Origin of the sequence: Bernardetia aquimarina (genome assembly GCF_042180575.1) — a bacterium.
In the GTDB taxonomy this organism is placed as follows: Bacteria; Bacteroidota; Bacteroidia; order Cytophagales; family Bernardetiaceae; genus Bernardetia.
Genome location: NZ_CP170094.1, coordinates 2724384 through 2782054, shown reverse-complemented (window position 1 = coordinate 2782054; position 57671 = coordinate 2724384). Strand labels below are relative to the sequence as shown.

At 31.2% G+C, this 57671-nt stretch carries 52 protein-coding genes and 3 tRNA genes (2 of these 55 cut by a window edge); 32 read left to right on the top strand and 23 right to left on the bottom strand.

Annotation, left to right across the window (positions count from 1 at the left end; all coding sequences use genetic code 11):
- The 8 genes from ACE193_RS11830 to ACE193_RS11795 all read left to right on the top strand — a co-directional run.
- Nucleotides 1-3257 carry the 3' portion of a PAS domain S-box protein gene (locus tag ACE193_RS11830; RefSeq protein ID WP_375563191.1) on the top strand. It extends 379 nt beyond the left edge of the window, so the window shows 3257 of its 3636 coding nt (coding positions 380-3636); its start codon lies off the left edge, out of view; the stop codon is at nt 3255-3257.
- Between the two features lie 91 nt (nt 3258-3348).
- Complete coding sequence (locus tag ACE193_RS11825; protein WP_375563190.1) at nt 3349-3744, top strand: response regulator; 396 nt, start codon at nt 3349-3351, stop codon at nt 3742-3744.
- Nucleotides 3745-4139: 395 nt separating this feature from the next.
- Nucleotides 4140-4538 (top strand): response regulator, encoded by a 399-nt coding sequence (locus ACE193_RS11820; protein ID WP_375563189.1) that lies wholly within the window; start codon nt 4140-4142, stop codon nt 4536-4538.
- A gap of 381 nt (nt 4539-4919) precedes the next feature.
- A complete protein-coding gene (locus tag ACE193_RS11815) occupies nt 4920-6677 on the top strand; it encodes an ATP-binding protein (RefSeq protein ID WP_375563188.1) in 1758 nt (585 codons plus the stop codon).
- A gap of 307 nt (nt 6678-6984) precedes the next feature.
- Complete coding sequence (rimP, locus tag ACE193_RS11810; RefSeq protein WP_375563187.1) at nt 6985-7593, top strand: ribosome maturation factor RimP; 609 nt, start codon at nt 6985-6987, stop codon at nt 7591-7593.
- 48 nt (nt 7594-7641) lie between these two features.
- Nucleotides 7642-8886, top strand: a complete 1245-nt coding sequence (nusA, locus tag ACE193_RS11805; RefSeq protein WP_375563355.1) for a transcription termination factor NusA — start codon at nt 7642-7644, stop codon at nt 8884-8886.
- A gap of 512 nt (nt 8887-9398) precedes the next feature.
- Entirely contained in the window at nt 9399-12719 is a 3321-nt protein-coding gene (infB, locus tag ACE193_RS11800; RefSeq protein WP_375563185.1) for a translation initiation factor IF-2, read from the top strand.
- Between the two features lie 256 nt (nt 12720-12975).
- Complete coding sequence (locus ACE193_RS11795) at nt 12976-14184, top strand: glycosyltransferase family 9 protein (RefSeq protein WP_375563183.1); 1209 nt, start codon at nt 12976-12978, stop codon at nt 14182-14184.
- A gap of 22 nt (nt 14185-14206) precedes the next feature.
- Here the strand turns inward: ACE193_RS11795 and ACE193_RS11790 are convergent, their stop codons facing one another.
- Complete coding sequence (locus ACE193_RS11790; protein WP_375563181.1) at nt 14207-14998, bottom strand: GNAT family N-acetyltransferase; 792 nt, start codon at nt 14996-14998, stop codon at nt 14207-14209.
- Nucleotides 14999-15382: 384 nt separating this feature from the next.
- Here ACE193_RS11790 and gap point away from each other — a divergent pair, with 384 nt between their 5' ends.
- From gap to ACE193_RS11765, 5 genes are all read left to right on the top strand, one after another.
- Nucleotides 15383-16378 (top strand): type I glyceraldehyde-3-phosphate dehydrogenase, encoded by a 996-nt coding sequence (gap, locus tag ACE193_RS11785; RefSeq protein WP_375563180.1) that lies wholly within the window; start codon nt 15383-15385, stop codon nt 16376-16378.
- An 81-nt stretch (nt 16379-16459) separates the two neighbouring features.
- Nucleotides 16460-16888: a hypothetical protein gene (locus ACE193_RS11780; RefSeq protein WP_375563178.1), complete on the top strand. Its 429-nt coding sequence runs from the start codon at nt 16460-16462 to the stop codon at nt 16886-16888.
- A gap of 115 nt (nt 16889-17003) precedes the next feature.
- Nucleotides 17004-18389, top strand: coding sequence for an anthranilate synthase component I family protein (locus ACE193_RS11775; RefSeq protein ID WP_375563176.1), 1386 nt, complete (start codon nt 17004-17006; stop codon nt 18387-18389).
- Nucleotides 18390-18474: 85 nt separating this feature from the next.
- Complete coding sequence (locus tag ACE193_RS11770) at nt 18475-19089, top strand: hypothetical protein (RefSeq protein ID WP_375563174.1); 615 nt, start codon at nt 18475-18477, stop codon at nt 19087-19089.
- A gap of 260 nt (nt 19090-19349) precedes the next feature.
- Nucleotides 19350-19796 (top strand): hypothetical protein, encoded by a 447-nt coding sequence (locus ACE193_RS11765; RefSeq protein WP_375563173.1) that lies wholly within the window; start codon nt 19350-19352, stop codon nt 19794-19796.
- Nucleotides 19797-19860: 64 nt separating this feature from the next.
- On the opposite strand, the gene ACE193_RS11760 is transcribed toward ACE193_RS11765, so the two are convergent.
- Nucleotides 19861-21213: a type IV pilus biogenesis/stability protein PilW gene (locus ACE193_RS11760; RefSeq protein ID WP_375563171.1), complete on the bottom strand. Its 1353-nt coding sequence runs from the start codon at nt 21211-21213 to the stop codon at nt 19861-19863.
- Between the two features lie 327 nt (nt 21214-21540).
- On the opposite strand from ACE193_RS11760, the gene ACE193_RS11755 reads away from it, so the two are divergent.
- From ACE193_RS11755 to ACE193_RS11740, 4 genes are all read left to right on the top strand, one after another.
- Entirely contained in the window at nt 21541-22572 is a 1032-nt protein-coding gene (locus ACE193_RS11755; protein ID WP_375563169.1) for a lysylphosphatidylglycerol synthase transmembrane domain-containing protein, read from the top strand.
- Nucleotides 22573-22642: 70 nt separating this feature from the next.
- A complete protein-coding gene (locus ACE193_RS11750; protein ID WP_375563167.1) occupies nt 22643-23092 on the top strand; it encodes a hypothetical protein in 450 nt (149 codons plus the stop codon).
- A 104-nt stretch (nt 23093-23196) separates the two neighbouring features.
- On the top strand, nt 23197-23736 hold the full coding sequence (locus ACE193_RS11745; RefSeq protein ID WP_375563166.1) for an outer membrane beta-barrel protein: 540 nt from the start codon (nt 23197-23199) through the stop codon (nt 23734-23736).
- Nucleotides 23737-23826: 90 nt separating this feature from the next.
- Nucleotides 23827-24639 carry an IS5 family transposase gene (locus ACE193_RS11740; RefSeq protein WP_375560620.1) on the top strand — a complete coding sequence of 271 codons (813 nt, stop codon included), beginning with the start codon at nt 23827-23829 and terminating at the stop codon, nt 24637-24639.
- Nucleotides 24640-24946: 307 nt separating this feature from the next.
- Here the strand turns inward: ACE193_RS11740 and ACE193_RS11735 are convergent, their stop codons facing one another.
- Nucleotides 24947-25420, bottom strand: coding sequence for a hypothetical protein (locus tag ACE193_RS11735; protein ID WP_375563165.1), 474 nt, complete (start codon nt 25418-25420; stop codon nt 24947-24949).
- Nucleotides 25421-25514: 94 nt separating this feature from the next.
- Here ACE193_RS11735 and ACE193_RS11730 point away from each other — a divergent pair, with 94 nt between their 5' ends.
- The gene (locus ACE193_RS11730) at nt 25515-26864 is read left to right on the top strand and encodes a flavin monoamine oxidase family protein (RefSeq protein WP_375563164.1); all 1350 of its coding nucleotides are present in this window, start codon (nt 25515-25517) and stop codon (nt 26862-26864) included.
- 29 nt (nt 26865-26893) lie between these two features.
- On the opposite strand, the gene ACE193_RS11725 is transcribed toward ACE193_RS11730, so the two are convergent.
- On the bottom strand, nt 26894-27757 hold the full coding sequence (locus tag ACE193_RS11725; protein WP_375563163.1) for a GNAT family N-acetyltransferase: 864 nt from the start codon (nt 27755-27757) through the stop codon (nt 26894-26896).
- A gap of 236 nt (nt 27758-27993) precedes the next feature.
- Here ACE193_RS11725 and ACE193_RS11720 point away from each other — a divergent pair, with 236 nt between their 5' ends.
- From ACE193_RS11720 to ACE193_RS11710, 3 genes are read left to right on the top strand one after another with little or no spacing between them, the layout of a single operon-like run.
- A complete protein-coding gene (locus tag ACE193_RS11720) occupies nt 27994-28833 on the top strand; it encodes a bifunctional helix-turn-helix domain-containing protein/methylated-DNA--[protein]-cysteine S-methyltransferase (RefSeq protein ID WP_375563162.1) in 840 nt (279 codons plus the stop codon).
- 60 nt (nt 28834-28893) lie between these two features.
- Nucleotides 28894-29511 carry an FMN-binding negative transcriptional regulator gene (locus tag ACE193_RS11715; RefSeq protein WP_375563161.1) on the top strand — a complete coding sequence of 206 codons (618 nt, stop codon included), beginning with the start codon at nt 28894-28896 and terminating at the stop codon, nt 29509-29511.
- Entirely contained in the window at nt 29508-29981 is a 474-nt protein-coding gene (locus ACE193_RS11710) for a DUF1203 domain-containing protein (RefSeq protein ID WP_375563159.1), read from the top strand. The genes ACE193_RS11715 and ACE193_RS11710 overlap by 4 nt, the downstream gene beginning before the upstream one ends.
- Before the next feature lie 107 nt (nt 29982-30088).
- On the opposite strand, the gene ACE193_RS11705 is transcribed toward ACE193_RS11710, so the two are convergent.
- Together ACE193_RS11705 and ACE193_RS11700 are read right to left on the bottom strand one after the other, a co-directional pair.
- On the bottom strand, nt 30089-30814 hold the full coding sequence (locus ACE193_RS11705) for a head GIN domain-containing protein (RefSeq protein WP_375563158.1): 726 nt from the start codon (nt 30812-30814) through the stop codon (nt 30089-30091).
- 261 nt (nt 30815-31075) lie between these two features.
- The gene (locus ACE193_RS11700; protein WP_375563157.1) at nt 31076-32614 is read right to left on the bottom strand and encodes a glycosyltransferase family 39 protein; all 1539 of its coding nucleotides are present in this window, start codon (nt 32612-32614) and stop codon (nt 31076-31078) included.
- A gap of 67 nt (nt 32615-32681) precedes the next feature.
- On the opposite strand from ACE193_RS11700, the gene ACE193_RS11695 reads away from it, so the two are divergent.
- Nucleotides 32682-33614: a hypothetical protein gene (locus ACE193_RS11695; RefSeq protein WP_375563156.1), complete on the top strand. Its 933-nt coding sequence runs from the start codon at nt 32682-32684 to the stop codon at nt 33612-33614.
- 4 nt (nt 33615-33618) lie between these two features.
- Here the strand turns inward: ACE193_RS11695 and ACE193_RS11690 are convergent, their stop codons facing one another.
- Nucleotides 33619-34044: a hypothetical protein gene (locus ACE193_RS11690; protein ID WP_375563155.1), complete on the bottom strand. Its 426-nt coding sequence runs from the start codon at nt 34042-34044 to the stop codon at nt 33619-33621.
- A gap of 164 nt (nt 34045-34208) precedes the next feature.
- Nucleotides 34209-35330, bottom strand: coding sequence for a transposase (locus ACE193_RS11685; protein WP_375559008.1), 1122 nt, complete (start codon nt 35328-35330; stop codon nt 34209-34211).
- A gap of 198 nt (nt 35331-35528) precedes the next feature.
- Between ACE193_RS11685 and ACE193_RS11680 the strand changes: the two genes are divergently transcribed.
- Nucleotides 35529-38477: an MSEP-CTERM sorting domain-containing protein gene (locus tag ACE193_RS11680; RefSeq protein ID WP_375563154.1), complete on the top strand. Its 2949-nt coding sequence runs from the start codon at nt 35529-35531 to the stop codon at nt 38475-38477.
- A gap of 47 nt (nt 38478-38524) precedes the next feature.
- Here the strand turns inward: ACE193_RS11680 and ACE193_RS11675 are convergent, their stop codons facing one another.
- A complete protein-coding gene (locus ACE193_RS11675; RefSeq protein WP_375563153.1) occupies nt 38525-39007 on the bottom strand; it encodes a DUF4199 domain-containing protein in 483 nt (160 codons plus the stop codon).
- A 1012-nt stretch (nt 39008-40019) separates the two neighbouring features.
- Between ACE193_RS11675 and ACE193_RS11670 the strand changes: the two genes are divergently transcribed.
- The 5 genes from ACE193_RS11670 to ACE193_RS11650 all read left to right on the top strand — a co-directional run bounded on the left by ACE193_RS11670 (nt 40020) and on the right by ACE193_RS11650 (nt 43592).
- Entirely contained in the window at nt 40020-40985 is a 966-nt protein-coding gene (locus ACE193_RS11670) for an AAA family ATPase (protein ID WP_375563152.1), read from the top strand.
- A 416-nt stretch (nt 40986-41401) separates the two neighbouring features.
- Entirely contained in the window at nt 41402-42001 is a 600-nt protein-coding gene (locus tag ACE193_RS11665) for an RNA polymerase sigma factor (RefSeq protein ID WP_375563151.1), read from the top strand.
- Between the two features lie 473 nt (nt 42002-42474).
- Nucleotides 42475-42548: transfer RNA gene (locus tag ACE193_RS11660), tRNA-Gly, on the top strand.
- 442 nt (nt 42549-42990) lie between these two features.
- Nucleotides 42991-43075: transfer RNA gene (locus ACE193_RS11655), tRNA-Thr, on the top strand.
- A 443-nt stretch (nt 43076-43518) separates the two neighbouring features.
- Nucleotides 43519-43592 (top strand) — tRNA-Leu (locus ACE193_RS11650).
- A 35-nt stretch (nt 43593-43627) separates the two neighbouring features.
- On the opposite strand, the gene ACE193_RS11645 is transcribed toward ACE193_RS11650, so the two are convergent.
- From ACE193_RS11645 to ACE193_RS11615, 7 genes are all read right to left on the bottom strand, one after another.
- On the bottom strand, nt 43628-44326 hold the full coding sequence (locus ACE193_RS11645; RefSeq protein WP_375563150.1) for a hypothetical protein: 699 nt from the start codon (nt 44324-44326) through the stop codon (nt 43628-43630).
- A 24-nt stretch (nt 44327-44350) separates the two neighbouring features.
- The gene (locus ACE193_RS11640) at nt 44351-45037 is read right to left on the bottom strand and encodes a hypothetical protein (protein ID WP_375563149.1); all 687 of its coding nucleotides are present in this window, start codon (nt 45035-45037) and stop codon (nt 44351-44353) included.
- Between the two features lie 77 nt (nt 45038-45114).
- Nucleotides 45115-45999: an ATP-binding cassette domain-containing protein gene (locus ACE193_RS11635; RefSeq protein ID WP_375563148.1), complete on the bottom strand. Its 885-nt coding sequence runs from the start codon at nt 45997-45999 to the stop codon at nt 45115-45117.
- 109 nt (nt 46000-46108) lie between these two features.
- Nucleotides 46109-46717, bottom strand: coding sequence for a TetR/AcrR family transcriptional regulator (locus ACE193_RS11630; protein WP_375563147.1), 609 nt, complete (start codon nt 46715-46717; stop codon nt 46109-46111).
- Nucleotides 46718-46768: 51 nt separating this feature from the next.
- On the bottom strand, nt 46769-47365 hold the full coding sequence (locus ACE193_RS11625) for a hypothetical protein (protein ID WP_375563146.1): 597 nt from the start codon (nt 47363-47365) through the stop codon (nt 46769-46771).
- Nucleotides 47366-47432: 67 nt separating this feature from the next.
- Entirely contained in the window at nt 47433-47849 is a 417-nt protein-coding gene (locus ACE193_RS11620) for a hypothetical protein (protein ID WP_375563145.1), read from the bottom strand.
- Between the two features lie 84 nt (nt 47850-47933).
- Nucleotides 47934-48575 (bottom strand): vancomycin high temperature exclusion protein, encoded by a 642-nt coding sequence (locus ACE193_RS11615; RefSeq protein ID WP_375563144.1) that lies wholly within the window; start codon nt 48573-48575, stop codon nt 47934-47936.
- A gap of 40 nt (nt 48576-48615) precedes the next feature.
- On the opposite strand from ACE193_RS11615, the gene ACE193_RS11610 reads away from it, so the two are divergent.
- Nucleotides 48616-49428 carry a hypothetical protein gene (locus tag ACE193_RS11610; RefSeq protein WP_375563143.1) on the top strand — a complete coding sequence of 271 codons (813 nt, stop codon included), beginning with the start codon at nt 48616-48618 and terminating at the stop codon, nt 49426-49428.
- Nucleotides 49429-49503: 75 nt separating this feature from the next.
- Here the strand turns inward: ACE193_RS11610 and ACE193_RS11605 are convergent, their stop codons facing one another.
- From ACE193_RS11605 to yajC, 3 genes are all read right to left on the bottom strand, one after another.
- Nucleotides 49504-50676: an acyl-CoA dehydrogenase gene (locus tag ACE193_RS11605; RefSeq protein WP_375563142.1), complete on the bottom strand. Its 1173-nt coding sequence runs from the start codon at nt 50674-50676 to the stop codon at nt 49504-49506.
- Nucleotides 50677-51032: 356 nt separating this feature from the next.
- A complete protein-coding gene (locus ACE193_RS11600; protein WP_375563141.1) occupies nt 51033-51566 on the bottom strand; it encodes a hypothetical protein in 534 nt (177 codons plus the stop codon).
- A gap of 38 nt (nt 51567-51604) precedes the next feature.
- Entirely contained in the window at nt 51605-51907 is a 303-nt protein-coding gene (gene yajC / locus ACE193_RS11595) for a preprotein translocase subunit YajC (RefSeq protein WP_375563140.1), read from the bottom strand.
- Nucleotides 51908-52423: 516 nt separating this feature from the next.
- Between yajC and ACE193_RS11590 the strand changes: the two genes are divergently transcribed.
- Complete coding sequence (locus tag ACE193_RS11590; protein WP_375563139.1) at nt 52424-53788, top strand: hypothetical protein; 1365 nt, start codon at nt 52424-52426, stop codon at nt 53786-53788.
- 128 nt (nt 53789-53916) lie between these two features.
- On the opposite strand, the gene purS is transcribed toward ACE193_RS11590, so the two are convergent.
- Nucleotides 53917-54177: a phosphoribosylformylglycinamidine synthase subunit PurS gene (gene purS, locus ACE193_RS11585; RefSeq protein ID WP_375563138.1), complete on the bottom strand. Its 261-nt coding sequence runs from the start codon at nt 54175-54177 to the stop codon at nt 53917-53919.
- Nucleotides 54178-54585: 408 nt separating this feature from the next.
- Between purS and ACE193_RS11580 the strand changes: the two genes are divergently transcribed.
- Nucleotides 54586-54726, top strand: coding sequence for a hypothetical protein (locus ACE193_RS11580; protein WP_375563137.1), 141 nt, complete (start codon nt 54586-54588; stop codon nt 54724-54726).
- A gap of 690 nt (nt 54727-55416) precedes the next feature.
- Here the strand turns inward: ACE193_RS11580 and ACE193_RS11575 are convergent.
- The 3 genes from ACE193_RS11575 to ACE193_RS11565 form a co-directional block, all read right to left on the bottom strand.
- Nucleotides 55417-55986 carry a hypothetical protein gene (locus ACE193_RS11575; RefSeq protein WP_375563136.1) on the bottom strand — a complete coding sequence of 190 codons (570 nt, stop codon included), beginning with the start codon at nt 55984-55986 and terminating at the stop codon, nt 55417-55419.
- Nucleotides 55987-56423: 437 nt separating this feature from the next.
- A complete protein-coding gene (locus ACE193_RS11570; protein WP_375563135.1) occupies nt 56424-56708 on the bottom strand; it encodes a hypothetical protein in 285 nt (94 codons plus the stop codon).
- 6 nt (nt 56709-56714) lie between these two features.
- Nucleotides 56715-56870: a hypothetical protein gene (locus ACE193_RS11565; RefSeq protein ID WP_375563134.1), complete on the bottom strand. Its 156-nt coding sequence runs from the start codon at nt 56868-56870 to the stop codon at nt 56715-56717.
- A gap of 257 nt (nt 56871-57127) precedes the next feature.
- Between ACE193_RS11565 and mdh the strand changes: the two genes are divergently transcribed.
- Nucleotides 57128-57671, top strand: the 5' portion of a protein-coding gene (mdh, locus tag ACE193_RS11560) for a malate dehydrogenase (protein ID WP_375563133.1). It continues 398 nt past the right edge of the window; only the first 544 of its 942 coding nucleotides appear in the window; it begins with the start codon at nt 57128-57130; its stop codon lies beyond the right edge, outside the window.

Sequence of the window (57671 nt, the reverse complement as noted above, 5' to 3'; positions counted from 1 at the left end):
TGATTCCTTATACCATTTTTGCCATTGGGCATCATAGTGTACTTGCTATTCTTCAAGCTAATGCAGGTGATTTTGGTTTAGAAAATGCAAATTTATCTAATTATTTTATTGGATATAGTGGACGAACCATAGAAGGCGCAACAGTAGATTATATTACTACCTTTCAGTTGATGTTTCATTTTGGTTTGGCTGCTATGATGGCTTTTGTTTGTGGCTGGTGGGCTGTTATTTTTAGAAATAGTAGTATTCAACTTATGGAAAAACAGTTTGAACAACAAACACAAAATGAAGAGTTGCGTTCGTCAGAAGAAGAAATAAGACAAAATGCAGAAGAGTTACAGACTACCAATGACCAAATGTTTGTCATTCAAAGAGAAATAGAAGAAAAACAAAAACTACTCAATAAAGCTGAAAAATTGGTTGGTTTGGCAAGTTATGAGATTGATTTGGCTACTCAAAGACTTTCTCACTCTGATAACCTGCCTCACATTTATGGGGAAAATCAACTCAATGATATGCAAAGAGTCATTGAAATTGCACACCCAAATGACGCTCATAAGGTTATTGAGACGCTTACTCAAGCAGCAGAAGGAAAAATAAAAAAATATGATATTTCGTATCGTTCGAAAGGAAGTAATTTAGAAGAGTATAGACATTATAGAGCTGTCGGAGAACTTGTAAGAGATGCTATGGACAACCCTGAAAAATTAGTAGGGACAGTACAAGACATTACTGAAGAAGTAATACAAAAGCAAAAAGTAGAAGATGCTTATCAAAAAGTACAAACATCAGAAGAAGAACTGCGCCAAAACTATGAAGAGTTACAGACTATACAAGAGCAACTCCTTTTGATTCAGGCACTGATTGATAATTCTCAAGATGCTATACAAGCCTCAAGAGCAAATGGAAAATTTGTTTATATGAATAAGGTAGCTGGAGAAAGATTCGGAATTCGTTCAGAAGAGTGTTCAAGATATTCTGTACAAGAATTAGAAGCTATTTTCAAAGAAAAAGGAGATTGGGAAGCACACGTCGAAGAAGTCAAAAAATTAGGAGGGTTGAACATTGAAAGTGAAAATAAAAATCGTACCACAGGAGAAATATTCCCAGTAGAAGTAGGAGTTCGGTATGTAAATATTAATGGAGAGGGATATATGATGGCTTCTTCTAGAGATATTACCGAACGTAAAAAGCAAGAGCAAGAAATAAAAGTCAAAAATGAAGAACTACAAGCATCAGAAGAAGAGTTACGTCAAAACTATGAAGAGCTCCAAACCACACAAGAACAACTAGAAAAACAAAAAATAGATGCAGAAAGACAAGCTACTTATCAAAAAGCAATCTTAGACAATGCTGGGCTTATGCTTATTGTTACTGATACAAATGGAATTATTACATCTTTTAATTCTACAGCCGAAAAGACTTTAGGATATTCAGATCAAGAAGTGATTGACATCCAATCACCTGCTTTGTTTCATGATATAAATGAAATTATTAAACGAGCAGAAGAATTAAGTCAAGAATTTAATGAAAATATAGAGGTTGGATTTGGAGTATTTACTTATAAAACTCTAAAAGGTTTGTCAGATACACATGAATGGACATATGTCAAGAAAAATAATGAAAAATTTCCTATCAGTTTGACAATAAGTGCTATTCGTCAAAATGAAGAAATAATTGGTTTTTTAGGAATTGCTGAGGATATTACAGAAAGAAAAAAGAATGAAATACTAATTAAAAAACAAAACAAAGAGTTACAAGCATCAGAAGAAGAGTTACAACAAAACTATGAAGAGCTACAATCCATACAAGAAGAATTATATCTTCAAAAAGAACGTTTAGAACAGATTTTTGATGGTGTGCCTGCCATGATTTATCAATTTAAGATGACACCAGATGGACAAGTATCTTTTCCTGTTGTGAGTAAAGGCTCAGAACTTGTATATGGATTACCTGCCCAAAAAATTATGGATGATGCAGACTCAATTATCTCACCTATTCATGAGGCTGATAAGTTGTTTTTCCAAAATACAGTAGCAAAATCAGCAGAAACACTAACCAATTGGAATGCTGATATCCGAGTAATAATTGATGGCAAAATACAATGGATACGAGGAAGCTCAAAGCCTATAAAATATCAAGATGGAACAATCCTTTGGAGTGGAATTGTACAAGAAGTAACAGAACAAAAAGAATTGGAGCAAAAAGTACAAGATACAAATGAAGAGTTGCAGGCTTCTGCAGAAGAATTACGTCAAAACTACGAAGAGCTACAAAGTGCTCAAAACCAACTTATTCAATCTGAAAAAATGGCTAGTCTAGGACAACTTGTAGCCAATATTGCACACGAAATAAATACACCTCTAGGCGCAATTCGTTCATCATCTGTTAGTATTGAAGATATTTTAGAAAAAACATTACCTACACTACCTATATTTTTGAAAAAAATAGATAATACTGCACTAGATATTTTTAATGAATTTATAAAAAAATCATCTCAAAAAACAGATACACTTTCGACTAGAGAAAAAAGAACTATTAAATATAATTTGATAGATGAGTTAGAGGCTATGAAAATAGAAGGTGCAGATAAATATGCTGATTCTATTATAGATATGAATATGCAAAATGAAAAAGATTTGTTTTTACCTCTTGTAAAAAATAGAGATGCTGAAGAGATTTTACATACAGCCTATCAACTTTCTACCATCATTCGAAGCAACCAAACTGTAAAAGTAGCAACAGATAGAGCTGCAAAAATTGTCTTTGCCCTCAAAAACTTTGCTCGTCAAGATGATACAGGCGAAAAAGCAACTGTCAATATCAATGAAAGTATCGAAACAACACTAACACTCTATCACAATCAAATCAAACATGGAATAGATATTACTAGGGATTTTGGCAAAATACCAGAGTTTATGGGGTATCCTGATGAACTTATACAGGTTTGGACAAACATCATTCATAATGCCATTCAGGCAATGAAAAATAAAGGACGCTTATTTATTCAAACAAGTATAGAAGATAATAAGGTATTGGTAGCCATTCAAGATAGTGGTGGTGGAATACCTAAAAAAATACAAAACCGTATTTTTGATGCTTTCTTTACTACAAAAGGAGTAGGAGAAGGAAGTGGGTTAGGACTAGACATAACAAGAAAAATTATAGAAAAACACAATGGAAAAATTTGGTTTGAAGCCCTAGAAGGAGTTGGAACTACATTCTTTATTGAACTACCTATTAAAAGTCATAAATAATTAAAAATCAATTATTTATATTTGTAATTCTTAAATAATTATTTATCACTTTTTTATAAAAAACACACACATAAACTAAATATTTTATATAATGGAAATACAAACAAATAAGGCAATTTTATGTGTAGATGATGATCCAATGATTTTGATGAGCTTAAAGTTACAACTCAACCAAAATTTTGATGGAAAGTTTGTCATCGAAACTGCCGAAAGTGGAGAAGAAGCTCTTGAAATTATTGAGTTTTTGGGAGAGCGAAGCATAGATACACTCCTAATTATTACTGATTGGCTCATGCCAAAAATGAAAGGTGATGAACTTTTGATAAAAGTAAAAACACTTTTTCCAACAGTCAAACAAATTATGCTTTCTGGACAAGCTGAAAATTCAGCCGTACAAAATGCTTTCGAAAACTCAAATTTAAAATATTTTATCTCTAAGCCTTGGAGAAGACAAGATTTGATAGATAAAGTAAATGAAGTGATTTAATAAGTACAAGGCATTATTCAAAAGAATGACCATAAAACATGGAGAATGTTGGTGGTGGTGCAGCAAAGTGACACACATAGACAAGAGTTTATTATATACCTTACCAAACAGTCATTTATTCTTAATATAATTCAATAGGTATTCTGTCTATTACTGTGTGCTAAAGTGAACATTGTTTTAGTCTCAAAAGAGTTTTTATTCTAAACTTTATATTATACAAGACTCAAGATTATAAAAAAAATATAGCAAAACACAATGGAAAAGTGTGATTTGATTCCCTAGAAGGAGTTGGAACTACATTTTTTACTTGTCTTTCTTTAAAGTAATAAAAATCAGGAGATAATTAAATTACTTACTTTTGTTTGAAAAAAACATAAACTAACAATTTTTAAATTATGAAAAAAACAAATAAAGCAATACTTTGTGTAGATGATGACCCAATGATACTCATGAGTTTGAAACTACAACTTAACCAAAGTTTTGATGGGAAGTTTGTTATCGAAACGGCTGAAAGTGGAGAAGAAGCACTAGAAATTATAGAATTTTTAGGAGAAAGGAATATTGATACACTTCTTGTGATTACAGATTGGTTGATGCCAAAAATGAAAGGCGATGAACTTTTAGTAAAAGTAAAAGACCGTTTTCCAAATGTAGCTCAAATTATGCTTTCTGGACAGGCTGAAAATGATGCTGTTCAAAATGCGTTCAAAAACTCAAATCTAAAGTATTTTATTTCTAAGCCTTGGAATAAAAATGACTTAGTAGATAAAGTAAATGAAGTATTGAAAAATTGATACTTTCCTCTAAGTAGCTTTAAAAGTCTTGAAGCTACTTAGGGATTTAATTAAAAGTGCTTAGGCAAAAAGTCATTGCTCACTATCAATTAATCTCTAGAAACGACAATCTTGTATTTAATTCTGTTTTTTTACATCAAAAAAGCATTGATATAAAAAAATAAGAGAGTAGTTTATATTTCTAGCAAAAAAACAAAAAAATAGCCTCCTAGTTGCTATGAAAGGTATAGGTACAAAAGCTCCAAAAGGAATTAAATAAAGGACTATTTTTGAGTTAATAACTGACTGAAAGCCAATGAATTGAATTTGTGATTGTTCCAATTTGAAACTAAAAAGGAAATAAGAACGAATTTTTTGTCGAATGACCGACTCATCTAACAAATGAACAATATAAAAAACATACTGCGTCTTATCATTTATGGAGATGAAAATAGGCAGTATCCAGATACTTACTTTCAAGAACAAAGCTACCAGTGTGCAAGACTTTTGCCACTCGTTAGTTTAGTTTTTATTTTTATTTGGTTGGGCTACATTCCTTTAGATGCAGAGTTATATCCAAATGTAGAAGGGATTTTTTATCTACGAATTGGTTTATCAGTAGTGAGTTTTACTATTTTTTGTCTGTATTGGATTCCATTTTTTAGAAAAAAATCTATCTATTTGATGAGTGTGCTAGGAGCGTATGCTGTTATTAGTACAGCTATTATCACAGGACTTACCAAGGGAGATCCATCTTATATGGGAGGTTTTTGTATGGTTTTGGTAGCTTCTTTATTTGTACCTCTTCGTATGATTGTTTATTATAGCGTAATGATTTTTGCTATTATTTGTTTTTTTACGACTTTACTGATTTTAGATGTAAATATAATGACTGATGTTTCGAGGTACAGTCTTAATGATTTGGCAAGTGCCATAATTTTATCTTTTGTATTTACATTTTTACTGGATAGAGATAGATATTCCTACTACAAAAAATCTAAAGACAGAGAACAACAAGGCAAGCAAATTCAAAATCAAGCACTTACCATTCAAGAAAATAATACAGTCTTACAAGCATCAGAAAAAGAATTAAAACAAAATTTGGAGGAACTAAAAACCACACAAGAACAATTAAGAAAACAGAAAACAGAAATAGAAAATGCCTACAAAGAGCTTCAATTTACTCAAAAACAGCTTATTCAATCCGAAAAATTAGCTAGTTTGGGACAGCTTATTGCTAATATTGCACACGAGATAAATACACCGTTGGGAGCAATTCGTTCTTCGGCTGATAGTATCGAAAATATTTTGTTAGAAACAGTACCCAATCTGCCTAATTTCCTCAAAACATTAGATGACAAAATGGTATCTGTTTTTAATAAATTTGTAGAAATAGCATCTAAAAAAACAGATTTGTTATCTACAAGAGATCAACGAACGGTAAAGTATGATTTAATAGAAGAATTAGAGGAGCTAGGATTTACAGAGGTAGATGAGTATGCAGATTTGATAGCTGATATGAATATGTACAAAGAAAAGGAATTGATAAAGTTATTATTACAAACCAAAAATAAAGAAGAAGTTTTCGAAACAGCTTATCAACTCTCTACTGTCATTAGAAGCAATCAAACCATAAAAGAAGCTACCAAAAGGGCTGCAAAAACAGTTTTTGCTCTCAAAAATTTTGCTCGTCAAGACCATTCCGAAGAAAAATCAGAGGTAGATTTGAATCAAAGTATAGAAACTACACTAATATTATATCATAATCAAATCAAACAAGGGATTGATATAAAGCGAAATTTTGATTATGTTCCGTCATTTTTAGGATACCCAGACGAACTAATGCAAGTATGGACAAATCTTATTCATAATGCTATTCAAGCCATGAAAGGCAAAGGGAAATTAATCGTTTCTACTAAAACAACTGAAAATCAAAGTAATAAAACAGTACTTGTTTCGATTCAAGATACAGGAGGAGGAATCCCAAAGAAAATTCAAGACCGAGTATTTGATGCCTTTTTTACCACCAAACCCATAGGAGAAGGAAGTGGTTTGGGATTAGATATTACCAGAAAAATAATAGACAAACACAATGGCAAAATTTGGTTTGAAACAGAAGAAGGAGTTGGAACTACTTTTTTCATTGAAGTTCCGATTTAATTAAAAGTACATCATTTAGTAAAATTAGAGCATTCTTATATTGTTGGTATTTTAGTGATAGCGACACCAACAACTACAAGTTGAAAGTAGAGGTCTAAATACAAAAAGAGATCAAATATCTTTTATAAGAAAACCCTGTTCGTAAATTCTAAAAATTTGCAAAACAAAAGGGTTTTTTGTATTTTTGTACCAAATTAAAAAAACAAAACAAATGGAAGGCAGAAAAAGCCTTCCATTTTCGTTTTATTATATTTTGTATAGTGTTTTTTACTTCTGACTTCTGAAATCTAACTTTTAACTTTATTATATGTCCGATTCAAAAACAGAGCAAATCAATTCTAGTATTAATTCTATTAAGGAAAAAATAAGTAATTTTATTCAAAAAGCAACCTCTCCACAAGCAAGTCAAGAAGGAAATGAGTTTTTTGACTATGCACTTTCAACACATATTTTTTTATTAGAAATTCAAATTTCAAAAACAAGAACTCCTAAAGTAATCCTAATTATTGATGGAGATGAAGGTGTCGGAATTGCTGATTGTGCCAATGTAAGTCGAAAGGTAGGAGCTTATTTTGAAGAAGATGATTTGTTTGGAAAAGATGAAAACGGAGAAGACAAACCCTATAATTTAGAAGTTACCTCTCCTGGTGTAGATTATGGATTGCATATCTTTAGACAATATCCTCAACATGTAGGACGTACTTTAGAATTCGAATTCAAAGATGGAACAAAAAAAGTAGGTAAGCTACAATCTATTGAAGAAAACGAAGAAGGCAAACCCATTTTTCAAATTACTGAAGAATATGAAGTAGCCGAAGGAAAAAAAGCAAAACTCAAGACAAAATACAAACCTGCTACTATTCATTTCGAAGAGGTAAAAGTAGCATACGTACAAATATCATTTAAGAAAAAATAAAGTAGTAAATAGCTTCCAAGCTGTTTGAAAAAATAAAATACAATGAGTATAGAAACCACAACATTAATAGAGTCTTTTGCAGACTTTGCAAGATTAAAGCGCATTGACCGTCCTACGATGATTCGTATTTTGGAAGATGTTTTTCGCACACTTATTCGCAGAAAATACCGTTCTGATGAAAATTTTGATGTTATCGTCAATATCGAAAAAGGTGATTTGGAAATTTGGCAATACAGAAATATTATTGCAGACGACGAACCAGAGTATGACGAACAAACAGAAATCCGTCTTACAGATGCAAAAGTAATCGAACCTGACTTTGAAGTTGGCGAAGATGTAGCACAAGAAATCAAAATTGATGATTTTGGTAGAAGACTTGTACAAACAGCTCGTCAGACACTTATTCAAAAAGTTAGAGATTTAGAAAAAGATTTGTTGTACCAAAAGTACAAGGAATATGTAGGCGAAATTGTTACTTGTGAAGTCTATCAAGTTTTGAAACGTGAAGTAGTCCTACAAGACAATGAAGGAAAGGAACTTAGTCTTCCAAAAGGAGAACAAATTCCTAAAGATCGTTTTCGTAAAGGAGATAGTGTTCGTGCTGTTGTGCATCGTGTAGAAATGCAAAACGGAAATCCAAAAATTATTCTTTCTCGTACTGCACCATTGTTTTTAGAAAAATTATTCGAATCTGAAATTCCAGAAATCGAAGAGGGAACAATCGCAGTAAGAAAAGTAGTCAGAGAAGCTGGAGAACGTGCAAAAGTAGCCGTAGAATCATTTGATGACCGTATCGACCCTGTTGGTGCGTGTGTAGGAATGAAAGGCTCACGTATTCATTCAATCGTAAGAGAGCTGTGTAATGAAAATATCGATGTAATTAATTATACCGAAAATTTGGAATTACTTATTTCTCGTGCGCTTAGTCCTGCCAAAACCAGTTCTATGAAAATAGATGAAGCAAATGCTCGTGTAGCTGTTTTCTTGAAGCGTGACCAAATTTCACTTGCTATCGGAAAAGGTGGACAAAATATTCGTCTAGCTGGAAAGTTAGTAGATTACGAAATTGATGTCTTTAGAGAAGAAGCTGTTGATGATTTTGAGGATGATGTGGATTTGACAGAATTTAAGGATGCTATCGATGATTGGATTATCGAAGAGTTTCATAAAGTAGGTTTTGATACAGCAAGAAGTGTATTGGAATACAACAGAGAAGATTTGATTCGTCGTGTAGATTTGGAAGAAGAAACGATTGATTTTGTTTTGGAAGTCCTCAAGAAAGAATTTGAGTAATTATTCAGTCCAGATAAATCATAAACCCTAAGAGTAAAAATTGCTTTTAGGGTTTAGAATTTAAAGATTTTTCTGTGAAAATTGGATAAAAAAAATAAATATTTACTTTTTTTTACGATTTTAGATTAATTTTTCTAAAAATTATCGTATTTTTGTATAATAATCTGTTTTCAACGGATTCGAAGCTATCTATTTGAAAAGATTTTTGTGACATTTAATTATAAAAATTAAAGAATAATAAATAGATTCAACTTTTAGATTCAACAATTCATATATAACTGTATCAATATTAAATAGGTCAGTTTATTCATCAAAACCCAATATCGTTTCAAAAAAAACTTAAATTAGTTTAAGAACAGACCCTCCTAAAATCACTAAAATAAACATTACTTAGGAGTCAAAAGTAGGCAACTCATCATTTTTAGAATTTTCTTGCATTTTTATATACAGAATATTAAAATAAATAAGGATAATTTTTAGAATAAGGCTAACAGTCGCCCCCCAAAAAATTTATGGCAGAAAAAAAGACACAAATGAGGCTCAGTCAAGTCGCCCGAAAACTAAACATCGGACGCAATACCATCGTCGAGCATCTACGAAAAAAAGGACACGATTTGAAAGGCAATCCCAATGAGCCTATCAATCAAGAAATGTATGCAATTTTGGAAAAAGATTTTGAGACTTCACTCAAGAACAGAAGAGAAGCGTCTAATATTAAAATAGGAACTACTTCTGCAACAGGAAAAACTATTGATAAGGACACAAAAAGTCAGTCTGAGAAAGAAAAAGACAAAGAAGACGACAAAGAACAAGAAAAGGAGTTGATTATAAAGGGAGGAAGTATAAAACCTAATCAACCTGTTGAAAATAAAAAAGAAGAAAACAAAAAAGCAGAGCCTGAAACATTTACAACCACTTCACACCAAATGAAGGTAGTAGGAAAAGTAGATTTAGATAAGTTTAAGAAAAAGAAAAAAGGCTCTACTCAGAATACAAATAAAGCAGCAGAAAAAACTTCTGCAAAACAGGAGACAAAGACGACTAATAAAGAAGAACCTAAAGGAAAATCTATTGATACAACAACTACTAATAAAGCAGTTTCATCTTCTCAAACAGAAACTTCTAAAAATAAAAAAACAGTAGAAAAAGAAAAAACTACTCCTAAAAACGAGAAAAATAGAGATAATAAGCAAAATGATAAGAAAGATGAAAAGGCAACTACAAAACCTGCTCAAAACTCTTCTCAAAAAACTACTCCTAAAAACGATACAAAAGATATAAAAGCAGAAGCTACAAAACAAAATACTTCAAAACAGGAGAATAAAAAAGAAGATAAAGGTGGAAACAACAAGATTAATCCACAATCTTCTACTAAAAAAGATAACAGAAGTTCGGACAATAAGAAGACAGAAAACTCAAATAAGTCTGCAACACCTGTAAATAAAACAAAAGAAGATTCGAAAAAAACGAATCAAGAAAAAGAGAGTAAAGCGACCAAAACTCCTGATACAAAAGAAGCTGTCAAAGGCAATGAAGAAGGTGAAGATTTTGTTTCTTCACAAGGAGATAAATTACCAGGATTGAAAGTGGTTGGTAAGATAGATTTATCATCTTTCTCTAAAAAGAAAAAATCTTCTTCTGATGATAAATCAGAGGATGGAACTCGTCGTCGTCGTCGTCGTCGTCGTCGTCGTAGAGGTGAAGGAGAAGGTTCTAGCAAACCTCAAGATTTGACCAAACTGAATACAAGTGCTGATAAAGGTGCAACAACTGCTGACAAACCAAAAACGGAATCAGAAGCAAGTAAAAAACGTAAGAAAAGACGTAAAGAACCTACAGCAAAAGAAGTTCAAGAACAAATCAAAGCTACTCTTGCTCGTATGAACACAGGTTCTGGCAAAGGTGGACGAGGTGGAAAAAGGTCTAACAGAAGAGATAAACGTGAAGCTCGTGAAAGCGAACAAAACGAAGTAAAAGTAGAAAACAAGTTATTAAAAGTAACTGAGTTTATTCCTGCAAGTGATTTTGCAAATTTACTTGACGTTTCTATCAACGAACTTATCTCTAAAGGAATGGGCTTAGGCGTAATGATTTCAATCAATTTACGTCTTGATGCCGAAATTATTACACTTCTTGCAGACGAATTTGGCTATGATGTAGAGTTTACATCTGCTGAAGAAGAAACAGAAGTAGTACTAGAAACAGAAGACAAAGCAGAAGATTTAGAAGAACGTGCACCTATTGTTACCATTATGGGACACGTAGATCACGGTAAAACTACTCTTCTTGATTATATCCGAAAAGCAAAAGTAGCAGATGGTGAAGCTGGTGGTATTACACAGCACATTGGAGCTTATAAAGTAATTTTAGATGAAGGTAAAGAACTTACTTTCCTAGATACTCCAGGTCACGAAGCCTTTACAGCAATGCGTGCAAGGGGTGCAAAAGTTACCGATGTTGTTATTATTGTAGTAGCAGCAGATGATGGAGTTATGCCTCAAACTCGTGAAGCAATTAATCATGCTAAACTTGCCGAAGTGCCTATCATTATTGCCATCAATAAAATAGATAAAGTAGGAGCTAACCCAGACCGAGTAAAACAAGAATTAGCAGACATGAATGTTCTTGTAGAAGAGTGGGGTGGTAAATATCAATCACACCATATCTCAGCTAAAAAAGGCGAAGGTATAGATGAACTATTAGAAGGAGTTCTATTAGAAGCCGAAATATTAGAGCTTAAAGCAAATCCAAATAGAAATGCAGCAGGAACTGTTGTAGATGCTTCTTTGGATAAAGGACGTGGATATGTAGCTACTACAATCGTACAAAACGGTACTTTAAAAATAGGAGATGTTATCTTAGCAGGTTCGCATTTTGGTAAAGTACGTGCCATGATTGACCACTTAGGTAATCGTTTGGAAACTGCTCCACCATCAACACCAGTTCAGATTTTAGGTCTTGACGGTGCGCCACAAGCTGGAGATAGATTTAATGTAATGAAATCAGAACGTGAAGCGAAAGATATTGCTACTCGTAGAGAGCAAATTTTACGTGAACAGTCTATTCGTGCTACTCGTCGTCTTACGCTTAGTGATATTAATAGAAGACTTGCAATCGGAAACTTCCAACAGCTCAACCTTATTATCAAGGGTGATGTGGATGGTTCAGTTGAGGCATTGGCAGATTCACTACAAAAACTTTCTACTGATGAGGTAAATGTAAATGTAGTAATGAAAGGTGTAGGTCAGATTTCAGAATCAGACATCAACCTTGCAACTATTTCAGATGCAATTATTATCGGTTTCCAAGTTCGTCCGTCAAGAAATGCTCGTGCATTGGCAGACAGAGAACAAGTAGAAGTACGTCTGTATTCAGTTATCTATAAAGCGATTGATGAAGTTAAGTCGGCTATTGTTGGTCTTCTTGCTCCGAAAATTGAAGAAGATATTGTCGGTACAGTTGAAATTCGTGAAACATTCAAAGTGTCTAAAGTCGGTGTTATTGCTGGTTGTATGGTTACAACTGGTAAAATCAAACGTAACAACAAAATCCGAATTATTCGTGCTGGTATTGTTATCCACGAAGGAGAAATCGAAACGTTGAAACGTTACAAAGACGATGTACAAGAAGTCAAGTCTGGATTTGAATGTGGTATTTCTATCAAGAATTACAATGAAATTCAAGTAGGAGACGAGATAGAATCGTTTGAAGAAAGAGAAGTGAAACGTACTTTTGAAGAACTCAAAAATGCTACACCTACTCCGAAAGAAGAAGCGACGAAAGAAGCTAAGGAAGCTAAAGAAAAACAAACAAAAGAGAAAGAAACAAACTAAACCCATTTCTCAATTTATATAAAAACGAAAAAGCATTTCTATTTATTTAGGAATGCTTTTTTTATTTAATTCTGTAGAACACACTTTAGTACAATGCTATTAAACTAAGGATTTATAATTGTGATTCTACTCCGTAGGAGTTAAATATTGGTAGGGTTTCTTTTTAACTCGAAATGCTACCAATATACAGTTCCTACGGAACAGAATTTCCTAGCTTAATAGTATTGCACTTTAGTGTGTTCTAAAACATACATTTATGAAAGAAAAAACGACATTCCAAAAACTAAAAGAACGCATCAAAATTGCTTTTGAGGTTCGCCTGTGTCATTTTATTGATAGATTGGTCATCAATTTTACAAAATATAATGAAAATAAAAATACACTTCTTATCATTCGTCTTGATGCGATTGGAGATTATATTTTGTTTAGAAATTTTTTAGAAGAACTAGCAAAAGACAAAACCTACAAAAACTACAAGCGTGTTTTGTGTGGAAATCTAATGTGGAAATCTTTATTTGAAGAATGGGACAAAGAAACAGTTGATGAGGTAATTTGGATTGACAGAAAGAAATTCTATCAAAATCCTTCTTACAGATACAAAAAACAAAAACAAATTAGAAAACAGGGTTTTGAAATAACGATTGAATCGACTTATTCAAGATTATTGCTTTTTGGAGATGCTATTGCAAAGGTTTCAAATGCAGGAAAACGAATTGGAAATGAAGGAAATACAGATAATTTAATCCCAAAAGAGAAAGAGTTAGCTGATAGTTTTTATACTCAATTAGTAGAAACTCCCAACAAACCAGTTTTCGAATTTGACAGAAATAAAATTTTCTTTGAACAATTTTTGAATAGAAAAATTGATTTAAAATTTCCTTATTTGATTGATAAAATAGAAATAAAAGAAAAAAAACAAAATCAAATTGCTCTTTTTATTGGTGCAAGTGAAATCTACAAAACGTGGCATTTCGAAAACCTTGCAAGACTTATTTTAGAATTAAATTTTATCAATAATGAATTAGAATTTATTTTGATTGGAGGAAAAAACGAACAGATTTTAGCAAAAAATATCATTGATTTTATAGAAGTAAATAAAAATAATTTTGATATTCAAAGTCAAATAATTGACCTTACAGGAAAAACAAATCTCATACAACTCACTCAAAAAATAGCAGAAAGTAATCTATTAATTACAAATGAAACGGTAGCTTCTCATCTTGGCGCAGCTACTCAAACAAAGACAATTTGTATTGCCAATGGAAGACATATCGGTCGTTTTAGTCCGTATCCGAATGAATATAATTTGTCTATTTCTTATATTTTTCCTCCCAAAATTGAAGAAGAACTAAAGCAAGATGATAAGGAAAAAGTTTATGAGAAATACTGTAATTCTATGGGAATGGACATTAATGACATTGGTGTTGGAAGAGTTTTGGAGGAAGTAAAAAAGTTGATTTTTTAGTTAAACTACTAGCTTTAAAAAACTATTTTAAGTCATCAATGGTATCAATAAAATAACATTGTTCCCATTTAGTGAGTCCAATTTTGGGATAATAATCTACTGCTTTTGGAGCAGCAAGTAATATCAATTTTGCTTTTGGTGTTTCTTGCTTGGTCAGCCGAATTAACTCTTTTCCTATACCTTGTTTTTGGTATTTTTCGTCGATTGCTAAATCAGAAAGATAAGTACAATATACAAAATCAGTCAAAGACCTTGAAACTCCTACTAACTTTCCATTATGTCTTGCCGTAACTATCAAATTTCCGTGTTCAAGCATTTTTTCAATTCTATCAAGCTCTCCAACAGGTCTTCTTTCTCCTAAAGTAGAGTTGATTAATACTTGAATAAATTCTTCAGAACTTAAATTATTTTCAATTTGGTAATCTATCATATTTTTATTTAAAAGTATTAATTCATAGAGCCAATATTTTTTTCCTAATCTTGGTTCTAATTCTTTAGTTATTTTGAAACCTATTTTTTCGTAAATATATTTTGCTGCATTCATAAATTCTGATGTATGCAAAGCTATACTTATTTCACCATTTTGTTTTGCTTTTTCTATACATTTTTCAGTTATTTTGTGTCCAATATTTTGTCCACTATATTTTCTTGAAACAGTTAAAAATCGTATATAACATTGAAATTCATTATAAATTTCATTAGGATTTCCACTTGATACTAGAAAAGCAAATCCTATAATTTCATTTTTTTCATTTTCGTACACAAAACAATCTGAGTTTGAAAGAAGGTTATAAAATATGTTTTCACTTGTCAATATGGCAAGTAACTTAAACCAATTTTCTGGAGTTAAAACTTCTTTAAATTGTGTCTATTCTTCTAATGCAAGTTTATTTATTGACTTCAAATCATGTATATTTCCCTGTCTGATTTTCATTGAGTACTAATTTGTTAGAAACCTTAATACTATTTTTTTGTGAAAATAATTGTTTTTCTGCTCTACTATATAATTCTATAAATAGGAAAACATTTTTTAACATAAAAACCTGTGTTTTTTGATAGGATTAACTTAGCTTTTAGTTCTACAAAATAAATTCTAATAAAAATTCCGTAATTTTGCACCAATTTAAAGACGTAGCTTTCTATCTAGAATACGAAAGCAATTTTTCGTTTTACTCACTTCACAAATATTCAAAACAGAATGGCAGATAAAAAAATTCGTGTAGCAATTAACGGTTTTGGACGCATCGGACGTATTACGTTTCGTGCCTTGATGAAAAAACCGACTATCGAAGTAGTAGCAATCAACGACCTTACAGATACAAAAACACTTGCCCACCTTCTCAAATACGATTCGGTACACGGCAAATTTGATGGAACTATCTCTTCTACTTCCGATTCATTGACAATCAATGGAAAAACAATCAAAGTAACAGCAGAAAGAGAGCCTTCAAAACTTCCTTGGAAAGAAAATAACATCGACGTAGTATTAGAATCAACAGGATTCTTTACAGACAAAAAAGCAGAAGGACACATCAGCGCAGGAGCAAAAAAAGTAATTATTTCTGCACCAGCAAAAGATGGTATCAAAACAGTAGTTTTGGGTGTAAATGATGAGATTTTGGAAGATAGCGATACGCTTATTTCAAATGCGTCTTGTACTACAAACTGTCTTGCGCCAATGGTAAAAGTTTTGAATGACAAGTTTGGAGTAGAAAAAGGCTTCATCACAACTGTTCATGCTTATACTTCTGACCAAAATATCCACGATGCGCCACACAAAGACCTTCGTAGAGCTAGAGCAGCAGCATATTCTATCGTTCCTACAACGACAGGTGCAGCTAAAGCAGTAGGTTTGGTTTTACCTGAGTTATCAGGAAAATTAGATGGTTGTGCTATGCGTGTTCCAATTCCAGACGGTTCTTTGACTGACCTTACTGTAATTCTTAAAGAAGAAGTTACAAAAGAGCAAATCAATGAAGTGATGAAAGCAGCTTCTGAAAACGAATTAAAAGGAATTTTGGAATATACAGATGAGCCATTGGTTTCTATTGATATTGTAGGAAATCCTCATTCTTGTATCTTTGATTCTGCACTTACTTATGCAAGTGGAACAATGGTAAAAGTAGTAGGTTGGTATGATAACGAATCGGGTTATTCAAACCGTTCGGCTGATTTGATCGAAAAAATTGGTTAATAAATGATTTTTATGCCCTAACTAAACCCTAAGGGTCTTCAAGACCCTTAGGGTTTTTATGTTTATAATAATAATGTAATTATGGAAAGTATAAAAGAATTTATAGAAAAAGTATTAGAAGATGTGAGTAAGTTTCAACGATTAGATTTAGGAGAATTGTCTGAAAAACAGATAGCTCAAATAAATGAAAATTTAGAGATTAATTTAGAAGGATTTAAAAGAGTTTTAGATAATTCTGGAGTGCTTCATTGTTTTAAAGAACACGGAGATAAAATAAAAGAAGAAGCGAGAGGACAATTAGCTATTACAAAAGAAGATTTTGAAAAAATAATAGATGTGGTGGAAAATCCTGATAAAATTCAGTCTTTAGGAAAAAATCGGTTAGGAAAAGAATACGATTATATTTTATGTTATGTAGAAAGTGTGCGTGAAAGCAAGAAGAAGAAACGTAAAGAATTAGTGTTGGAAACGCTATACAAAAAAAAACCTTCAAAAAGATTGAAGGGCTAGACCACCGAGGAGTGCTATTATTTAATAATAAATCATTAAATAAGCGGCTCTCAGAACGTCCGAAACGAGCAGTCAATAACAATAACGAAAAACAGGTATAAAAAGTTTGATTAAAATGCCAACTTTCCTAAAAAAATCCCTACAATGGGCGAAAACTTTCAAGACTTTTATTTATCTCAATCCAAATGAGATACCTTATCCTCATGAGCCTTTTTTGCACGTTTTGGCAGTAGGAGAAAAAAAGCAACTTAGTAGCAATAATGCTGATAAAATAGAAGGAAAAACAAGTTTTGATAAGCTCTATAATTTTTGGAGTAATCAAACTCAAAGTAAACTATCGTATATTTTTGGCTATTTTAATTATGATTTAAAAAACGAATTGGAAAATCTTTCAAGTAATAATCTTGATAATTTAGGCTTTCCAGAATTTTATTTTTTCGAACCTAAATACCTTTTATTTTTTGATAGAAATGGAAATTTACTAATTGATAAAACAAAACAAGAAAACCAATTTGATGATAAAATTTTATCAAATTTAATTGTAGAAATAGAAGAAATAAAATTAGAATCAAAATCAATTTATAATTCAAAGTTAAAACCTTTGCTATTTTCGGAAGCTTCCCAGCCGTTGTCGGTGTCCTCACCAACAATAAAAAGCTCAAAACCTAAAATAAACTGTCGTTTTACAGAAGAAGAATATTTACAAACCGTTGAAATAATAAAAAATCACATTGTAGAAGGTGATGTATATGAATTGAATTTATGTGTAGAGTTTTTTATTGAAAAACTAGAATTAAATCCTTTAGAGGCGTATCAAGAATTATGTAAAATATCAAAAATGCCTTTTTCTTCTTTTCTAAAGATTACGATAGAAGGAAATGAAAAATATGCCCTTTGTGCCTCTCCAGAACGATTTTTAAATAAAACAGGAACTAAACTCATTTCTCAACCTATAAAAGGAACAGTAAAAAGAGGTAAGACAGAAGCTGAGGACGAAGAAAATAAAAATTACCTCAAAACAAGTGAAAAAGAACAAGCCGAAAATATGATGATTGTAGATTTGGTCAGAAATGATTTGGCAAGAAGTTCAGAAATAGGTTCGACACACGTAAGCGAAATGTTCGGAATTTATACTTTTCAGCAGGTTCATCAAATGATTTCTACGGTAGAAGCCACTTTACATAAAGACAAAAACTGGTCAGAAGCTATAAAAAATGCTTTTCCAATGGGAAGCATGACAGGCGCACCAAAAATAAAAGCAACAGAGTTGATAGAAAAATACGAAAAGACAAAACGAGGTTTGTATTCAGGTTCAATAGGTTATATTTCTCCCGATGGCGATTTTGATTTTAATGTAGTTATCCGAACACTTTTTTATGATGAGTTTTCAAAATATGCTTCTTTTCAAGTAGGAGGAGCAATTACGTATGATTCTGACCCAAAAAGTGAATGGGAAGAATGTTTGTTGAAAGCAAAGGCAATTCGAAGTCTTTTTGAGTGAAAATAATTTGTAAAACGAGTTTTATTTTATCTATATTTGCGAGCTTTTTTAAAATGAATTTATTCAAATTATTATATTCTAAAAAATGAAAAAACTAATTTTCTTTTCTATCTTTTTTGCTCTTTGTTTTTCTTCTTTTGCTCAAACTAATATCAACACAAGTATAGGATATTCCACTCATGGAAGTGGAGATATGTTTGGTTATGCAGTTAGTTTTGGAGTAGGTAAAACGCTTCCTAAAGTTTCAAATCGTCTTTCTTTGGGTTTTAATGCTCGTTTCATGACGCATAGTAGAGAATATGAAATGGGTTATCTAAATCAAACTTTACCTAGTTATCAAAATTCAAACCTTAGAGTAGTAACCTCTGGTTCGCAGCTTGAGATAGTTCCTGCTTTTGCTCTTATCAAATCTGAAGGTTTCTCTTTCCATTTTCATGCTGGTATTTTGGTACGTTATGAAGTTACAAATAGTCCCAATATTTTTGGTTACACTATGATTAGTGATAGAGAAGTTTCTTTGACAGTTATCAATGATGACACAAATGATTTTAAAAGTTTTGATGTAGGCTATATTTCACAATTCAGTATGCAATTCAAAATTTCTAAGCGTAGTCAGTTAGGAATTGCGATGTCATTTCAAAATGATACAAATGGTTCTGCCATTACTTCAATTCCGTTGAGTTATTATTTTTCTTTGTAGAATATTCTAGCTTATTAAATGGTTGTTGCTTGGCTTTGCCGAGTGAAAGCCATTTTATATCTTGCGAGGGAGAGTAGGGAATCATAAAATCAATATATTTTCATAAATTCCAAAATGATATGGTTCTTTATGAATTTGGTTGCAACTTCTATTTTGATCTGTACTGTAAGTCTGACCAAATTAAATCATTCTCACTTGAAAGGTTTATTTTGTTGAACAAAATACAAGATTATTTTTATAATTAAAATTATATAGAATCAATGATATTAACAAAAGAAGAAATTCGTAAAGAAGTTTCTGTAATTTTAAAGGAAAAAATTAAAATAGAGAATTTTGAATACTATGATTTTCAAAATTTTGAAAGTCTATCTTCTGAAGAAACATTTTGCTTAATTTCAGTATCAAAATCTGATTGCAAACAACTTATTAAATTTTGGGTAAAAGGATTTGAGAAAATAATTGAGTTTGAGGAAAGGTATGACGGAGAAGTAGATTATTTAGAATGGTATGAAACAAATATCTTAGAAATTGATAAGTTCAAATTTCTTAAGGAATTTAAGTCAATGACCTCAAATTTAAACAAAAGCGTAAAAGCAATAGATAATCCAATTAGATATTATCAGGTAAAATATGAGTGGAATGAACGAATATTTATTCTTGAAAGTAAGACGGAGTTTATGATGGCTTACTGGGATACAACAGTGTAGTTTTTCAAATATTACTTTGTAAAAAAATAAACCTATAAGGTTTTCAAAACCTTATGGTTTGAGTTCATTCCTTCCTAAATCGTACAAACAAAATAATAGCCAAAGAAAGCGAAATAAGAGCTGTCAAAGCTACTTTAATAGAAGTTTGTGTATCAATTCTACTGACAATTATTTTTTCATCTTTATTTTTTTGTGCTTTTTCCTCTGCTATAAAAGCAGCCAAATAAGCAGTTTTTTGTAATGAATCGACAACTAAATAATCAGGGATTTTGTCATTGAGAATGTAGAGAAGCTGGGAAGCTACTGTATCTGTTTTGATAAAAAAAGTAGAATCACTATAATTTTCTAATTCAGGTAAATAATTGCTTTCAAATTCCTTATCTAATCGCAAACCTTCTTCAATCCATTTTTTTTCTTGCTTGAAAATTGGGTTTAAATAGTTATCTCTTTCTTTTATTTTTTGCGCCAAAAAAACCAAAATATCTTCGGTGTTGTATCGTTCTTCTTTTTTGAGGTAATTTTGATGATGCAACAAAGCCGAACTAGCCAAGAAAGTATAAGATTTTTCAGCTTTGGGAGAATATTTAGAAATAAGTTGAGCTGACCTTAAATAAGCAAAGGCTGCCACTTGTGCTGCTGCTTTTTGATTTTCTAATTGCTCTTTTTTATAAGTTACTTGTCCTTCTTCTAAAGCTGGTAAGACTGTTTTTCCTAATAGTAAATCTCCAATAGCTTCTATCAGAATTATATTTTCAGAATGTGAAAAACGAAGAAGTTGCAACATTGCAAAAATAGCTTCATCCGTTTGTTTTTCTGTGAGCAGAATGTTTTTTTTATTTCTGTCTTTTTTAGACCTAAATTTTCTAGCTAAGAAAGAATAAAAGTTAGGAATTTCATACATTTGTCGGCTGTCTGCCAAATCATCCACTGTAAAATCGCCCTGTACTGGCAACGTAATTTTGCGTCGTAGTTTTTTGGTAGCTCCTTTTCGTGCTGCACATTCAATCAAATAATCTATCCAATAGACTTGATATTTATCTCTCAATGAAAGAGGACTAAATTTTTTGAGCAATTTTTGAGCATAAAAACGAGCCTTGTAGAGTTCTCTGTCTGCAATATAAAAAGTAGCTAAATTTGAGTATGTGCTATATTCTCCTGCTTTTTTTTGTTCCTTTGCAATCATTAAGCGAATGGCATCGTTTGTTCTGCCTGTCAAATGATAAGAAACAGCCATTGCATCGTAGAGTAGCAAAGAATCTGGATTTTTATTCCAAGCCTCTTCATACATAGATATTCGCCAAAAATGGTAATTTTGTGAATGTTTTAAATGATTGCCCACCAAAACCTGCATAACTGTTTGGTAAGGAACAGCATTCAACTGACTTGTTTCATCGTCCCAAAGAGAAGCTGAAGCCAAAAATGGATAGATAAAAAAGCCACAAAAAACAAAAACAGAATAACAGTACTTGAAAAAAAACTTATTCATTACACATTTATCATTCACTAAATAGAAACAATTCAAAAATACAACTTATTCTTGATGTTGTTAAATAAAATACTCACTAAAACTAGCTTATTTTTGCTCAATATATTTAAATGATTTTGTTTTTAGAATTTAAGACTGTCAGAGACTTTTAAAGAGTCAAGTATAGTTCACTCAAATTATTCGCCACCTTCAAGGTGTACTAATAACAATAAAATTTCTAAGACTATTTTGTTATTGAGCATACAATTTTATTTTTATATGAATTCAACTCTCAAAAAAACGCTGCAATTTAGCATTTCGCTCCTTGTAGGAATTATATTTTTTTACTTTTTGTATCGCAATGTTGATACAACCAAAATGCTTGAAGATTTATCAAAGGCTGATTATAGAATTATACTTTTATCAATGGCTCTTGGTTGTTTATCGCATTGGAGTAGAGGTGTTCGTTGGACGATTGCTTTGCGTCCTTTGGGTTATAAAGTACAAAAAAGAAAAGCATTTGTTTCGGTTATGGTGGGCTATCTTATGAATATTGCTTTTCCTCGTGCTGGAGAAGTAGCTCGTTGTGCTTTTTTGAAAAGAACTGATAATGTGCCTGTTGAGACTTCTTTTGGTTCTGTCATTGGAGAGCGTGCTTTAGATTTTGTTATTTTAGTTTCTATTACAACTTTTACTTTTTTGGTAGAATGGGATGTCATAAAAGGGTTTTTAGATAAATATGCCGATTTTGGAATCTATCAACAAAAATTTTATGATAATATTTGGCTACTTTGGATTTTTGTTCTTTTAGGTATTCTGACTTTAGCTTTAGTTTACCTATACAGAAAGCAAATTCGTGAAAATGCGTTTGTAATAAAAATTCAAGTGTTTTTGGGAGGACTTTGGAAGGGTATTTCATCTATTACAAAACTCAATAGAAAGCAACAGTTTTTTTATATTTTGCACACTCTTGTAATTTGGACATGTTACCATTTGATGATTTATGTGCTTTTCTTTTCCATTGATGAAACTTCAAGTCTTACTGTAATGGCAGGTTTTACAGCTATGGTTATGGCTGGTGTGGGAATGGTTATTCCTATTCCAGGGGGAATTGGTTCTTTTCACTTTTTTGTTCAGCAAACTCTTGTTGCCTATGGAATCAATGAAACAACAGCTTTAGATTTTGCCTTTTTAGGACATACAGCACAAACAGTAATGGTTATTTTGGTAGGCGGAGTTAGTGTTGCTATCGGATTATATTTATGGGGGCGTAAGTCAGTGACCAATGAACAGTCATCAGTTATCAGTTAATTTCTTTAAAATTACGAATTACGAATTACGAATTTTTCTACTGTAAAAAATAATTTTTTAAATAAATCAAATGAAAAAAATACTCTTTCTACTTTTTTTGATATTGACTTTCTCTTCGTGTGAGAAATTCTACACGCATCAATTCAAATTACAAAATAATAGTAATGATACATTACTGATTAAATACATAGAAAAAAATAGCTCCTTCAAAAGTCAGTTTCCTGATACGCTTCGTCGTTTTCGTTTACTTCCTAACAAATTGCCACGAAATATTTATACAAATACAGGCGAAAATCAAGCTACTGCGCCAGATAGCTATACAAGTCAGATTGATATTTTTGATGAGTTAGATATTGCTACGATAAGAAGTATTTATCCAGATACAACAGGAGTACGAAAGTTTGATACGTCTTTTGTACAAAAAGATTTTTTAAATAGAAGTTTTTGGGATTATTTTATCGACAAAAGTCAAGATGCAGGAGTGTATTTATTCGAAATTGAGGATTCAGATTTGGATTAAAACAAACAAAAATATTTCATAAAAGTTAATCAACTAGAATTCTTATTCAATAAGAAGCCTATTTTTTTATATGTTTTGAACTCATTTTTTCAACTACTTGTATTATGAAATCTCTTTTTTGTACAACTTTTTTTCTCTGTTTTCTATTTTGTATTTCTTTTTCGGTTTCTGCTCAATTTATGGCAGATGTTGAATTGGATATTATAAAAACAGGCTACAATAAAATTCAAGTTTCTGGAACAGAAGGAACTCGTTTTAATATAACTGACGACTTAAATGGAGAATTTGATAATAAGGCTTCTTTTGCTTATCGTCTGCGTGCAGGTTATCGTTTCAACGACCGTCATAATGTTTTTGGACTTTTTGCGCCCTTGCAAGTTTCTTACAATGGAAGTTTTGATAAAAACACTCGTTTTTATGAAGAAAACTTTTTGCCTTTGGTAGATACAAAAGTCAGTTATCAATTCAATTCTTATCGCCTTACCTATCGTTATGATTTTGTGGTAACAGATAAAGTGCGTTTGGGTGCAGGTCTGACAGGAAAAATTCGTGATGCCTTTATTGAAGTAGAGCAAAATGGACTTTCTTCAAAGAAAACTGATTTGGGAATTGTGCCTCTTATTAATGAAGGCATTTACAAATAAGTGTGAACAAATCTAAATAGTTATTAAAAAGCCGTAGTGTTGTTATAAATAAAATTATCTATTTTTCATTTACTATCAACAACTACGACTATGACAATCACCAATCTAACCAAAGAATTTATCGAAACAAACTTAGTAGTTTATCTTCCTGTACCTAAGCGAGGTCGGAAACTGAAAGCAGAACTTTGGCGTTACGTAAAAGCTATTATCCATAAATTAAAAACAGGCACTCAGTGGTCAGAACTTCCTGTACAACAGTTTTTTAACATTGATATTTCTCCTAGTGCAGTATTTAACCACTTCAATAAATGGTCAAAAATAGGAGCTTGGAAAAAACTTTGGACAGCTCTATTAACTAAAAATAAATCCAAACTAGCCCTTTCTAGTATGCAAGTAGATGGTAGCCATACTCGTGTCCATAACGGAGGTGAAAAAGTAGGATATCAAAAACGTAAAAAAGCTAAAACAAGTAATGCACTTTTTTTTACAGATAGCAAAGGAATCCCTGTGGCTATGAGTCAAATTATGGAAGGAAACCACCATGACAGCTATAAAATTGAAAAAAATATGAGAGAGATGTTTGCTGATTTAGAGCGTTCTAAAATTGAGACGAATGCACTTTTCTTAAATGCTGATGCAGGATTTGATTGTAAAGGTTTCCGTCAAATATGTGAAGACTATGAAGTTATTCCCAATGTTAAACATAATCCTAGAGGTAGCAAACTGTCTGTTAGTGAGTACATTATGGACGATAAGTTGTATCAAGATCGCTTTGTTGTAGAACGTACTAATGCTTGGTTAGACGGATTTAAAACACTTTTAGTACGCTACGAAAAAACTGTACAAAACTGGAAGAGTTTTCACTATATTGCATTTGCTTTAATACTTATTAAAAATAATTAAGATTTATTTGTAAATGCCTTCAATATTTATGCTTCTGTCAATGCAACAGATAAAATTGGTTTCTTATTAGAAGGCGATGGACTGGCTTCTCTACAAGGACGAGCATTTGATTTTGAATTAGCTGCTTTTTATAAAATTGCTGAGGATACAAATCTTCGTTTTGGGTATCGTATTTTAGAGGGTGGTTCGGATATTGACGAGGTTTATAATTTTACACTTATCAATTATGGACTTTTAGGATTTAGTTATAATTTCTAATCAAAAAGTAATTTCTATTTCATTTTTAGGTCAAAGACTTGTCTTTGATTTATGTTATTTTTTTGATTGTAAAAATCAAATAGAAGAAGAATGAAATTTGAATAAAAATGTAGAAGATAAAAAGAGGAGTAAATAAGCCATAAAAATCAGGAAATAAAGGCTTATATTCCTCATGAGAAAAGTATCTTTTTGGAAAATCAATATTAACCAATACAATTAAGAATGAAGATAAGCATACAGCTATAAAAGTAGTTATGTAATAATGGGTTTTTGCTGTTTTATTATTTATGTTTTTTTTAGAGAAGTGCAAGACTAAGTAGAGCAAAAAGTAAAGGAAGAAAAACTGTAAGATAGAAGCGAGTACATCAGAAACTGTAGCTACAAAATAAGTATCGTGAAATTGTATGTCCAAAGCAGTTGTGAAAGTAGTTTTAGCATATACAGTAATTAGAATGAAAATAGCAATTATGCTATTTATCAGAAAACCAATTAAAACTGTACGATTTGGATGTCTATTTTTCATAAATAATTAAAGTCTAGTTTTTTGTTTCTACTCACAAATAAAGCTATTTTTACACTAAGTCCATTCTTTCAATCCAAAAAAAATAGCCCGTTTTATGGAAACTCCATCTTCAAAAATTTCAAACATAAATACTAAAAAACAAATTATTGTCGTTGGTGCAGGTGCAGCAGGACTTTATGCAGCCTCTTTATTGATAGAACAAGGACATGAAGTAATTTTATTAGAAGCCTCCAACCGAACAGGAGGAAGGGTTTGGACAAAAACAGAACGTTTTCCTTACAAATTAGAAATGGGGGCAGAGTTTGTACACGGAAAAGGTACACTATTTCATAAAATGGCAAAAAAAGCAGACCGATTACACAAAGAAGGTGATTCTTCGTATTTGTGGAGAGAGGAATTATTTTCACATCGAAAAATCAAAAAATTGCAAGATGCTAAACAGTATTTTGCCGATTATGAGGAGTTTTATGAAGGGCATCATCTTTACGAAGGCGAAGATATTCCTTTGAATAAATTTTTAGAACAGCACGACATTACGCCTACTCGCCAACCTGATGCCTATCGTTGGTACGAAGCCTTTGCTGGTGCAATGGGAACAAATATGGACAAATTAGGAATGAAAGCCTTAGCTGTAGAAGCCTATCGATGGGAAGCTGGAGAGCAAAATTATAGAATGTGTGTGCCGTTTGAGAGCCTTTTAGAAGAATGGAAAGAGCAAACAAAACCATTTTTGCAGTTAGAAAAACCTGTAATTATGATTCGTTCGTTTGCAGAAGGAGTAGAAATTATCACAAAAGATTTTCAAAATTATAGAGCTGATGCTGTTTTGGTAACTGTTCCATTGACACAATTAAAGCAAAATAAAATCATTTTCTTGCCTGAATTATCTCCCAAAAAACAAGAAGCGATTGATAAAATAGGAATGGATAATTTTGCTATTAAATTCTTCCTCAATTTTTCAGAGAATTTTTGGCAGAAAAAATACAATGACGGAACAGAAACGGAATATTTAGTAGGAATGGAAGCAGCCAATGAATACTGGGAAACTGTTCCCTACATCAAAAATCCTTCTACGTTTGGTTTGACGGCATTTATTATGGGAAATAAAGCCAAATATTATACAGAAAATGGATTCTCAAAAGGACAAATTTTAGAACTTTTGATTGACGAATTAGACAAACATTTTGACGGAAATGCGTCGGCTACTATCTTGGATTTTGAATATTTGGATTGGGCAAAGGTAGAATATATCGAAGGTGCATATTCGTATCCGTCGGTAGGCTCACACAAACTTAGAAAGCAGTTGGCTCGTCCGATTGAAGACAAAATTTTCTTTGCAGGAGAAGCCACCCATTACAACGGACATTTTGCAACCGTTCATGGCGCACTTGAAACGGCTGAAAGAGCAGTTGAGGAAATTATGGAAACTATTAAAAGTGTTTAAATTACGACCTGCAAAAGCAGCAAAGCTAATTACGAATTTTTTACTTTATCCAAGTTCATTTCCATTTCATATTGGTCAATTACATTTTCAATGCCTATTGAACCAAGAAAATCTATTTTGTCTTGTAATTTTGTGTCAATATTATTGATTTTGATGAATGGGATAATTGTATTTATGTTATAAAATAATCGTTGAAAAACTTGATTTTTGCTCATTTGATTGTACTTCAAAATTTCAAATTGTGCGATATATCCATTTTTAGGATTGATAACAAAGAAAGATTCTAATCTCTCGTTAGTCCAAACTTGATAATATTCATAGTTTCCATTTTTTATAATCTTGAAATGATTGTCCCAAGAATAAGCATTTTGATTTGGAAGTTCTGACCAGTTTATATCTGAATAATTTACTTTTTTGAGTTCAAAATTAGTTATATCTCTAAATTGATTTTCAAGTTTTAATTCTCCTGTAAAGCATTTGTACTGTTTGGTTAGCTCAAAACCGACATGTTGATAGGTTTTTATAGCCTTTTTATTCTCTGTAATTACTTCCAAAACTGATTTCTCAATTCCATTTTTTCTCAAATCAGCAATAGCATATTCATAAATAGAAGGAATAATTTTTTGTCCTCTATGAGAAGGAATTACTCCTGTTCCTGTATTGTAAGCAGTTTTTTTTGAGTTTCTTTCATCAATGGCATGAATAATAAAACCTACTAATTTTTCATCGTCAAACATTCCATAAGAAAGACGATAATCTACTTTAGCTGTTTGCCATCGTTGTTTATAATAGTCTGCATCAGTAGGCATTTTGACAAAATAATTTTCAAAGGAAAGCAAAAAACAATCTATCAAAGTATCAAAATTAATTTCACTCAAATTTCTGATTTCCATAAAAATTAATTTTATCCATGTTCTGTGGCATACAGAATATAGCTTTTTGTGTATTTGCTAATTTGTCTTTCAAATACATTTCCAAAAAGGTATAATAAAAAACAAATTTAAATAAATATTGAATAAAGTATGGATTTTTGTTTTAGTTAGAACTAACTCTCTTTGAAATTGGAACTAGATTCAAAAACAGCAATAATCAGATTGAATAAGAAACATAATAAGTTGATTTTTGTAGAATGGAAAATAATTATCACTTCGAACTTATTGCAAAGGCAATATTTTTTATAAAAACGACTCATTTTACTCAACCTACATTAGAACAGATTGCTTCTCATGTCAATTTGAGCAAATTTCATTTCCAACGCTTGTTTAGAAAATGGGTAGGAATTAGCCCTAAGGACTATCTCCAAGTAATCACACTAGAAAAAGCAAAAGAATCTCTGCGAGAAGGACAATCTGCATTAGCTACTTCATATCAATTAGGTTTGTCAGGAAATAGTAGGTTACACGATTTATTTATCAAAATTGAGGCTTGTACTCCTGGAGAGTTTCAAAAAAGAGGAAAAGGTCTAAAAATATATGTCGGAGAAATTGAAACTCCTTTTGGAAGTGCTATAGTTGTAGAAACGATCAAAGGTATTTGTAGTATATCTTTTGACAATTTGGATAGTGAGAAAATAAGGTCAGAATATAATCAAGCATTTTTTATTAATGGATTATCAAAAAATGGAATTTTAGTAAAAGAATATTTTACAAATTGGAAAATTCCTTCAAAGCCTATTCAACTTGATTTAATAGGTACACCTTTTCAAATTCAAGTTTGGAAAGCGTTGCTTCATATTCCCTCCTCCAAACTACTTGCTTATCACAATATAGCAGAGATGATTAATAATCCAAAAGCTCTAAGAGCTGTTGGTACTGCTATCGGAAAAAATCCAATAGCATATCTGATACCTTGTCACAGAGTAATAAAAAGTGATGGTAATATAGGAAATTACAGGTGGAGTATGGAAAGGAAAATAGCAATAAATGGCTACGAATCTGTAAAACTTACAAAACAGCAAGAATCAGATTGAAGACTTTGCTTTATTTTTAAATATTTGTATAAATAATTCAAAAACGCTAACAAAAATAGTATGTGGATACCTGAAAAGTATAAAATAGAAGATCAAAAGATCATAAAAGAATTTATAGACTGTGTTGGTTTGGCAGCATTAGTTACTATGAGTAGTGATTTTCCAGTCGCCACTCATACACCTATTGAATTAGAATATGATGAAAATGGAAAGCAAATATTAAGAGGTCATATTGCCAAAGCAAATCCACAGAGTAAAATACTTGAAACTCAACCAAATGTTCTAGTAATTTTTCAATCTTCTATTCAACATTATATCTCATCTTTTTGGTATGAAAAACCCAATGCTCCAACTTGGAATTATATGGCTGTTCATATATATGGTAAAGTTCGAATTTTAAATGAAGAAGAAGTACATAATTCAGTAAATAGACTCACAAAAAGACATGAGAAAATTAGTAAATGTCCAGTCTCATTAGAATCACTACCTAACACTATCCAAGGAATGTTAAAAGGTGTTACTGGCTTCGAAATACCTGTAAACAGAGTAGAAGCTGCATTTAAGCTAAGTCAGAATAAAAATGAAAAAGACTTAACATCTATTATAGAAGAATTAGAGATTCTTAATACACCACTCTCTAAAATAATGTCTCAAACCTTAAAAAAATATAAATTATGAACACAAATTTTAAAATAAGTGCAATAACAGATGATTATAATCATTTGTTTGCTTTAAACGAACAAGAGCTATCTTCTAAAGGAATGGTTAGAATGGTTGTCGACAAAAAACCAGGTTATCCTTGTAGAATAAGTCTTAAAGACGCAGAAGTAGGAGAAGAAGTAATATTATTACCTTTCAAACATCATAGAGTAAACTCTCCTTATCAATCTAGTGGTCCTATTTTTATAAGAAAAAATGCTAAAAAGCTAAATATAGATAATAATGTAATTCCTAAAATGCTCTTACATAGACTTTTGTCTTTAAGAATATACAATAAAAACGGAATAATGATAGATGCAAAAATTATTGAAGGAAAAGAACTCAAAAACGAAATAAAATCAATTTTCGAAAATAGGTCTGCAAATTATATTCAAATTCATAATGCGAGTCCTGGTTGTTACAATTGTCAAGTAAATAGAGTAGGCTAAAAGTAATGTAATAGCGAAATCAAAAAAGCACAAGCTATATAGTTTGTGCTTTTCTAATCATAACATCAATGAAATTGTGAAGTACAATAATTTTCTAAAAAACAATTTTATCCTTTACGCACTTTTCCAGAGCCACTTACTTTTACAATTTGTCTTTCTAATTCATTTCCACCTGTAGTATAACGAACATCTCCAGAACCTGAAATTTTTGCCTCTAATTCTTTAGTTACATAGACCTCTGCATCTCCAGAACCTGAAATTCTGATTGCTGTTTTTTGTGTTTTGAGTTCATCAGCATCATAATCCCCAGAACCAGCAATTCTTATGTCTTGCTCAGTCGCTACTCCTTGAAGACAAACTTTTCCAGAGCCTGCAATGCTCACTTCTAGTTCTGAAACAGCGATACGTCCACAAACTTTTCCAGAGCCTGCCACACTTACATCTAAACGAGAACTATGAAGTGAGCCATCCCATTCGATTGAACCCGAACCTGCAAGTGATAAATCTTCTATTTTTTCGGTGTGATAAACTGTAATAGTTACTTTATTAGAACCATAAGATTTCCAATTTTTTCCACTTTTTATGCCTATTTTGAGGCGATTTCCTTCTACTTCGGTTTGTAGTTTTTCTAAAAGTTCTGCATCTGCACCGTCTATTTTTACTTCATTTTTGGAAGATTTTACAATTTTAATATCAAAACTACCTCCTGATGAAATTTCTTCAAATTTTTCTACACTACGCACTTCTTGAGCAAAAATAGTAGAAAATGTAAATACAAAAAGGAATAAAAAAGCAAATGAAAAAGTAGTTAGTTTGTGATTGAGAGTTTTCATAGTATTGAATTAAAATATAAATAAATAATTTGTAGTTAAATTGATTTCAAAAATTAGTGAGTAGCTTTTATAGCTGGTTTTTTCTAGGTTGATTTACTACAAAGACAATATCTTTTCGAATAGGTTGCATCAAAACTAAAATTTGATTTTTTTTTCTAAAAAACATATTCTATTATTCACTGATATTACACAATGTGTTCCCACGATTAAAATTGTGGTTTTCGTTTATTTATACAGAAAATTTATCCTTGTGTAGCATCGTTATTCATTCAAAAAAGCCTTTTCTTCTTTAATTGCATTCTCATAAAGCTCGTAATATTCTTTACTCAAGTTTTCTAGTAGCCAAACTTTGTTTCCACTTTGACGACTATATTTATCTGTAATTTCGCCAATAAGTGTTTGTTTGCCTACCGTTTTGCTAATATCTGGATGAATTTTATCATTAATAAAAATTACTTTTTTTGCCGTGAATTTTTTGGGTAACCAAAGTAAATAACTACTTGAAAAACTATAGGCTTGAGGCAAATTAAAATCTTTTCTATAAAAATCAATCGCTCCTGCTTGTCCATAATTTTCAGCCAAAATGATAGTATTTTTTCTTTCATCAATAGGAACTTCATAATATGCCTTTGCTGTCAATGTAGCTATTTCTTTCCACCCAATCATATCAGCAAAATCTTGTGGAATAGCATGTATTTTTCCATCTTCCCAACGGTTAAATGATTCTATGCCTGTTTGTTCGGTAAAGGTAGCAGCATAATCAGTAAGTTTTTCAGGACTCAGAACAGGAATGCTAAAAGGAAGTAAAGGCAAAATAAGCATTATCGGAAATACAACAGCAGGAACACGCAAGAAAGTACGATTTTGTGTAAGGCGTTCGATAGCAACTGCCCCAGCAGCTAACATTACAGGAAAAGCACCGAGCGTATAATAACTTTTGCCGTGCAGAAAGAAAAGCATCAAAATAACAACAACAAAAAAGACTGCTACCATTCTGAAAGGACGAAGTGTTTGGCTTTTTAAAAACCCTGTAAAACCTAAAATCCAAACCCACGTAATAGGAAGGTGCATCAAAAACTGGTCAATAATAAAATCTAATGGATTTACATTTTTGAGTTGGGTAACATTTAGTTCTTCCATGTGATGAAAAACAGGAAAATTATGAAAGGCTTGCCAAATCAGATTGGGAAGAATAATCAAAAGACCAATACCTACACCAAGCCATAATTTTTTATTCAAAAGCCATTGTCTTTCTTTGGAAAATAAAGTAGCTATCAAGATAGCTAAAACACAAAAAACAATACTATATTTATTTAAAAAGAAAATACCTGCAATAACTCCCATTCCTACCAAATATCGTCCTTTTTGAGTTTTGATATGACGAATCCAAAGATATACAAGCCATGTCCATCCCAAAACATCCCAACCGACAGGCTGAAAAAGTGTATGAATACGCAAAAAAGCAGGAGAAAAAATGACAATAAAACCAGCAAAAAGAATAGCAAATGTTTTTCCACCCATTTGATGAGCAATCATCCCAGAAAGAATTACCAAAGCCATTCCAGCCAAACCAGAAATCAAATGAATCGCCCAAAGAGACTCTCCAACTATATTTTGGATAAGTGATGCAAAAAGTGCAATCATGGGAGGTACTTCCAAAAAACCAAAATCCAAATGCCTTCCTAAAGCAAGATAAAGAAGTTCGTCTCTATGAAAACTATATGCCTTATTAAGTAAAAAAGGAGTTTGTAATTTGAGAAGAGCAAAAAAAGAAAGTAAAAACCAGTTTTTGATTGACATAAAAAAAGCGTATTTTCGGTTCTGTATTTGTACAAACTTAGCAAACTATATCATAATTTTTGATAAAATGATACATAAGATAAAGAAAAAAGTAAAAAGGATACTTGGAATAGAAAAATATTCATCTGAGCGTATAATCAAAGATACCTATTTTGGAAAAAAAATACAGTCTGTTGAAGAAGGAAATAAAATCATTTATGAGTTATTAAAGTCTGATACACCTTGTATGATTGCTCGTTTTGGTAGTACAGAGCTGTCTTGTATCATCAATTATGAAAGAGAAAAAGGAAAAAAATGGTGGGATTCTGTTGTTCATAACATTAATGTTGCTTCAGGTGTCTTTCCTCCCACTCCAAAAAATTTAGTTCGTTTTTCAGAAGAGTTTTTGAACCACACCAAAAATATAGATGGTCTAGGTGTTTGGTTTAATGAAGGAGAAGATACAATTTATAAAAAATACTGCCCTACTGCTGATTTGTTTGAATTAGAAGCAATAGAATCTTATTATTCGGCAGAGAAGGGTAGTATGCCTTGGACAAAAGCATTAGAAAATAAAAAAGTATTAGTAATTCATCCATTTACAAAATCTATTGAAAAACAGTTTAAAAATAGAGAGCATTTATTCGTCCACCCAGATGTTTTGCCTTCTTTTGAACTTCAAACTCTCCAAGCTGTACAATCCATAGCTACCCAAAAAACACCATTTAAAGATTGGTTTGAAGCCTTTGATTATATGTGCAGTGAAATAGAAAAACGAGATTTTGATATTGCCATTATTGGTGCAGGTGCGTATGGATTGCCTCTAGCTTCTTTTATCAAGCAATTAGGTAAAAAAGCTGTACACATGGGAGGAGCAACTCAGATTTTATTTGGAATAAAAGGCAAACGTTGGGATGAGATAGACTTTTTTCAGAATTTATATAATGAATATTGGTCAAGACCACTTCTTGAAGAAGTTCCTCAAAAAGCAAATCAAGTCGAAGATGGATGTTATTGGTAAATGCTTACTTTTTATTTCGTTCTTCTCTAGTAACAACTATTTCATTTACAGCATTTATGGCATCAAAACGAACCTGAATAAGTCTTCTGTCGCCATTTTTTGAGTTTTGAGAATTTGAGTGTTCACACTTTTCAGACGCATCAACATAATAGGTATAAAATTTTTGATTACGACTGTATAGTTCTGCAAAATCTGGTTTGCCTAATATTTTTCTTAAATCTATTTCATCCAAACCTTCTAATTTGGGTTTAATTTTTTCCAAATCATCTAACATTCTTGTACGAGTATTTTCACAGCCATTTCTGTCCATTTTCCAAGCTTTTCTATCAAACTCTTCATCTGTAATGGCATTTGGGTCAGTACAAGAAAAGAATATTCCTATGAAAACAGAGAGAGTAAAAGTGAGGAGAATCTTATTAAAAAAGGTCATATTTATCTGTTTTTATGATTTTGTTGTGCTAAAAAAAATATCTACAAATATACTATAATACATTTGTATTTTTACGGTTGAAAATCTTTAGTAAAAATACACTTTGACTGTTTTTATCAAAAAATATAGACTATAGTTTATTACAGTACTGGACATGTGTTAATTTAGGTTGTATTTTGAGTTTTAGATTTTTGCACTAATTGGGTTATTATTTTTAATATTTTGTCTATAGAAGTAGCATAAAATACTACTTTTCCATATCCGATTCTAAAAACAGACTCGTAAAAGGATTCATTGTCTTTTTTTACTCTTTGTTTTGTTTTTACTCCTTCTAAGATACAGAGTAAAAAAGATGCAATTACTAATGCCATTAGAACACGAATTTTTCTTGGGTTTACCATTCCTAACTCCTCTAAATGAAATCCATTTGTTTTCAAATGTCTAAATAAACACTCTATTTTCCATCTGAGATAATAGATAGCACTAATTTTCTCCTTTGTTAAACGATATTTGTTGGTTAATAAAATGACAAACTTTTCACTTTCTTTTGCTGCTTGAGCATTATAAGAAATCACTATTTTTAGTTTTTTTGCAAAGTCAGTTTCAAATTCTTGGCTTACTAGTTTGCCTGATTTAGCTTTTTTAAGTAAGCTGTGGTATTTTTTAACTTCTAATTGATAATCTCCCTTACAAAGACGAATAATGTAAGTATATCCTTGTTCTTCTAAATACCTAAACCAAACTCTACCTTTATACTCTCTATCAGCTAAAATTGTAAATCTTTTTAAAAAAGGATATAACAATAAAGCCGATGCTAATAAACTTTTACGATGAGCAACAGTAGAACTACCTTTTCGTTCTAAATTGATCCAAAAAATAGGAATAGCCATTTTTCTATAAATAACACTTAAGACCAAAACATGATAGGTATATTCCCCTAATTGCCAAACACTACCATCCATAGCTAGATAGAAAATTTCTTTTTTTATGTCTTTTCTATTCAAAAAAGAGCCTATACTAAAAACTAGAATCAGCTTCCATAGTGTTTTTTGAACATAGACATCCAAAAAATAACGAGTAAGCCGTTTATAATGAGAATCAATTTGAACAGTAGGAGAATTTAAAAAAATACCTACTTGATTTTTTAATTTGTTTAGATTAACAGTTTCTTTTATCAGAATACAGCTAATAAGCAACAAAGTAGCGTGAACATAATGGATAGGAATATCTGAAAATTCCTTTGTATATTTGTTCAGCAGGACGGAATAGAGTTTTTTGGTTTTCACACTTCTAAATTAACTCTTTCTGTCCTTTTTTTGTCAAAAATTTAACTCATGTCCAGTACTATAATAGTTTATAGATTTTGAAGTTTTTTAAACTATATTTTTATGCAATTTGATTCATTTTTGCATCAATTAAGAAATAAAATTAGTAATTTAAGAAAGTAAAACAGACACTTTTACCTATTTAAAAACATAAAATCTATGAATCCATTTTTGCATCCTCGTTGGATATTTTTTTCTACTATCCTTCCTCAGCTCACTCTTTTCATTATTTATTATAATGCTTTTCAAGTCTTCGGAGTGCAGTTGGATGAAGATATAGTAAGTAATTGGTATGTCTATGGATTTAGTTTTTTAGGAATTATCATTGCTCAAACGATTTATACAGCTTATTCTACCTATCATTCAAAATCTGTAAATGGTGTTTGGTCAGTGGCTACGATAGCTATTTATTTGTTTTTGATGCTTTCGTATTATCTGCAAGCACAAGATTTAGTTCCTCGTTCTGTTCCTGATTGGATTCAAGGTGTTACTGATGTACAGGGTTTTATGGGAATGTTTGTTTTTCCTGCTATTCTACATGCAATTATTGTAGCAGTTGTGTATTTTACAGAAAAAGAAGAAAAGCCAAACTATCATTTTTGGGCAATTTTGGCTATTCCTCTAGCTATTTATTTATCTATCAATCTTCTTGTTCCATTTTTAAATCAAGCGTTTTCATATAAGTTTACAGAATTCGCCATGACGATTTTGATGTCTGTCATCATTATCTCAGCTTTATTTTGGCTTTTTAGATTGGTTTATTTGGCATATCAAAAAAATAAATTTCCTCATCTTCGCAGAGTTTTAGAAATTCTTTTCATAGGAGTTTTTCCATTGTTAGGACTTTTTTTGAGTGCAGAATTAGATAATCCATTAGGAAACTTCAAAAGTGTTTGGTTCTTTTCATTTGCACTTTTTGCTGCTATTATTCTGATTACTCCTTCTTCTAACCTAAAATTATACAAATACCGTCGTATTCATTTTCTGCTAAAAGCTTTTGTTTTTCCTTATACAGTATATTTTATGGTCGTTTTTATGCCATTTACACCACTTTCTGTATTGATGGTAATTATTGGTTTTGGTATTCTGATGCTTACGCCTTTGGTTTTGTTTCTTATTCATTCGCAGCAACTTTATCAAGATTATGACTACCTAACAAAAAATTATTCTAGCTCTTCTTTGCTTATTGGTTTTTTGATAGCTGTTTCTATTGTGCCTTTGACATTTTCTATTAATACGTATTACGACAAAATTCAATTACATAAAGGCTTAGATTATTTGTATAGTTCTGACTACGATGAAAATAAAAGTGTTCCTAATCCAAGTTCTATTTCAGCAACCTTAACTCATATAGAAAACTTCAAGGTACGACGAAATACAGACTGGATGAGTATCGGAAATGAAGGAATTCCACTTTTAGATTCTTTTTATAAGTGGGTGGTATTGGATAATATGACGCTCTCTGACTCCAAAATTAATCTTCTGAATAATGTTTTTGTAGGAGAAGATATGCCAAAACCAAAAAAAACGTGGCGTTGGTGGCAAGGACAAGTCAATCAAAATAGAAATTTTGAAACAGGAAAAGGAGATAATTCTGTGAAAATAGATAGTACAACAATTACATCAGTTTTTGATGAGAAACAAAATGCTTGGAAAACGCAAGTAGATTTAGTTTTGCACAATGCTGAAAATGGTTTTGGGCAGCGTGAATATGCTACATTTTTTGATTTACCAGATGGAGCTTTTATCAGCAATTATTATTTGTATGTCGGAGAAGAAAAAGTAGAAGCTCTTTTGGCAGAGAAAAAAACGGCTCTTTGGGTCTATCATCAGATTGTAAATACTCGCAAAGACCCAGGCATTTTGTATTACAATGACAAAGGCAAAATTGGTTTTCGTGTCTTTCCATTTGTAAGAGATGAATATCGAAAAACAGGTTTTGAGGTTTTACATGCAGAACCGTTTGAGTTACAATTAGATGATTCTACAACAGTTTTTTTAGGAAAAAAAGAAAGTATTTCTGATAAAGTAGTAATTACAGATACAAATGGAATTGGTGTTAATGTTCAAGATTATTCAAAAAATACTACTGCAAGTTTTAAAACTACTTCAAATTCAAACTATGTTTCTCAAAGTGAGCTAAACAATTTAGAAACCATTACAAGAAAACCCTATTATCATTTCATTTTAGATAATTCGAAATATGGAGGAATAGGAAAAGAGAAGTATATTGAGAGAATAGAAAAGTTTTTAATGGAAAACCCACTTTCAAAAGGAACTGCTGGAACACTCAAGCCAAAATTTACAATCGTAGATTTTGAAGTAAATGAATTGGATACAGCTTGGAAATCAGACTACCTCAACAGAAAAAATAAAGGTGGTTTCTTTTTAGAAAAAGCTGTTAAAAAGATTTGGTTAGAAAATTACCTTTACAATAGAGAGCCTATGAATTCTCCTAGTTTGCAAGATTACCCTATTCAACCTATAATTATTGTGGTAAGCGATGAGCTAGAAGACGGAGTTTGGACAGGTTCTTTACATGAATGGCGCAACTATGTTCCAGAAGGATTTGAGTTTTATGAGTTGGCTGAAAATAATAGAATTATGCTACAAAATTTTGAGCATTTCAAATTATTAGGCGAACCTGTTGATTCAATTACAGTAAAAGAAGTAAGGCAAACAAAAGGACTTTATTTCTTACCTCTTTCTACTCAAAAAGGAATTACATTACCGATTAGAGACTTTGATAAAAAAGAAGAAATTACAAGCGCAGATATAGAAGAATTTGAAAAACTATCAAAGTACGACCAAGCATTATTTTTGCAAAACCTCAATGAAACAATGGCTTTATATCCTACACAAGCCGAAAAACGATGGTTAGAGCAGGTTCAGAAAAGTTTTACGGCTCGTATTCTTACGCCTGTTACAACGTTTATGGTTTTGGAAACAGAAGCACAACGAAATGCTCTTTTAAAGAAACAAGAAGAAGTTTTGAATGGAAAACGTCTTTTAGATTTGACAGATGCCAGACGTTCATCAGAACCTAGCCTTTGGATTTTTTTAGTAATTTTTGGTGTTGTGTTTTTGATAAAATATAGAAAAGGATAAAAATAACTGTCAAGACACCTCTAAAGGTGTCAGACAGTTTAGTAGAATTACTTTCTTCTCACAAAAAGAGCCACAATAGCCGAAGTAACAACTCCAATTATAAATGCAAATAAAATAGATTGGACTAAATAGCTATTAAAATTAAAATAGGCTTCTGCTTCTTCTAGTGTTTTGTGATAGCCAGTTTCGACAGAATATTTGATAACATTTGGAAAATATTCTGGACTAATCACATAGTGAACAAGAAACTGAGATAATGGAGTAAGAAGAGTAATAATAAGTGTCATCATCAAACCTGACAGAAATCCTTCTTTCCAAGTCATCGAACCTTGATAGTGTTTTTTGCGTTTTTCTAAAAGAGCAAAAACATAAACAGCAATGGCAAAAACAGCAAAAATATTGGTCATATAATAATGAGAGGCTATATTTTCAGCGTGCCAACCCATTAGTTTTTCGAAGACCATCCATAAAAGACCAATGACTGTAAAGATAAATGCCCATTTAATTTCATGTTTTGTTAGGTATTTCATAATTGTAGTAGTTAATTATTTTTGGTTTATTTATTAGCAATATACAATTAAAATAGCATTATTGAAATTAAATCTTTAGTTACATCAAACTTTTCCATAAAAAACACACTTTTCAACTGAAAAGTGTATTTCTGATGGATTTTCCCTATTAATTTTTACAATAAAATTTTAGTTTACTTGTTTAAGTAAATTAAAATAGACATCATTTTCTGAATCTGATTTTTTCTTAAATTAAGGAGGTCAGAGAATTTTGACGAACATAAAAGCATTCCCCAATACTTTTATATACTTTTCTTTTTTAGATTGACTAATTAAATAGTTTTTTGAGTATTCATCCCCTTAAAATTTTCCTCAAGAAAAAAGAAATATTCTCTGACCTACTGCCTGTTTGAAGATATATAACTGTGCTTATAAAAAATATTCAAACGAAGGACTTATTATCCCCTTGTCACTACTTAATGACAAAAAGTGCCTAAAAATGACAACATGTTTCAAAAATAATGTAGAAATATTTTTAAATACTTGTTAATATATTGATAGTCAGTGTTTTATGAGTTAAGAATATTTTGTGTAAAAGTGAGAAGTATGTTGTTTTATGTTAATAAATGTTAATCTTAAAAACAGCTTATATTTAGAAATAGAGTTTTAAAAAAAGAAAACAGTCAGTTTTTTAGGGAGAACAATCAATTACAACTTGATACAGCTAAAAGGAGTTTATTTTATAATGTTATCAAATTTTTGAAAAAATCTTTTTTTATATTCAAAATATTGTTTTTAGATGCGATTATCCTAATGTATTAGTTTCTTTTCCATAATTTTATGACTTTCGTATATGTAGAGTTAAAGAAGATAAATATTTACTTCAAAAATTCAAATGGATAATTTTAAAAGATTTTAGCAAACATTACGATTGCAAAAACGTATTTTTAGTGGTAAGTTCGTAAGTTTAAACCCTAAGGGTTTTCAGAAACCCTTAGGGTTTGGAAATTCTATCATCTACAATCAATAAAAAATGCCTTTATACAATTCCGACAAAGAAGCAGCCGACGCATTGAGCAAACATTATCAAGACCTAAAAAAAGAAATTGCAAAAGTAATTGTCGGACAAGAACAAACCGTAGAATTACTCCTAACAAGTATTTTTTCACAAGGTCATTGCCTTTTGATTGGTGTTCCAGGGCTTGCCAAAACACTCTTGATTAGTACATTATCACAGGTTTTGGATTTAGACTTTAATCGCATTCAGTTTACACCAGACCTCATGCCTTCTGATATTGTGGGCGCAGAAACACTAGATAAAGACCGAAATTTGAAGTTTGTGAAAGGAGCAATTTTTTCGAATATTATTTTGGCTGATGAGATAAATCGTACTCCACCAAAAACACAGGCAGCACTTTTAGAATCTATGCAAGAGTATGCTGTTACGATTGCAGGTGTAAAACATATATTGCCTAAGCCGTTTTTTGTACTGGCTACTCAAAACCCTATCGAACAAGAAGGAACATACCCACTTCCAGAAGCACAACTAGACCGTTTTATGTGTAGTGTCTATTTGGGTTATCCATCTTTTGAAGAAGAGGTAAAAGTAGTTACAAGTACAACAACAAATGATAAACCGACATTAAATAAAATTATTTCAGCAGAACAAATTATTGAATTTCAGCAGCTTATTCGTCGTGCGCCTGTTGCTCAAAATGTAATTGAATATGCTGTAAATTTGGTTCACAAAACTCGTCCACGTACAGAGCGTTCGACTTCGGATACAGATAATTATTTAGAGTGGGGTGCTGGACCTAGAGCAAGTCAGTATTTAGTTTTGGGAGCAAAATGTCATGCTCTTTTGAATGGAAAATACTCTCCTGATATTGAAGATGTAAAAGCGATTGCGATTGCCGTTTTGAGACATAGAATTGTCAGAAACTTTAAAGCTGAAGCTGAAAATATTACAGTAGAAGATTTGATTCAACGACTTTGGTAAAATAGCCCAAAACACACAAATCACTCTAAAACAGATAGTTCAGTCAAAAACTGAGCTGTCTGTTTTTTATTAAAAATAACTTAAAGTCACATTGAGGAAGTAAGTATAAAATTGATTTATTTTTTATTTTTTATTCAAAAAAATCTTTTATAAATAATATTTCCTGTTGATAAATAGGTTGGTTTAGAGGTAATAGTTGTTGAAAATTGTATTTATCAAAGAAAATTATTGCAATAATAGATTTGTTATTGTTTTTTTTTATAAAAACCTAAATTTTATGCCTTCATACGTTAGGTTTGGATGTATCATTATGTCTTCAAATTCGTTACCTTAGGATGAAACCTTTTTTCTGCCAAATAATTAATTATAATTTTCCCTTACAACATTCCCTTACTTTCCTTAATTATTTTAACCTCATGACCAATCAAGAAATTTTTGATCATATAAATAATAGAAATCCTCAACCTGTCTTAAAATATTTTCTGAGCTTCTCTGATTCTTTTTATTTTTTCTGCAAAAAACAAGATAAATTCAAAATACTTAGTAAACATCAAATTCAAGCTATCTTTGATGATGCTTGTATTTGTATGTACGATAAAATTGAAGCAAAACAAATTACTATTCGTCAAATGACTTCTACTGTCAAAACTATGATTTTTGGAATCGGAAAAAATATGGCTTTTGAAGAAAGAAGAGATGAAACCAAGTACCACTCTTTACATTCATTTTTAGAAGATAGTTTGAATGAAATTTCAGATTTTGAAGATAATAATGATGATGATTTTTTGAAAGAACTACAAATGCAACATCTTGATGAGGCTCTTTCAAATCTTTCAGACAGACATCATGCTCTTATTGTAGAAGGGGTAATGGAAGGAAAGTCTAATTCTGAAATAGCTAAAGAACAAGGTTATAATTCTGCTAATGCTGTTTCTGTTGAAAAATTGCGTGTTTTTAAGATTCTTAAAAAGAGTATTCTTGAAATACAAAGACGTGATGAAGATTGGGGAAGATAAAAATTGAACAACTAAATATATATAGGAAAGGAACTTTTCTGATAGTTCAGAAGTTGAGTGTTTTATAAATGATATTATTATTTTCATAGAAAATAAATTGCTTATCCTAATTATTATTCCTACGAATAAAGTTGAATAAGTAAAGAAGAAATGAACACAGCCTAAGATTTAGCTTTAGTATCAAAAAGCAGACAGCCCCAACCACACACTTGTTGGTATGACTTAATTAGTTTGCTCTTTAGTGTAAGCGTCTTGTTCATAGTGTAAGTTTTAAAGCACTTTTATGGTTTTTGAATTACTGATATTTTATGGCTTAGTGCAGGAGTTCGAATCTCCTCGTTCGCACAAAAAAGAAAAACTCAGAAATAAAACACATGCGAACGTAGCTCAGTGGCAGAGCAAAAGTCATTGGACGTAAGTAAGTAATTTTAGTAAATTATAATTGTGAGTGATAGCTAAAATTATCACAGATTGACAAATTAGCTCAGTCGGTAGAGCATCGGAATTTCCAGTCTGAATGTCGCAGGTTCGATTCCTGTATTTGTTACGGACAGGCACATAGGTTAGGTGTCTGTCCATTTTTTTGTAAATTGTGATCTAAATGTAGCGTACCTTTCAAGATACGTCCAAAAGATATATTTGATTATTTATTTTTAAGAATAAAAATCAGAAAAAGAAATGAGTATAGCCTAAGCTTCAGCTTTAGTTTTAAAAAGTAGATATGTTAGTCAGTCTCATAAACTGACAAGAAATAATTTATTTGCTTCTTTAGTTTAAGTTTTTTGCTCATAGTTTCAGTTTAAAAGCATTTTTATAGTATTCTGATTATTGATATCTATGACCCAGTGCAGAAGTTCGAATCTTCTCGCCTCCACAAAAATCAAAGCATAATTGGGGGCGTAGCTCAGTGGCAGAGCAAAGGTCATTCGTTGTAAGTAAATAATCAATAAAACTACAAAAATGAGTAATGACTATAAATCATTACAACCAATAATATGGCGGAATTGGTAAACGCTCTTGACTCGTAGATCAAGTACCTTAAAAGGTTTGTAGGTTCAAGTCCTACTATTATTACGGACAGGCACATAGGTGAGGTGTCTGTCCATTTTTTTGTAAATTGTGATTCTAAATGTAGCGTACTTTTTAAGGTGTGTCCAAAAGATATATTTGATTATTTATTTTTAAGAATAAAAATCAGAAAAAGAAATGAGTATAGCCTAAGCTTCAGCTTTAGTTTTAAAAAGTAGATACGTTAGTCAGTCTCATAAACTGGCAAGAAATAATTTATTTGCTTCTTTAGTTTAAGTTTTTTGCTCATAGTTTCAGTTTAAAAGCATTTTTATAGATTTCCGATTATTGGTATCTATGACCCAGTGCAGAAGTTCGAATCTTCTCGCCTCCACAAAAATCAAATCATAATTGGGGGCGTAGCTCAGTGGCAGAGCAAAGGTCATTTGACGTAAGTAGATAATCAAGAAAATTATAAAATTGAGTAATGATTAATATCCATTACAACCGATGAAGTAGCCAAATCGGTCAAGGCATCCGACTCAAGATCAGAGGACTGTGGGTTCGAGTCCCACCTTCATTACGGACAGGCACATAGGTTAGGTGTCTGTCCATTTTTTATTTCATTCTTCTCAAAAACAAATAATAGCCCATCAAAAAAGCTAAAAAATGAGTACCAATAGAAATTAGAATCCATAAGTAATTTGGTTCTTGCATCGCTTTATACGTCCAATAAAAAGGAAAAATACTAAAAATATGCCTCCACGAAGAATCAATAAAAAAAGCTAAAGCAGGCAAAACAGAAAAAAAATTAATTCCTTTTATAAGTGTAATTCCTTCAATCTTATTATTTGCAAAAGCAACTACAAAGAGAAGTGCCACAGGAGCTGTTTGAGAACAAAAAAGACTATATCCTATTTTTTCTAGTAAAGAATAATTCTGAATATCCAACACCAAAAAAGTCAGAAAAGCAAAACAAAAAGCCCAAAAACTAGCCAGTAAAAGCCGATACACCATAAATAAAGAAATAGAAAAAGGCATCACACGAATTACTGTAAAGACATTTTCATCTTTTTCATCAAGCAGTACGAAAGCAATAATATAACCTCCCAAAAGTGCCGAAGTAGTAGCCAAAATAGCTAATACAAGAGGGTAATAATCTGAAAAAGAGGGAAGCAATTCATTAAGTGCAGGTAATCCAGCTTTCAAACCAAAAATCAACATAAGAGGCAAAACGAGCATCATCAAAAGCGTTTTATCTCTCAAAATATTGGTAATATCGTTTTTAAATAAATGACTAAAAGTAGTAGGTTTCATAGTTTTTTTATTTTGATAATTTTCTCAATTCTGAATCAAATATTTATCATAAAATTTGAGCGCAAGTAGATAAAAACCAAACGTACTCAAAGGCAAATAAATAAGTGCATAAATCCATTGCCACATCAGAATAGGCTCAAAAGCAGCTTGAAAAAGCAATAAACAGGCTTGAAATGGAAAAATATAGAAAAAAATTGAATCAGTAATTTCGAAAAAATTAAGCAACGGCAACATCAAAGGAGTAATCAAAAAAGGAAAAACAAACAAGTATTGATTTATCGTTTTGATACGAACTACTCCCAAAAATCCAATCAAAAGAAATTGAGCCGAAGCAAGCAAAACAGCCAAAGACAAAACAAAAAAATTGAATTCCTTCTGACTTGTAAACGCCATTATTTGACTTGCCACAAGTGCAATTCCTGTAAGAGAAATAATTTTTGCCAATAAATATTCTGACTTTTTGATAGGTGTTAGTACTACGGCTTCTATGGTTTTTGAGCCTTTTTCAAACAAAATCAAAACTCCTATAAATAAAAATCCTAACATAGTTGGGTCAGTACTGATAAGCAAAATGACAAGTTTAGTAGGCAGTTCATCAAAAAAAGTAAAAATCAGACTGTAAATAAGCGTAATGATAGCCACAACAGTAATTATATTTTGGCGAGCTTGTAGAATAAGTTCCCACACTGTTATTTTGAGTAGTTTTTTCATAATAGTATGACAGACTTCCAGTCTGTCTTTGGTTACATATTTTTGATTACACAGACTGGGAAGTCTGTGATACAGTTTTAAATCAATTTTTTGCCTGTAACTTCAATAAAAATATCTTCTAAAGTTGCTTCTTGAGAGTGCATCGATTGAATATAATTTTGCTGAATTAGCTTTTGAAAATCTTCATTTTGTCCTAAATTTTCTAACTTAAAATCTTCATTTTGTCTAGTTGCTTTTTCATTTTGAGAATATTCTACTTTCAACGTTCGTTTTCCGTATTTTTCCTTTAAGTTTTTAGGAGAATCTATAAGTGGAATTTGTCCTTCTACCATAAACGCCACTCTATCACAAAGCTGCTCGGCATCGTTCATGTGATGTGTTGTTAGGATAATTGTTTTTCCTTCCTTTTTTAGAGTAAGAATAATATCTTTAATTATTTTTCCATTTACAGGGTCAAGTCCAGAAGTAGGCTCATCTAAAAATAAAATAGGAGGATTATGAATCAAGGCACGCACAAAATTCAAACGCATTTTCATTCCCTTCGAAAAGTCTTGAACTTTCTTTTTTGCATCTTTTTCTAACCCAACACTTTCTAAAAGCTGCATTAATTTTTGATTGATATTCTGCTTATCAAGCTCGTAAAAGGAAGCAAAAAACTGTAAATTTTCTAATGCAGAGAGTTTTGAGTAATGATTGGGAAGCTCAAAGCCAACACCTATTTGATTGTAATACTCATTTTTCCATTCTCTAAGCTCCTTATTTGAATTTCCATTTTTTATAAAAATATTTCCTTCATAATTTTTCAATAGTTTGGTCAGTATTTTTTGAGTGGTACTTTTTCCTGCACCACTTGGTCCTAAAAAGCCAAAAATTTCGCCCTCCTTTACTTCAAAACTAACCTCTTGTACAGTCGGTTTTTCAGCCTTAGGATAAGAATAAATAAGATTTTGAACTGTAATCATTGTTTGTTATAAATTAAAACCGAACAGTCGGTAGGTAAACGATAATTAATTACGAATTGAATAGCATCCATTTTTTACTTGATGTCTTGACTATTGAAGAATTGTAAAACTATGTTTTTATTAATTGATAAAATTGCTCCATGAGTTTGTTTACCTCTACATATTTTTCTGTGTCCCAGTCTGTCAGAATCATTACATGAAATTTGAATCCATCTAACAAAAAGTAAAAATGTTTGGCAAGCAAACTCGCATCTAAATCATCTCTAACTTCTCCTTTTTGCTGTGCAGTTTCGATAATTTTTTGATGAACAGCTAACTCTGTATCTAAGAGTTTTAAAGAGCGTTTTTTATGATGTTCAAAGAGTTTCATTGCTTCCAAAATCACATTCATATAATTGATAGTAAAATCAACTTCCAGTCTTTGCATTACAGTAGCTACTTCAGTATTTTTTTTAGTGATATACTGCTGAACATTCTCCAAAAAAGTCTTTTCTTCTGAAGGCTCAAAGGCTATCATAGGAGAAGCAATCTCAAAAAAATATTTTTCAATCGTTACATCAAATAATTCTTCTTTACCTGTAAAATAATGATAAAATGCTCCTTTCGAAACTTTTGAAGCCTTTACAAGCTCATTCATTGTTGCTTTTTCATATCCTTTTTCCAAAAAAATACGAAACGAACTTATCAAAATATTTTCTTTTGTAGAGTTTTTTGTCATACATTTAATTTAGCTCTCAACGAGCTTAAAATTTTGTTGAAGATTTTTATTTTAAAAACTACTAAAATTAGATTTTTCTATTCCATATTCTTCTAAATTCAAATCATTAAACTTAGCAATGATTTGTTTAATAATTTCCGTTTTACCTGTCAGTGCAAATTGCTCTTGACAATCGTGATTAGTTATAATTAAGTAATCATCTTCGTTGATTAAATTCAAGAGTTTTGAATTTGATCCCACAAACACTTCATCAATGTCAGCAAATCGGTTTGGAAATTCTTTATTCAGCCACTTTTCAAATTCAGATTGGTCAATTTCGTGTTTTGTAAACACGTATAGATAATTTCCATAACTATAGGGATAGTAAAATCCGTTTTTAGGTTCAATCAATAAATCTGTTATTATTTTTTTTGAAAGTCCAAACCAAGTTTTCTTTTCTCTGTACAGTTTTTTAAATCCTATATTTTTAGATGCTAATTCCTCAATCAGCATATTGTATGTGTAATCACTTTGAATATATTGGTAAACTTTATATCCATCTAATTTTGTTAAATCAATAAAATCAGATGCTGGTTTTGATGATTTGAAGTCAATTCGCACCTCTTCGCTTGTACTCAAAGGATGAAAAAGTAAAATAAATTGTTTCATTTTCGGTTTGTTTTCAATTATTGCACGACTTAGCCATAAACGAGCTTAAAAACTTCGTTGAAGATTTTTATTTAGAAACTAATTTTATCTCAAAAACTACTAAAACTAGAATTACGATTATTTCAAAGATAAAATAACTCATTCCCAAAACAGTCAAGTCTTCATAGTGAAACAGCATTAAAAATGGCATCACAATACAGTATAAACTATTTGCTGCAATAATTCCTTTCAAAAACGATTGCCAGTTTTTATCTTTTCCTAACTTATCAAATAAGAAAAAGTAACAGGAAATAGAATAAACAGCATAAAATGCAACAATACTTGATAAAATGTAAAGAATACTTTTTGGCATTCCAAAATAATTACTCAACCAAAAACCAATTCCGAATAACGAGAATGAAGTAACTAAAGCACCTATTCCATCAATCAAAAAAATGACTTTCGGATTTGCTTTTAGATTTTCTACTGTTTTTTGTATGTTCATTAATTTTAAGATTAAATAAATAAACCGACTGTTTGGTATGTATTACGTGAAAGTAATAAGAATTGTTTTGAAATCAATGGTTTTTTATGGAATAATTATTTTTTTGCCTAAAAACTTGGGTTCTTTTCCTGTCAGATAATCTATAAAAACTTTTACACGAGCTAGTTTTTCTCTGATTTGTGTCTTGATTCCGTAACTGATAGTTACATCTTTTGCATTGAAGGCAATTACTTCCATTCCCTCCAAGTGTGCCAAATAAATAGCTCTTTCATTATGAAATTTTTGAGAAATAATAGTAAATGAGTTTTGTCCAAAAACTTCTTTGGCTCTCACAACAGAATCTAGCGTTCTGAAACCTGCAAAATCCATAAAAATTCGATTCTCTGGAATTCCTTTTGCCATCAAAGCATTTTTCATGTCTTCGGGTTCGTTATAGTTTTCTTTACTATTATCACCACTTACAATAAAATATTCTATCTTACCAGCATTGTAGAGAGAAACAGCAGCAGCAATTCTATATTTGAAGTAAAGATTTATATATCCATTTGAAAGAATTTTTCTTGTTCCTAAAAGCAATCCTACTTTCTTTTTTGGAATAGTATTTACATCTTTAAACAAACTACTTTCTGCTTTAGAAACAATTAGATAATCAGCTATAATCATACTTCCTATTGCTCCACTTATCAAAACTAAAAGAAGAATCATTAATTTTTTGAGGTATTTCATTGAGTTTTGTTTTTAAAAAATCATTATAAATTTACTATCTATGTATCTAATTAAAAAACTTATACTGTTGCTGCTGTTCATTCTTCCTTCTCACAATGCTTTTTCATGTTTGGGGGCAAAGCAACTAAAAACTTTTCCTATTGGAATCTATGAAGGGAATATAATCACTATAGATATAGAAATTCTAAGAACAGAATCTAATGCATTACGTAGCGCAAACATACCAAATGATGCATACTATATGGCTTGGGTACTACAAAGTCACATTTCTATCTATGACTTAGAACAAAATTTAATTTCTACAAAACGACAAGACTCTGTTGTCATTTTTAGCCCCACATATATAGGTAAAATTACTGAACTTTATAAAAAAAGTAGAAGGAAAGTTTTGAGGAAGTATAAAAAGATAGAGTTACTACAACCTAAAAAATTAACTTTTTATAGTTTAGGTTTTTTTGAAGAGGATTCTATATCATTTCCAAAGAAAAGAAATATTAATGTTCTATATGATAGTTTAACAAGAGAATATTCTGCTTTTCATCAACAAAAAAAATATTCTTTACCATTATTAACAGATAGTACGCATTACTTTATTCCAGACGATTTGGAAGAATATAGGAATACACATCTATATCCAGGAGGAATTAGTTCAATGAGTATTTATACAAGTAAAAATTATGAACTCACAATAATTCACTTGCAAGGAGGTATGGGAATGGGAATATCGATGTTTGAAAATAGAAAAAAGTATGAAGAAGCATTTTCAAAGCCTAAAAACTCTTCTCCTGTCTATGAAGAAGTGCTGTTTCCACACGCATTTGGAGTAGATGTATTTCTAGCTAAGAAAAAATGACAAAAAAATAAAGACACTTTACTTATTATAAATAAAGTGTCTCATTTTTTCTCACGCTAAAGCGTAAGCTACGTTTTAGTCTTTTAAGATATGTCTTGAAATTACAATTTTCTGAATTTCAGAAGTTCCTTCATAGATTTCTGTGATTTTGGCATCACGAAGCATTCTTTCTACGTGGAATTCTTTTACATAACCATATCCACCGTGAATTTGAATAGCATCAGAAGTTACTTCCATAGCAATTTTTGAAGCATAAAGTTTCGCCATTGCACCAGAAAGAGAGTAATCTCCACCTGCATCTTTAATTTGTGCAGCCTTCAAACAAAGCAAACGAGCAGCTTCTACTTTTGTAGCCATATCAGCTAATTTAAAAGCGATTGCTTGGTGTTTGTGGATTTCTTTTCCAAATGTTTTTCTTTCTTTTGAGTATTTCAAGGCTAGTTCTAAAGCACCACCAGCAATACCAACAGCTTGTGCAGCAATTCCGATACGTCCACCATTCAAAGTAGCCATAGCAATGCCAAAACCTTGTCCGTCTGCTCCCAAACGATTTTCTTTAGGTACTTTTACATCAGTAAACATTAAAGAGTGTGTATCCGAACCACGAATACCCATTTTGTCTTCTTTTTGCCCAACTACAAAACCATCCATTCCACGTTCAACAATTACACAATTAATTCCTTTGTGTTTTTTATCAACATCGGTTTGAGCAATTACTAAATAAATAGAAGCGTTTTTACCATTTGTAATCCAGTTTTTTGTTCCATTTACCAAATAATGATCGCCTTTGTCTTCTGCTGTTGTACGTTGAGAAGTAGCATCACTTCCTGCTTCTGGCTCAGAAAGACAGAATGCTCCAATTTTTTCGCCTGATGCAAGAGGCTTTAAGAATTTCTGTTTTTGCTCTTCTGTTCCGTATTTTTCCAATGCCCAACAAACAAGAGAGTTGTTTACTGACATACAAACAGAAGCCGAAGCATCTACTTTTGAAATTTCTTCGATAGCCAAGATATAAGAAACGGTATCCATTCCACTTCCTCCATATTCAGGATTTACCATCATTCCCATAAAACCAAGTTCGCCCATTTGTTTGACTTGCTCGGCTGGAAAACGTTGTTCGTTATCACGTTCGATGATTCCTTCCCAAAGTTGAGTTTGGGCAAAATCTCTTGCTGCTTGTTGTACTTCTGCTTGTTCTTCTGTAAGTTCGAAACCTAGAACTTGTGGAGTATCTGCTACTAATGCCATATATTTTTATGTTTTTATAATGTATGTCGCTCGTGGGGACACCATAGCCGTCAAGTTAATTTTATTCTATCCCACCACAAACAGGGTTAAAACCCTGTTCAATTGAAGAGAACAATTCTGAAATTATGAATTGGACAGGGTTTTAACCCTGTTTTCATTGTTAGCTTGACAGATATGGTGGGAACACGAGCAACGGTTATGTTTTATTAATTTTATAATCAAGAATATATTAATTACGTATATTCTTGATAATCAGACAAAAATACGAATTTTCAATCAGATTTGAAATTTTGTATTATACGATTTTAAAGGCTTTTGTAAATCAATTTTGGGTTTTTATAAAAAAACTTCTAAGCTTATTGTTTATCAAAAGTAATATTGAGCTGTACAGTAACTGGAATTTCAATCGCAAAACCTACTAACGGCTCTGCTATTTCTGCTGGAATAGTAACAACTGTACTATTCTGAATCGCTAATTGTGAATCTGTAAGTGTAGTTACATCAAAAGTTTGTAGATTAGAGAGAGTTTGAGCATCTATAAAGTCTGTCAAATCACCTTCTACCAAACCAGTAAAAGTAAGCATTTGTCCGTCTTCTGAAAGTATCCAAGTTCCTTGCTGTTGGTTATCAGATTCTCCTACCAAAAAAGTTCCGTCTTCATTAAAAATGATTGCTTGTCCTTCTATTCCCTGTGTAGGGTCAAAGGCATTTTGAATGCTATCAGGAAGAGTTTGTCCGAAAGGAAGCAAAATTTCTGTATCAGAACTTGTTACGACCCACGTTTTATTAACTAGATTTTCTTTTGGTGTTGGTTCGCTTTCTTCTTTTTTACAAGCAGAGAAAATAGCAAGACACAAAGCAAAGACGAGAAATAGATTTATTTTTTTCATTTGATTCATTTGACTTTGAGTAGTAAGGATTGAAATATTTATTTTTTAGTTTCTGCAACTACACCAGCCTCATAAGCAATCGCTGTTTTGTCTAATTTCATACGAACACCTTTATCGACTTCTACAGTTACTGTATTTTCGCTTACATCAATTATTTTTCCATGCACGCCACCTGTTGTAACGATTTTCATTTCTCTAGCTAAAGATTCCATAAATGCTTTTTGTTTTTTGTTTCTTTGTTGATTTGGACGGTATATAAGAAAATAGAATACTGCCCCCATAGCTACAAAAATTAAAATTTGTCCGATGTCCATCCCACTAGCTGGCATTTGTACTAACATACGTTTGTGTTTTGATTAGTGAATATTGATTTTTCAATTAAAAACAAAATTACTAAAAAAATCAGTCATTTGGTTTTAATGCCTTTTTCAATGCCATTTTTTTATATTCTTTAAAGTTTGACGATTTATATAACACTATTAAAGGCAAGCCTTTGCGCTACATATAAGGTTTTTTCTAATTAAATTATCAATTTTATCTTATTTATTGTCAATTTTTTGTCAGATTTTCCTCTATTTACTCATTTTTAGACATTTTTGCTGATTTTCCTTTATCCAATAAAAATAGCGTTTTACCTTAGAGTCTGTTTATGTTTATCGAAAACGAAGGTAGTTTGGCATTTCAGAGTGATTTCTTGCGTGGATTTTGAATAGTACCTAAACAATTACGAGCAATTCTAAAGCAACAAACTTTATTAAGAATGTAATAAGACTTACAAGAATCTCTAAAGAAATTAAGATACAGAAATTTATAAAAAAAGAACAACCAGCTACACGCCTTTCTAATTATTTTCAATTATGATAAACTATATATTCTATAAATCCGAAGAATTATTCTACCAGCTATTTTCTAATAATAGTCGTTATCGCAAAACTGCTGAAGCAATGAATGCAGCCGATTATTATGAGTTGCAAGCTGTTTTAGAATCTCACTTACACAGAGGATATGGATATGCAGAATTTCAAAATTGGAACGATGCTATCAGAGAATTTGAAAAAGTATTGGGTATTCATCCTAATCATACAGAAGCTCTCTTTGGCTTGGCAGTTTCATTTTATAATCGTTGGTTGGATTATGGAAAAGCTACGGACAAATATCGTGCAGCAGGTTTGGCTCGTCGTTGTGTAGATAACGAACCTCAACATTATAAAGCCATGCAGCTTTTGAGTCAGATTTATAAAGGTGCAGCTTTGGAAGAAGCTATGAAAAAACGCTCTTGGCATACCAATATTATGATGGGACTTGTCGGTGTGATGTTTCTTTCTAGTGGATATTTGGGATATAGCTATTTAGAACAAGAAGCACAACAAGTTCCATTTGCAGAAGACCTAATGACTTTGACATCTAATAATACAGCTAGTTTGGCTTTTGATAATGATAATTTGCCTATGCAAGCTGAAGGTTCATTAAAATCAATTACGATTTTGGAAGACGAAGGACTTCATTTGCCAGTAGAATGGATAATAAATCCAAAATTTGAAGGCTTAAAATTAGAAGTAGAACAATCTAAGTTCAAAAATTTTAATGGTTCATATTCTTATAATTTGTTAGCTGATTTGTATGTTTCTACAGGTGCAATTTCTAGTCTAAAACTCAAAATCGAACTTTTGGATAGAGATGGAAATGCAATCGCACAAGATGTAGTACAGGCAATAGAAACCTTTGACCCAATCGCTAGAAAAGGAGAATCAATTCCGTTTCGTTACTTAGAATACAAAGAAGAGTTTGTAGAAAATGCAACTTTAGTTAGGGTACGAGTAGAAAAGGTAGAATATCAAGAAAATACAGAAATAAATACTGTTCCTATAAGTTTGGAATGGAATGATATGAGTGATTTTAATCCAAATGTGTTGCTTTCAGAACGAGTGAGTAACTTACAAGAAGTAGAAGAGAATGGAAAAATTGGAGCTTTTCATCACTTTGAATGGGAAATCCAAAATGCAACAGAAAAAGGACAAGTAAAACTTTTACAAGCAGAAATCAACTGGATAGGGCATCAAGAACAAATTTTGGATAGCAGAACAACTTATTTTATAAACTCTTCTGAACCAACCTTGAAAGCAAATCAAATCCGTAGCATCGGAAGAGCCTATCGTTTGGAAGGAATTAAGAAAGAAGACATTGCTCGTTATTCGGTAACAATAAAAGAAATTGAAGATTAAATTCATGATGTCATTGGTGGAGATACCAAAAATGGCACATTTAAGATTAAGGATAGGATAGGATTGAAAAAAGCGTGGGAATTTTTCCTACGCTTTTTTTGTGTTTTGATTTCTTTTACATGAAAGACCTAAGCCATTTCTACTTCAAAGATTTTGTACTCATAGAACTCCATAATCAAATTAGCTAATAATTTTTTACATGCCAATTCTACTTTTTGTTCGGCTTCAGCTTTGTCAGTAGCTTCTATTTCTAACTGAATATGTTTTCCGACTCTGACATCATGAACCTGTTTTACACCCAAATTATCCAAGCCTAATTTTACGGCTTTTCCTTGTGGGTCTAAAATTTCTTTAAGTGGCATTACGTCAATTTCTGCTCTGAACTTCATAGTTATTATGTAATTTTGAGTGTAAAGATTCCTAAATTAAGAATTCTGTATAGAATTTATAAAAACAAATATACGGACTAAGAAACAATTATGAATGATAAATTGTGAGTTAAGTAGTTGTACAAAATTAATAATACATATAACTGATTAGCGAGTGATTTATATGATTTTTAAGATGAAATACAAGATAAATACAAATTAAAGCTAGAAAAGCTAAGTAATAATATCTTTTTAATGCTTATTTAATTTTTATTGTATTATCCTGTAATTATCATAGTAATCATAAAACCGATAGCTCGGCTAAGCCAAATCACTTGCTAATAATGTCTTACTACTTATGAATAATTAACAAAACCAAATAATAAGCGACCAATAACTCTCAAAATCTATTTTACGTAAACTTTCTTTATGACATATACACATATAATTAATTCAGCAATTCATCAAGACTTTCTGAATCAAGACCGAACCGACAATAGTATTTTAGAATGGAGTAATTTTATTTCTCAGCTTCCCTATAATCTGAGAATTATCAACAGAGATTTTTAGTTTTTGTGTAATAAAAATTAATATTTATTAACAAATTTGCCTATTTTTTTATTTTTTTGAAAATAATTTTACTTTTGTAAAGTTTTGTATTTCAATTAGTTAAGTGTAAAGTATCCAAGCTTTCTAAATTATTTTCAAAATATGTTGTCACTTTTAAGCACTTTTTGTCATTAAGTAGTAACAAGGGGATAATAAGTCCTTCGTTTGAAGTTTATAGTCAAACAGGCAGTAGGTCAGAGAAGGTTTCTTTTTTACTTAAGGAAAGTTTTAAGGGGATGAGTACTCAACTAAAAAAGAAACGTATATAAAAGTACGGGGAATACTTTTATATACATGAAAACTCTCTGACCTCCTTAATTTGAAAACATCAGATTCAGAAAATAATGTCAATTGAAGTTTATTTAAAAACAAGTTAAAATCTCATTGTGAAAATTAACAAGGGAAACCTATCAAAAACACACTTTTCAACTGAAAAGTGTGTTTTTTTATGGAAAGAAGTTTCGATTTATAGTAAAAAGAGTAATTAATATTTTCTTTATTTCTTCTAGGGTAACTACTTCGTAAATGGTTTTGAGAGAGCATACAAAAAGTTTGTAGCTTATTTTTTTAGGATAAATATCGATTTTATAGAATATACATTTTTACATAATGATTTAATTTTACGTTGAAATTTTTTGATGATAAACTTGTCTAATTAGGTATTAACCAAGGAATACCAAATTTTCCTTCTTGCAAATAAATTTTAATACTGTCATTTTTTTCTACTTCATAATACATATCTTCTGAAACTTGAATTTCATCTACCTCAGACGTTTCGTGCCATTTGTCTAATTTAACATGATAAGTCGTTACATCTGCAGTACCTATTCTTTTTCCTGTAATTTTTGCCTTGTATTCTTTTGATTTGGAAGTATCATAATTTGCATTGAGTAGTACGATTGCACCAAAGCTATAACCAAAGAATAGACACCAAAAGAAGAAAGCATAAAAATAACTACTCACTTTTTTAATCTTAAAATCTTTTCCTATAGATACAAACAAAGTCAGTCCAGTAGTAAGTAAAAGACAAGGAGTCCAGATAGGAGAATAGTCAAAAATATTTACATCAAGCATAGCTCTCAAACCTATTATCAAACACAGAAAAAGAAAACCCATCATTGTATTAGGTCGCTTATCCTCTTTTGTATCTAAGTTGGTTATAAATCCAGCCGAAAGTTTAGGTATCAAAATACCTATCAGAACGACAATAATTCCTACCAAAATAGCAAGATTATAAGGTTTTGGATAAAAAGCTAACCAAATTGAATTACCAATAGCTAAAGTATTGTACGAATAAGTTACATATTTTGCTGTCTTTAGTTTCTTTTAGTACAGTTAGAAAGTAAATTATCCGAAACATTGGAGGTGTAATGAGTAGCACATAAATTAGACTCTTCTTACATCAAAAAAGCCTATTTTTTCAGAACCTGTTACTCATACTAATTTTAGAAATGATGAAAATGAAATGTATTTGTTTTTTGAATAGATAATTTAGGAACAATTACGACCTGCCAAAGCAGCGAAGCTATTAAAGGTTACGAATTTAATGCGCTGAACATCAATAACTTGTTGTTTTTAAATGAGTGTGTTATTTAATTTCAATTCCTTATTAAAACGTGGTTCACTTTTTCTAAGAATAGGTTAAAGCAATAGATTTATCAATCATTTGGTAATTTTCCATCTCTCCATTCATCAACAGTTATGTAATTATTCCACTCAACTTCACAACTGTTATAATTAAAAGTCCATTCAATCCAAAAATCACCTTCTTTATCAGTAAAACCTCCACTAAATTTAATTTTTTTAGCTGTTTCGTCTATTATACTCTCACCAATTGCTTGCCATAATTTTACAATATCTTTTGGAGCTTCAATCGATTTTGTTATTCCTTCTTTATGAAAATAGCCTGTAAACTCTTCATTTGAAACTCCTTTTATACTCAATTTGGTTCATCCTAATACAATACCTTCATTAATATTATTTTCTGCAAAATTATCCAAACTTGCCCAGTCAAAAGCCAGTTCAATATTTTGTCCTATGCGTTCTAGGTTTGTAAAATAAGAATCATGCAAAGAAAGTCTATGTAGGTTTGTGTTTAGTTTCAATTTAATTGCTTTTTGAATTATAATTATGGATTAGTTTCTGAGTGTTTGCTTATCAAGCAACAACAAGCAAATCTAACAGAATATACAAAGAAGATAAAATTATTTTTTCTTAGTAATTCAGAATTCCGAAAAATCTATAAAGTTTTGTACCTTTGAAGCATAAGAGAAGGTTATTTATTCAAAAATTTTCCTTTTCGTTTTAATCGTATCTTAAATTGTATTTGTAATACTATTTTTTATAAAAAACATACAATAAAATGACAAAAGTAACCGTAGTAGGCGCAGGAAACGTAGGCGCAACTTGTGCAGATGTATTAGCAACTCGTGAAATATGTCAAGAAGTAGTTTTAGTAGATATCAAAGAAGGTTTTGCTGAAGGCAAAGCATTAGATATTTGGCAAAAAGCTCCAATTAATGTATATGACACACGTACAGTAGGTGTAACAGGCGATTATGCTCGTACAGCAAATTCTGATGTTGTTGTTATTACCTCTGGTTTGCCTCGTAAACCAGGTATGACTCGTGATGACTTAATTGCTACAAATGCAAAAATTGTAAACGAAGTTACTTCAAAAGTAATTGAGCATTCTCCAAATGCAATCATTATTATCGTTTCAAATCCTTTGGACGTAATGACGTATGCTGCTCACTTAGCTTCTAAAAAAGACCGTCGTCAAGTAATGGGAATGGCTGGTATCTTGGATACAGCTCGTTACCGTGCATTTTTGGCTGAGGCTTTAGATATTTCTCCAAAAGAAATTCAAGCAATTTTGATGGGTGGACACGGCGATACAATGGTAC

Bases quoted from the DNA above. Each gene is read 5' to 3' on its own strand.
- ACE193_RS11825 (WP_375563190.1), top strand. From the start codon at position 3,349: ATGGAAATACAAACAAATAAGGCAATTTTATGTGTAGATGATGATCCA.
- ACE193_RS11820 (WP_375563189.1), top strand. From the start codon at position 4,140: ATGAAAAAAACAAATAAAGCAATACTTTGTGTAGATGATGACCCAATG.
- ACE193_RS11815 (WP_375563188.1), top strand. From the start codon at position 4,920: ATGAACAATATAAAAAACATACTGCGTCTTATCATTTATGGAGATGAA.
- rimP (WP_375563187.1), top strand. From the start codon at position 6,985: ATGTCCGATTCAAAAACAGAGCAAATCAATTCTAGTATTAATTCTATT.
- infB (WP_375563185.1), top strand. From the start codon at position 9,399: ATGGCAGAAAAAAAGACACAAATGAGGCTCAGTCAAGTCGCCCGAAAA.
- ACE193_RS11795 (WP_375563183.1), top strand. From the start codon at position 12,976: ATGAAAGAAAAAACGACATTCCAAAAACTAAAAGAACGCATCAAAATT.
- gap (WP_375563180.1), top strand. From the start codon at position 15,383: ATGGCAGATAAAAAAATTCGTGTAGCAATTAACGGTTTTGGACGCATC.
- ACE193_RS11780 (WP_375563178.1), top strand. From the start codon at position 16,460: ATGGAAAGTATAAAAGAATTTATAGAAAAAGTATTAGAAGATGTGAGT.
- ACE193_RS11775 (WP_375563176.1), top strand. From the start codon at position 17,004: ATGCCAACTTTCCTAAAAAAATCCCTACAATGGGCGAAAACTTTCAAG.
- ACE193_RS11770 (WP_375563174.1), top strand. From the start codon at position 18,475: ATGAAAAAACTAATTTTCTTTTCTATCTTTTTTGCTCTTTGTTTTTCT.
- ACE193_RS11765 (WP_375563173.1), top strand. From the start codon at position 19,350: ATGATATTAACAAAAGAAGAAATTCGTAAAGAAGTTTCTGTAATTTTA.
- ACE193_RS11755 (WP_375563169.1), top strand. From the start codon at position 21,541: ATGAATTCAACTCTCAAAAAAACGCTGCAATTTAGCATTTCGCTCCTT.
- ACE193_RS11750 (WP_375563167.1), top strand. From the start codon at position 22,643: ATGAAAAAAATACTCTTTCTACTTTTTTTGATATTGACTTTCTCTTCG.
- ACE193_RS11745 (WP_375563166.1), top strand. From the start codon at position 23,197: ATGAAATCTCTTTTTTGTACAACTTTTTTTCTCTGTTTTCTATTTTGT.
- ACE193_RS11740 (WP_375560620.1), top strand. From the start codon at position 23,827: ATGACAATCACCAATCTAACCAAAGAATTTATCGAAACAAACTTAGTA.
- ACE193_RS11735 (WP_375563165.1), bottom strand. From the start codon at position 25,420: ATGAAAAATAGACATCCAAATCGTACAGTTTTAATTGGTTTTCTGATA.
- ACE193_RS11730 (WP_375563164.1), top strand. From the start codon at position 25,515: ATGGAAACTCCATCTTCAAAAATTTCAAACATAAATACTAAAAAACAA.
- ACE193_RS11725 (WP_375563163.1), bottom strand. From the start codon at position 27,757: ATGGAAATCAGAAATTTGAGTGAAATTAATTTTGATACTTTGATAGAT.
- ACE193_RS11720 (WP_375563162.1), top strand. From the start codon at position 27,994: ATGGAAAATAATTATCACTTCGAACTTATTGCAAAGGCAATATTTTTT.
- ACE193_RS11715 (WP_375563161.1), top strand. From the start codon at position 28,894: ATGTGGATACCTGAAAAGTATAAAATAGAAGATCAAAAGATCATAAAA.
- ACE193_RS11710 (WP_375563159.1), top strand. From the start codon at position 29,508: ATGAACACAAATTTTAAAATAAGTGCAATAACAGATGATTATAATCAT.
- ACE193_RS11705 (WP_375563158.1), bottom strand. From the start codon at position 30,814: ATGAAAACTCTCAATCACAAACTAACTACTTTTTCATTTGCTTTTTTA.
- ACE193_RS11700 (WP_375563157.1), bottom strand. From the start codon at position 32,614: ATGTCAATCAAAAACTGGTTTTTACTTTCTTTTTTTGCTCTTCTCAAA.
- ACE193_RS11695 (WP_375563156.1), top strand. From the start codon at position 32,682: ATGATACATAAGATAAAGAAAAAAGTAAAAAGGATACTTGGAATAGAA.
- ACE193_RS11690 (WP_375563155.1), bottom strand. From the start codon at position 34,044: ATGACCTTTTTTAATAAGATTCTCCTCACTTTTACTCTCTCTGTTTTC.
- ACE193_RS11680 (WP_375563154.1), top strand. From the start codon at position 35,529: ATGAATCCATTTTTGCATCCTCGTTGGATATTTTTTTCTACTATCCTT.
- ACE193_RS11675 (WP_375563153.1), bottom strand. From the start codon at position 39,007: ATGAAATACCTAACAAAACATGAAATTAAATGGGCATTTATCTTTACA.
- ACE193_RS11670 (WP_375563152.1), top strand. From the start codon at position 40,020: ATGCCTTTATACAATTCCGACAAAGAAGCAGCCGACGCATTGAGCAAA.
- ACE193_RS11665 (WP_375563151.1), top strand. From the start codon at position 41,402: ATGACCAATCAAGAAATTTTTGATCATATAAATAATAGAAATCCTCAA.
- ACE193_RS11645 (WP_375563150.1), bottom strand. From the start codon at position 44,326: ATGAAACCTACTACTTTTAGTCATTTATTTAAAAACGATATTACCAAT.
- ACE193_RS11640 (WP_375563149.1), bottom strand. From the start codon at position 45,037: ATGAAAAAACTACTCAAAATAACAGTGTGGGAACTTATTCTACAAGCT.
- ACE193_RS11635 (WP_375563148.1), bottom strand. From the start codon at position 45,999: ATGATTACAGTTCAAAATCTTATTTATTCTTATCCTAAGGCTGAAAAA.
- ACE193_RS11630 (WP_375563147.1), bottom strand. From the start codon at position 46,717: ATGACAAAAAACTCTACAAAAGAAAATATTTTGATAAGTTCGTTTCGT.
- ACE193_RS11625 (WP_375563146.1), bottom strand. From the start codon at position 47,365: ATGAAACAATTTATTTTACTTTTTCATCCTTTGAGTACAAGCGAAGAG.
- ACE193_RS11620 (WP_375563145.1), bottom strand. From the start codon at position 47,849: ATGAACATACAAAAAACAGTAGAAAATCTAAAAGCAAATCCGAAAGTC.
- ACE193_RS11615 (WP_375563144.1), bottom strand. From the start codon at position 48,575: ATGAAATACCTCAAAAAATTAATGATTCTTCTTTTAGTTTTGATAAGT.
- ACE193_RS11610 (WP_375563143.1), top strand. From the start codon at position 48,616: ATGTATCTAATTAAAAAACTTATACTGTTGCTGCTGTTCATTCTTCCT.
- ACE193_RS11605 (WP_375563142.1), bottom strand. From the start codon at position 50,676: ATGGCATTAGTAGCAGATACTCCACAAGTTCTAGGTTTCGAACTTACA.
- ACE193_RS11600 (WP_375563141.1), bottom strand. From the start codon at position 51,566: ATGAAAAAAATAAATCTATTTCTCGTCTTTGCTTTGTGTCTTGCTATT.
- yajC (WP_375563140.1), bottom strand. From the start codon at position 51,907: ATGTTAGTACAAATGCCAGCTAGTGGGATGGACATCGGACAAATTTTA.
- ACE193_RS11590 (WP_375563139.1), top strand. From the start codon at position 52,424: ATGATAAACTATATATTCTATAAATCCGAAGAATTATTCTACCAGCTA.
- purS (WP_375563138.1), bottom strand. From the start codon at position 54,177: ATGAAGTTCAGAGCAGAAATTGACGTAATGCCACTTAAAGAAATTTTA.
- ACE193_RS11580 (WP_375563137.1), top strand. From the start codon at position 54,586: ATGACATATACACATATAATTAATTCAGCAATTCATCAAGACTTTCTG.